The sequence below is a fragment of the Pedobacter sp. KBS0701 genome (assembly GCF_005938645.2).
Classification (GTDB): Bacteria; Bacteroidota; Bacteroidia; order Sphingobacteriales; family Sphingobacteriaceae; genus Pedobacter.
Genome location: NZ_CP042171.1, coordinates 3,690,972 through 3,748,642, shown reverse-complemented (window position 1 = coordinate 3,748,642; position 57,671 = coordinate 3,690,972). Strand labels below are relative to the sequence as shown.

At 40.5% G+C, this 57,671-nt stretch carries 31 protein-coding genes, 4 tRNA genes and 8 rRNA genes (2 of these 43 cut by a window edge); 17 read left to right on the top strand and 26 right to left on the bottom strand.

The features are described 5' to 3' along the window. A protein-coding gene (locus FFJ24_RS15110; RefSeq protein ID WP_138818009.1) for an ATP-dependent Clp protease ATP-binding subunit crosses the window boundary here: on the top strand, nucleotides 1-1,003 show its final stretch. 1,550 nt of this gene lie to the left of the window's left edge; 1,003 of the gene's 2,553 nt are visible here — the last part of the coding sequence; its start codon lies off the left edge, out of view; it ends in the stop codon at nucleotides 1,001-1,003. 246 nt (nucleotides 1,004-1,249) lie between these two features. On the opposite strand, the gene FFJ24_RS15105 is transcribed toward FFJ24_RS15110, so the two are convergent. The 13 genes from FFJ24_RS15105 to FFJ24_RS15045 form a co-directional block, all read right to left on the bottom strand. Further along, nucleotides 1,250-2,122, bottom strand: a complete 873-nt coding sequence (locus FFJ24_RS15105; RefSeq protein WP_138818008.1) for a RimK family alpha-L-glutamate ligase — start codon at nucleotides 2,120-2,122, stop codon at nucleotides 1,250-1,252. Between the two features lie 598 nt (nucleotides 2,123-2,720). Continuing rightward, nucleotides 2,721-3,788 (bottom strand): PA0069 family radical SAM protein, encoded by a 1,068-nt coding sequence (locus FFJ24_RS15100; protein ID WP_138818007.1) that lies wholly within the window; start codon nucleotides 3,786-3,788, stop codon nucleotides 2,721-2,723. Nucleotides 3,789-3,902: 114 nt separating this feature from the next. After that, nucleotides 3,903-5,141 carry a carboxypeptidase-like regulatory domain-containing protein gene (locus FFJ24_RS15095; protein WP_138818006.1) on the bottom strand — a complete coding sequence of 413 codons (1,239 nt, stop codon included), beginning with the start codon at nucleotides 5,139-5,141 and terminating at the stop codon, nucleotides 3,903-3,905. Nucleotides 5,142-6,264: 1,123 nt separating this feature from the next. Further along, a complete protein-coding gene (locus FFJ24_RS15090; RefSeq protein ID WP_138818005.1) occupies nucleotides 6,265-7,509 on the bottom strand; it encodes a carboxypeptidase-like regulatory domain-containing protein in 1,245 nt (414 codons plus the stop codon). A gap of 235 nt (nucleotides 7,510-7,744) precedes the next feature. Further along, nucleotides 7,745-9,397 (bottom strand): DNA repair protein RecN, encoded by a 1,653-nt coding sequence (gene recN / locus FFJ24_RS15085; RefSeq protein ID WP_138818004.1) that lies wholly within the window; start codon nucleotides 9,395-9,397, stop codon nucleotides 7,745-7,747. 67 nt (nucleotides 9,398-9,464) lie between these two features. Next, nucleotides 9,465-10,793, bottom strand: coding sequence for an alpha/beta fold hydrolase (locus FFJ24_RS15080; protein WP_138818003.1), 1,329 nt, complete (start codon nucleotides 10,791-10,793; stop codon nucleotides 9,465-9,467). 117 nt (nucleotides 10,794-10,910) lie between these two features. Next, complete coding sequence (locus tag FFJ24_RS15075) at nucleotides 10,911-13,016, bottom strand: M56 family metallopeptidase (protein ID WP_138818002.1); 2,106 nt, start codon at nucleotides 13,014-13,016, stop codon at nucleotides 10,911-10,913. A gap of 95 nt (nucleotides 13,017-13,111) precedes the next feature. After that, complete coding sequence (locus FFJ24_RS15070) at nucleotides 13,112-13,483, bottom strand: BlaI/MecI/CopY family transcriptional regulator (protein WP_121281962.1); 372 nt, start codon at nucleotides 13,481-13,483, stop codon at nucleotides 13,112-13,114. Nucleotides 13,484-13,905: 422 nt separating this feature from the next. Further along, complete coding sequence (locus FFJ24_RS15065) at nucleotides 13,906-15,024, bottom strand: TlpA disulfide reductase family protein (RefSeq protein ID WP_138818001.1); 1,119 nt, start codon at nucleotides 15,022-15,024, stop codon at nucleotides 13,906-13,908. Between the two features lie 148 nt (nucleotides 15,025-15,172). Beyond that, a complete protein-coding gene (locus FFJ24_RS15060; RefSeq protein WP_138818000.1) occupies nucleotides 15,173-16,066 on the bottom strand; it encodes a DUF4835 family protein in 894 nt (297 codons plus the stop codon). After that, nucleotides 16,063-17,259, bottom strand: coding sequence for a bifunctional phosphopantothenoylcysteine decarboxylase/phosphopantothenate--cysteine ligase CoaBC (coaBC, locus tag FFJ24_RS15055; RefSeq protein ID WP_138817999.1), 1,197 nt, complete (start codon nucleotides 17,257-17,259; stop codon nucleotides 16,063-16,065). The genes FFJ24_RS15060 and coaBC overlap by 4 nt, the downstream gene beginning before the upstream one ends. Before the next feature lie 72 nt (nucleotides 17,260-17,331). Further along, the gene (locus tag FFJ24_RS15050) at nucleotides 17,332-17,658 is read right to left on the bottom strand and encodes a DNA-directed RNA polymerase subunit omega (RefSeq protein ID WP_090504977.1); all 327 of its coding nucleotides are present in this window, start codon (nucleotides 17,656-17,658) and stop codon (nucleotides 17,332-17,334) included. Between the two features lie 3 nt (nucleotides 17,659-17,661). After that, nucleotides 17,662-18,609: an outer membrane protein assembly factor BamD gene (locus FFJ24_RS15045; protein ID WP_138817998.1), complete on the bottom strand. Its 948-nt coding sequence runs from the start codon at nucleotides 18,607-18,609 to the stop codon at nucleotides 17,662-17,664. Between the two features lie 1,054 nt (nucleotides 18,610-19,663). Between FFJ24_RS15045 and FFJ24_RS15040 the strand changes: the two genes are divergently transcribed. The 14 genes from FFJ24_RS15040 to FFJ24_RS14975 all read left to right on the top strand — a co-directional run bounded on the left by FFJ24_RS15040 (nucleotide 19,664) and on the right by FFJ24_RS14975 (nucleotide 35,901). Continuing rightward, nucleotides 19,664-21,185 (top strand): 16S ribosomal RNA (locus FFJ24_RS15040). A gap of 252 nt (nucleotides 21,186-21,437) precedes the next feature. Further along, a tRNA-Ile gene (locus FFJ24_RS15035) sits at nucleotides 21,438-21,515 on the top strand. Nucleotides 21,516-21,597: 82 nt separating this feature from the next. Further along, nucleotides 21,598-21,674: transfer RNA gene (locus FFJ24_RS15030), tRNA-Ala, on the top strand. Nucleotides 21,675-22,103: 429 nt separating this feature from the next. Continuing rightward, nucleotides 22,104-24,978, top strand: a 23S ribosomal RNA gene (locus FFJ24_RS15025). 141 nt (nucleotides 24,979-25,119) lie between these two features. Continuing rightward, a 5S ribosomal RNA gene (rrf, locus tag FFJ24_RS15020) occupies nucleotides 25,120-25,231 on the top strand. A 190-nt stretch (nucleotides 25,232-25,421) separates the two neighbouring features. After that, nucleotides 25,422-25,533: ribosomal RNA gene (gene rrf / locus FFJ24_RS15015) — 5S ribosomal RNA — on the top strand. Together the 16S, 23S and 5S rRNA genes with 2 tRNA genes alongside form the textbook arrangement of a ribosomal RNA operon. 942 nt (nucleotides 25,534-26,475) lie before the next feature. After that, entirely contained in the window at nucleotides 26,476-27,342 is an 867-nt protein-coding gene (locus FFJ24_RS15010) for a DUF808 domain-containing protein (protein ID WP_138817997.1), read from the top strand. Between the two features lie 963 nt (nucleotides 27,343-28,305). Then, nucleotides 28,306-29,827, top strand: a 16S ribosomal RNA gene (locus FFJ24_RS15005). A gap of 252 nt (nucleotides 29,828-30,079) precedes the next feature. Beyond that, nucleotides 30,080-30,157 (top strand) — tRNA-Ile (locus FFJ24_RS15000). An 82-nt stretch (nucleotides 30,158-30,239) separates the two neighbouring features. Then, a tRNA-Ala gene (locus FFJ24_RS14995) sits at nucleotides 30,240-30,316 on the top strand. 429 nt (nucleotides 30,317-30,745) lie between these two features. Continuing rightward, a 23S ribosomal RNA gene (locus tag FFJ24_RS14990) occupies nucleotides 30,746-33,620 on the top strand. 141 nt (nucleotides 33,621-33,761) lie between these two features. After that, nucleotides 33,762-33,873 (top strand): 5S ribosomal RNA (rrf, locus tag FFJ24_RS14985). A gap of 190 nt (nucleotides 33,874-34,063) precedes the next feature. Beyond that, nucleotides 34,064-34,175 (top strand): 5S ribosomal RNA (gene rrf / locus FFJ24_RS14980). A 745-nt stretch (nucleotides 34,176-34,920) separates the two neighbouring features. Continuing rightward, the gene (locus FFJ24_RS14975) at nucleotides 34,921-35,901 is read left to right on the top strand and encodes an acyl-ACP desaturase (protein WP_086547398.1); all 981 of its coding nucleotides are present in this window, start codon (nucleotides 34,921-34,923) and stop codon (nucleotides 35,899-35,901) included. Between the two features lie 79 nt (nucleotides 35,902-35,980). On the opposite strand, the gene FFJ24_RS14970 is transcribed toward FFJ24_RS14975, so the two are convergent. From FFJ24_RS14970 to FFJ24_RS14925, 10 genes are all read right to left on the bottom strand, one after another. Further along, complete coding sequence (locus FFJ24_RS14970) at nucleotides 35,981-39,376, bottom strand: methylmalonyl-CoA mutase family protein (RefSeq protein ID WP_138817996.1); 3,396 nt, start codon at nucleotides 39,374-39,376, stop codon at nucleotides 35,981-35,983. A 130-nt stretch (nucleotides 39,377-39,506) separates the two neighbouring features. After that, entirely contained in the window at nucleotides 39,507-39,875 is a 369-nt protein-coding gene (locus tag FFJ24_RS14965; protein ID WP_210419375.1) for a VOC family protein, read from the bottom strand. A 213-nt stretch (nucleotides 39,876-40,088) separates the two neighbouring features. Then, on the bottom strand, nucleotides 40,089-41,747 hold the full coding sequence (pafA, locus tag FFJ24_RS14960) for an alkaline phosphatase PafA (protein WP_138817995.1): 1,659 nt from the start codon (nucleotides 41,745-41,747) through the stop codon (nucleotides 40,089-40,091). Between the two features lie 67 nt (nucleotides 41,748-41,814). Next, nucleotides 41,815-43,104: a folylpolyglutamate synthase/dihydrofolate synthase family protein gene (locus tag FFJ24_RS14955; RefSeq protein WP_138817994.1), complete on the bottom strand. Its 1,290-nt coding sequence runs from the start codon at nucleotides 43,102-43,104 to the stop codon at nucleotides 41,815-41,817. A 338-nt stretch (nucleotides 43,105-43,442) separates the two neighbouring features. Further along, entirely contained in the window at nucleotides 43,443-44,282 is an 840-nt protein-coding gene (locus tag FFJ24_RS14950) for an energy transducer TonB (protein ID WP_138817993.1), read from the bottom strand. Continuing rightward, entirely contained in the window at nucleotides 44,282-44,683 is a 402-nt protein-coding gene (locus FFJ24_RS14945; protein ID WP_025144642.1) for a biopolymer transporter ExbD, read from the bottom strand. The genes FFJ24_RS14950 and FFJ24_RS14945 overlap by 1 nt, the downstream gene beginning before the upstream one ends. Continuing rightward, nucleotides 44,683-45,387 (bottom strand): MotA/TolQ/ExbB proton channel family protein, encoded by a 705-nt coding sequence (locus FFJ24_RS14940; RefSeq protein WP_138817992.1) that lies wholly within the window; start codon nucleotides 45,385-45,387, stop codon nucleotides 44,683-44,685. Before FFJ24_RS14940 ends, FFJ24_RS14945 begins: the two co-directional genes overlap by 1 nt. Next, nucleotides 45,387-47,120: an SPOR domain-containing protein gene (locus FFJ24_RS14935; RefSeq protein WP_138817991.1), complete on the bottom strand. Its 1,734-nt coding sequence runs from the start codon at nucleotides 47,118-47,120 to the stop codon at nucleotides 45,387-45,389. Before FFJ24_RS14935 ends, FFJ24_RS14940 begins: the two co-directional genes overlap by 1 nt. 578 nt (nucleotides 47,121-47,698) lie before the next feature. Beyond that, nucleotides 47,699-48,196, bottom strand: coding sequence for a hypothetical protein (locus tag FFJ24_RS14930; protein WP_138817990.1), 498 nt, complete (start codon nucleotides 48,194-48,196; stop codon nucleotides 47,699-47,701). Nucleotides 48,197-48,692: 496 nt separating this feature from the next. Further along, a complete protein-coding gene (locus FFJ24_RS14925) occupies nucleotides 48,693-49,595 on the bottom strand; it encodes a class I SAM-dependent methyltransferase (protein WP_138817989.1) in 903 nt (300 codons plus the stop codon). 163 nt (nucleotides 49,596-49,758) lie between these two features. On the opposite strand from FFJ24_RS14925, the gene FFJ24_RS14920 reads away from it, so the two are divergent. After that, complete coding sequence (locus FFJ24_RS14920; protein WP_138817988.1) at nucleotides 49,759-50,334, top strand: RNA polymerase sigma factor; 576 nt, start codon at nucleotides 49,759-49,761, stop codon at nucleotides 50,332-50,334. Beyond that, nucleotides 50,331-51,821, top strand: a complete 1,491-nt coding sequence (locus FFJ24_RS14915) for an outer membrane beta-barrel protein (RefSeq protein ID WP_138817987.1) — start codon at nucleotides 50,331-50,333, stop codon at nucleotides 51,819-51,821. The genes FFJ24_RS14920 and FFJ24_RS14915 overlap by 4 nt, the downstream gene beginning before the upstream one ends. A gap of 689 nt (nucleotides 51,822-52,510) precedes the next feature. On the opposite strand, the gene FFJ24_RS14910 is transcribed toward FFJ24_RS14915, so the two are convergent. The 3 genes from FFJ24_RS14910 to FFJ24_RS14900 form a co-directional block, all read right to left on the bottom strand. Next, nucleotides 52,511-54,208 carry a TonB-dependent receptor gene (locus FFJ24_RS14910; RefSeq protein WP_138817986.1) on the bottom strand — a complete coding sequence of 566 codons (1,698 nt, stop codon included), beginning with the start codon at nucleotides 54,206-54,208 and terminating at the stop codon, nucleotides 52,511-52,513. A gap of 4 nt (nucleotides 54,209-54,212) precedes the next feature. Continuing rightward, entirely contained in the window at nucleotides 54,213-57,236 is a 3,024-nt protein-coding gene (locus FFJ24_RS14905) for a tetratricopeptide repeat protein (RefSeq protein WP_138817985.1), read from the bottom strand. A 291-nt stretch (nucleotides 57,237-57,527) separates the two neighbouring features. Then, nucleotides 57,528-57,671: the 3' end of an aspartate carbamoyltransferase catalytic subunit gene (locus FFJ24_RS14900; protein ID WP_186828754.1), read on the bottom strand. The gene runs 786 nt beyond the window's last position; the window shows 144 of its 930 coding nt (coding positions 787-930); its start codon lies beyond the right edge, outside the window; it ends in the stop codon at nucleotides 57,528-57,530.

Below are 57,671 nucleotides of genomic sequence, written 5' to 3'. Positions count from 1 at the left end.
CAGTGCAAAACTGTTGAACATGTACGATAAAGTGGCTGAGAAAATTATCGGTCAGGATGATGCGATCAAGAAATTGACCAAAGCGATCCAACGTACAAGAGCTGGATTAAAAGACCCTAAAAAACCGATCGGTTCATTTATTTTCTTAGGTCCAACTGGAGTAGGTAAAACCGAATTGGCTAAAGAACTGGCCCGTTTCATGTTCGATAGTGATGATTCTCTGATCCAGATCGACATGAGTGAGTATATGGAGAAATTTGCAGTATCACGTTTAGTAGGGGCGCCTCCAGGATACGTAGGTTACGAAGAGGGTGGACAATTAACCGAAAAAGTTAGAAGAAAACCTTATGCAGTTATTTTACTGGATGAGATTGAAAAAGCACACCCAGACGTATTTAATATCTTATTACAGGTTTTGGATGAAGGACAGCTAACTGATAGTTTAGGACGTAAAGTTGATTTTAGGAATACAATCATCATCATGACTTCTAATATTGGTGCCCGTCAACTTAAGGATTTTGGTCAAGGTGTGGGTTTCTCTACTTCCGCAAAAACAAACCAGGCAGATTCTCACAGTCGTGGTGTAATCGAAAGTGCATTAAAACGTGCTTTTGCGCCGGAGTTCTTAAACCGTGTTGATGATGTAGTGGTATTCAATAGCTTAGGTAAAGAAGAAATTTTCAGGATCATCGATATCGAGTTAAAAGCATTATTCGGCCGCGTGCATACACTTGGTTATGAAATTGCATTAACTGACAACGCTAAAGAATACATTGCAGATAAAGGTTTCGATAGTAATTTTGGAGCACGTCCGTTAAAAAGGGCGATTCAGAAATATTTAGAAGATCCGATTGCTGAAGAGATTCTTAAAGGCGAATTAACAGAAGGAGATGTTTTAGAAATTGATTACGATAAAACTACCGAACTGATTTCGATCAACCACAAAAAGGGTGAGAAGAAAAAAGAAGAACCGAAACAAGAAGAAGATTCTTCGAGTAAATAAATAAGAAACTCCCGATTTTCATCGGGAGTTTTTTTGTTTTATATACTTATTTCGAAATGGGTGCGGCCAAAAATTATAAATATTGGGCCTAGGTTTTTGCAGAGAAATAAAATAAATCCTAGCGATTGTCGCCTTGATTCGGTAGCAGATCCTAAAAGAGGAGTCATTCCCACGCAGGTGGGAATCTTAATGCGCTTTAAGATTCCCGCATGCGCGAGAATGACGAAAACGCTTAACCTTTACACTTTACATCAACTCCAGTAATGCCTGATAATACCGCTCATAATTTTGAGGATCGGTATTTAAGAACAAAAATGGCTCAATCAGCTCCAGCTCCATCAATAAAAATTCTCCATTTACAAAAGTGCCATCAACACGGGCATAGAGACAGTTTTTAGCGAATGAATTAACATATTGCTGCGCGGTAGTAATAAGTTCTTCACCAGGTGTTTGGGGATGCACAGATCCGCCATGTGCCGGTTGCACCCTGAAATCGCCAGGTTTAGCCTGCTTGATTAAAGAATGACTATACACGCCATTAAAAAAAATAAATGACCATTCACCGCTTTCCAGGATCTCTGGGAGGAAAGGCTGAATGATAAAATCTTCATCCTGAATAAGGAGATTTAATTTTTGATTTATCTCGGCTACATTATCTGCAGTTACCTTAAATGTATTTTTTGCGCCACCACTTACACAAGGTTTTACAATTAACTTATTGGTATTGAATTTCTCAAAAAAATAGCTAAGATCTACACTTTCTTGATTTTGAATGAAGAAACCAGGTGTGATTTTTAATCCTGCTGCTTCAATTTCTCGCAGATATTGTTTGTTTGCATTCCATCGCACAACATCAATGGGGTTAAGCAATTTTACCTTTTTTTCTTCCAGGTGATCAAGCCAATGGTAAAATTCTTCAATCAGGTCAAAATAATCCCATGGAGATTTTAAAATGGCAAGCGAATAATCTTCCCAGTTTATATCCCGATCGTTCCAGATTACTTTTTCAATATTCAGTCCTTTTTCTTTAAGGAAATTTAAGAGTTTATCATCCTCGCTTTCAACGGTAGTGCTATCATAAGCTCCTTTATCCAGATAGGTTACTAATGCAATGTTCATGGTGTTAAAACTAAGTTTTATCAAGCTGGATTACAAATTAATTAAGGCAGATCACAAACCCGAAGCTCAAAAATCCCTATTGCAAATCGGTAACGACTGTTAACTGTAGTTTTTCGCTCTATGCCGTGGGGCATGGTAGTTTTTCACGGTTAATATTGTTTTTAGCGGCGTTCAAGAATGCTGCGCATTTTGGAGCGCCAAAGTACCCAAAGCGCTTTGTCATCCGATGACTATCGGATCCAGCAATGAGCCTTTTGCACAATCCCATGCACATCAAAAAAACAGCGGCACTTCATTTTGTGTTCAATATTTTTTAACTATTAAATCATCGCTTATGAACACAAAACTACTGCGTTTCAGGTTTGTTACTGCCAATTTACCTGAACTGCACCTGTTTTTTTGATTTCCCTGGCTCTTGGGATTGACGACGTTCTTCGGTACAGCCTATACTTCTTTTAAGCAACCCAGCATGATGCTAAACTATTCTTAAAAAAGATGTGTCAACGCGGTAGAATTACAAATTGTGATCAACTAATTTGAGATAGCCGTGATGATAAAACCACGGCCACGGAGCGCTAGGGATTTTTCTCCCCAAATGTTAAAACAGACTCACCTGATTACTTGGGATTTTGAACAAAGTGTGGTCTAAAATAATATCCTTTACATTTAAGCCGTTCAAACGGCAGTGCAGCCTGAAATTATCCCTGATCATCTGCGAGATATTGCCATCGCCACGCATTCGGTCGCCAAAACGGCTGTCGTTTACATTACCGCCGTGGCAACTCTGAATCGAATGCCAGACTTTCTCGAAACGGTCAGGAAAGTTTTTGCGCAGCCAATCTTCAAATATCTGTCCTATCGCTCCGTTTAACCGAACTACAGTATAACCTGCTTTAATGGCACCGGCATTGGCTACAGCTTTTAAAATTTTCGGAATTTCATGATCGCTTAAACCGGGAACGAGAGGAGCGACCATCACCCCCATAGGTATACCGGCTTTGCTTAATTCCTCCACCACTCTTAAGCGTTGTTTTGCTGTAGTGGTACGCGGTTCCATCACCTGGCGCAGATCTTCATTTAAACTATTGATGGAAACATAAACCATACAGAGGTTTAGCTTGGCCATTTCCTGTAAAATATCCTGATCGCGGAGGATCAAAGAATTTTTAGTAATCATGCCGATGGGCTGCTTGTATGCCAGCGCGATTTCGAGTAATTGGCGGGTGAGTTTAAATTTCCTTTCCGCAGGTTGATAGCAATCGGTATTACCCGAAAGTGAAATGGTGGTTGCATCCCAACCTTTTTTTTCCAAAAACTTTTTAAACAGTTCAGGTGCGTCTTTTTTTACAATTATTTTTCTTTCAAACTCGATACCTGCACTATAACCCCAATATTGGTGAGAGTTGCGGGCATAACAATAGGTACAGCCATGCTCACATCCCTGATAGGGATTAAGCGAGTAGGCCATGCCCACATCCGGACTGTCAACCTTGTTTACGATGGTTTTTGAATTTTCGAAAATAAAGGATGTTTTGCGGTCGCTTTCTTCCCAATCATCTATGCCTTCATGATGTTCCTTGATGTAAACATCTTTTAAAAACTTATTGTGTGGATTAACCTGAGCACCCCGTCCTTTAAAATACTGTTTTTCTTCTTCGCCAATCATAATTTAAAATTACTAATATTTTTAGTAATTTTAAGTATCAATAATGGTTACTTTTCAACAATTTTAGTTTTAGATCCCATCATACATCTTACATTTTCCATCTCAAATCATCCATCATTCCTTCTTCGGAAGCGGTACATAATCCATCGGCACCATATCTGCTACTTTTTCATAAGCCCAATAGCCTTCGAAAAGGAGCGAGCGCGAATCATAAATGCCACCATTTTCGTAAAAACGTACACCTTCGCCGGTTAAATTGGCAACGGAGATTTCATTTTCGGGGACATCTAAAGGCCTGAAAATCCAGAAACCGGTTTTAGAATAAGCCAGCGATTCTTTCTCTTTGGTATATTGAATCAGCAAGGCATCAGTATAACTTAGGTATTTTAAATTCTGGTTAAAGTAATGCACTAAAGTATCTGTAAGCACATCCGCTCGCGAAAATTTATCGATGGTTTTCGGCATTTCCTGTTGCTTGGTCCAAAAGGCAAGCAACGCTGTATCTATTTTTCCTTTGGTTTGCCTGATGCCGGTTTTTTCGGGGACGGCCTTAATCTTTTCTAAATTGGTATTGATGATGTATTGCGGATAACGATTAGGGTTGGGGATTTTGATCATTTTATTGATGATAAAACCTTCTTCCTTTGTTTTATTGGCATAAAGCGAACGGAAAAAATGTTGCGAAGAACCATAATAGGCCACTTCACGGGCGGCAATATATTTTTTCTTTTTAGCTGCTGAAGCTTTTAATTCTTCAAAAAACGGATGACCAGAATAATAAATAATGTGGGTTCGCGAATTGTATTCGAAATGATCGAGCATGTATTTAAGGCGGTAGCCCAAAGCTTTATTTTCGACCACCAAAAATTCGGTTGTAGAAACGCTGAGGGTACTTTTGGTTACATCATAATCTACATTTAAAACCTGAGGATTTAAGATTTTGCATTGAGTTGCATTTGGCGTTTTGCCAATAAAAAATTCTTTAAACTGGTTAATATATTTCTGGCGGTTAGGGTCAGCCCTGATCACCACTTCATCAAGCTGGGCAACATTTTCTTTTAAAACAAGCTCTACCTGGACCGATTTATCCGAGATGATTACACTTTTAGAATAGGGGAGGTAACCAACCAGTTGAACGAGTAAATCGTAACTGCCCGGCTTTAGGTTGGAGAGTTTAAATCTTCCGTCATTATCAGCAACAGTAGCAATTTTATAACCACTCAAGTAGATACTTGCACCTGGTAATCCATCTTTTTGATCCCTAACCAAACCACTAATTGAGAAAGTGTTTTGAGCAATGGCATTAGTACCCAGAATAATCAGCGTAAGGGCTACTAAAAGGCTTTTAATCATGGAGACGAATGTAACCAAAAGGCGTAATATTTATTAAAAACGAAAAAGAATTTTAACAAATTTAACATTTATAATTAATCATCATTTCAAGCTGAGACCAGGCTGATACAATTTGTCATCCTGAGCGCAGTGAAGGATCTTTAAAAGAGAATTTGATCAAAATAAGTTAAGTGAACAGCAAATATTGTTTTCTGAAAATGAAAGCTCCGTTTTCCATGGCGGCAGTAGCCCCGCCATCGCTTGTAGTCCTCGTTACGCTGCGCTTCACTGTGGGGCTACCCGCTCTGTCGGGTTTATTGAACAGCGGTAGGTGCGGAATAGTTCTAAAGCCCCTCAATAGTATTACCAGTCCTGTCAGGTAAACCCGACCGCAGTAGAAAACCCACAGCCCAAAGCATGAGCGCTGTCATCCTGAGCGCAGAGAAGGATCTTTAAGAAGATAATTTCTCTAAAATAAGCCTGGTTTACAACAAGAGTCGTTTTTTATTTGAAAACGAAAGCTCCGTTTTTCATGGCTACAGCGGTCCCGCCATCGCTTGTAGTCCTCGTTACGCTGCGCTTCACTGTGGGGCTACCCGCTCTGTCGGGTTTATTGAACAGCGGTAGGTGCGGAATAGTTCTAAAGCCCCTCAATAGTATTACCAGTCCTGTCAGGTAAACCCGACCGCAGTAGAAAACCCACAGCCCAAAGCATGAGCGCTGTCATCCTGAGCGCAGAGAAGGATCTTTAAGAAGATAATTTCTCTAAAATAAGCCTGGTTTACAACAAGAGTCGTTTTTTATTTGAAAACGAAAGCTCCGTTTTTCATGGCTACAGCGGTCCCGCCATCGCTTGTAGTCCTCGTTACGCTGCGCTTCACTGTGGACTACCTACCCGCTCTGTCAGGTTTATTGAACAGCGGTAGGTGCTGAATAGTTCTAAAGCCCCTCAATAGTATTACCAGTCCTGTCAGGTAAACCCGACCGCAGTGGAAAACCCACAGCCCAAAGCATGAGGGCGAGGATTTGTAACGAAGTGCGGGACTGTTGAAACCGAAGAGCACTGCATTTGCTTTTCAAAAAAAGGAAAAATACTTGTTCTCTATATTATACGCATGCTTTTATTTGGCTGGATTTAATTTTCTCAATTTTTCCCATCTACACTGGCTGGTGGCAAATAATCCATAGGTACACTATCAGCAATTTTTTCCCAGCCCCAATAACCTGAATAAAGCATCGAACGCGGGTTGTAAATAGCGCCGTTTTCGTAAAAATATACCGGAACAACATGTAAGGCTATGGTAGAAATCTGGTAATCGGGCGTATCTAACGGTCGGGCAATAGACAGGCCGATCCGGTTAGCGTAAGCAGGATTCTCCCTTTCTTTTGTGTAGATAACATAAAGTTGATCCGTAAAATTGAAGCTTTTAATACTTTGATTTTTTACATGCACCAGTGTATCCTGCATTACCGGAGCACGGCTTAAAAAAGAAATTCCACCTGGTAGGTTTTTCTTTCTGATCCAGTAACTGAGCGAATCTTCATGATTAATGGTTATCGGTTTGCGTAATAAACCTTCCTGCACTTTTGTTAAACGTTTAATATTGACATTTATGGTACTATCTGAAGGTTTGTCAGGATTTGGCTGAGTAATTAATTTATTAATGATAAAGCCCTCTTCAGTTGCCTTGCCATTATAAATTGATCTGAAAAAATGCTGCGGCGATCCCAGATAAGCGGTAATCCGTTTTTGATCCCAAATTTTCTTCCTTCTTGCTGATCCTTTTAAGTCTTCATAATAAGGAAAACCTTCATAATAGATGATTCTTGTTTTACTGTCGTATTCAAAATTATTCAAAAGGTATTTAATGCGGTATCCAAGCGCCTTGTTTTCGACAATCAGAAATTCGGTGGTTTTTACGGTGAGTTTATGTTCCTCTTTATCGTAATCGATAATCAATACTTTAGGATTGATAAGCTTACACTGTTCTGCATTAGGCGTGGTTCCAATAAAATAGTCCTTAAACATGCCAATATAATGTTCTCTGTTCGGATCGGGTTTAATGGTTACTTCTGCCAATTGAGTTACACTTTCTTCAAGGGTAAGATCAAGTTTTACAGCTTTATCAGCAATCACTACGTTTTTATTTAACGCTTTGTAGCCAATTAATTGTACTAAAATATCGTAGTTTCCTGGTTTTAAGGGAAGGGTGTATTGGCCATTATTATCTGTTGCCGTAGCAATTTTATAGCCACTTACATATACGCCAGCTCCAGGTAAAGCCTCGCCGCGTTTATCTTTAATTATACCCGAAAGGACATAACTTTGTTGAGCAAGACAAAAGTTACCAATGGCTAAAAATGAAAGTAAAAGTATAAAAGATTTCATTCATTAAATATAAACTAATTTGTTAGTTTATGTCTAAATCATGATGTAAAATTATTAGTGCTTTTCTTTTTAGCTTTCAGATAGGAACATCTGACAGCACAACAACATTTCCCTACCATTAACAAATCCATAAGAAAAGTCGTCATCTGGACTGAAACGCAGTGGAATGGAGAGATCTGCCTAGATAGATCTCTCGACTACGTTGCACTCCGCTCGAGATGACGTAATGTCAGAATTAGGCGAGCAACTCCCGCGCATTTTCCATGGCAGACGAACCTGGGTTTTTCCCACTTAACATTTCGGCAATTACACCAATGCGTTCTTCCTGTTTAAGCTTGCGGATTCCGGTAGTGGTTTTTCCATTATCCTCGTTTTTATGAACGAAGTAATGTGAGATACCTTTGGCTGCAATCTGCGGCAGGTGCGTAATTGAAATTACCTGCATGTTCTGTCCTAAATCAGCAATTACTTCTCCAACTTTTAACGCGGTTTCACCAGAAATTCCGGTATCAATTTCGTCGAAAATAATGGTGGGTAGCGAAGTGTGTTTGGCCAATAAAGCTTTTATAGCCAACATTAATCGGGATAATTCACCACCAGAAGCTACTTTATTTACCGGTGCAGGGGCCTGGCCAGCATTTGCTGTAAAAAGCAGGTTAATTTCATCCAGTCCGTCTTTATTCAGTTCTGATATGGTTTTTTGATCCAGAAACAATTTAGCATTTAGCATTCCCACTTTTTTTAATGTGGTGCCGGTTTGCTCTTCTACCACCTTAATTGCTTTTTTTCGGTTAGCACTTAACTGGTTAGCCTGTTTATGCAATTCTTTTTTAAGCTGATTGATTTCTTTCTGAAGTTTTTCAATATGCTCATCAGAGGATAGGAGTTTGTTCAGGTTCTCTTCCAATTGCTTTTGAAAGGCTAACAGTTCTGTATTATTGGCTAACCTGTGTTTTTGTTGAAGTGAATAAAAAAGATCCAGTCTCTGATTTACAAGCTCTAAACGATCAGCGCTGTGTATGGTATTTTCTTCAATGCCAGAAACCTCATCGGTGATATCTTTTATTTCTATAATTGATGAGCGTAAACGTTCGTAAAGTACATTAATTGCCGGATCGAATTTTTCTATGCCTTGTAACTGTAACGAAGCTTCTTTTAAAATCTGGAGGGCAGAAGGTTCGCTTTCGTTAATTAAACCCGAAGTGGTAAGTAACGCCCGTTTAATGGTTTCGGCATGGGTTAATCGTTCCAACTCTTGTTCCAGTTCTTCCTGTTCGCCTTCCTGTAATTTTGCCTGTTCGAGTTCGTTAAGCAAAAACTGTTCATAATCCTGTTTATTACGGGCTTCGTCGGCTTCAGCGATTAATTTTTTTAACAGGGAAGTATCCTGTCTGAGTTTTTTAAACCCACTACGGTAGTCGAACAATAATGATTTGTGGTTTGCAAGCGAATCAACAATCAATAATTGAAAATCAGCATCATTGATCTCCTGCGTGGCATGCTGCGAGTGGATATCGATCAGTTTTTCGCCGATCTGTTTCAGTATAGATAAATTAACAGGCGTATCGTTAATGAACGATCTTGTTTTACCATCGATAGAAATTTCCCTGCGTAAAAGGCTTTCGTTTAAAAAATCCAGGTCATTTTCTTCAAAAAGTTCTTTCAGGTTTTCGTCTGCCAATACAAAACTACCTTCAATAACACATTTTTTATCCTGGTTAAAAAAGTATTTGCTTTCTGCCCGCTGACCCAAAATTAGCGATAATGCGCCAAGTATGATCGATTTACCAGCACCGGTTTCACCTGTGATGATATTTAAGCCTTTATCGAATTCGATATCAAGACTATCAATTAATGCGTAATTACGGATAGAAAGTTTTTGTAGCATGCTAAGCAAAAATATTAAAATTTATTCAACAGGCCAGTATAAAACAAAAACAGCGAAACAAATTTCATTAATTCTTTACATCTTCCTGTTTTAAAAAATTAAGTACAGTTTCATTAAAAAGCAGAGGATTTTCGTTAGGTACCATGTGCGTTTGCTTCTTGAAAATAATTAGCTGTGAGCCGCTGATGTTGCTGGCAATAAGCCTGGTATGTTCAGCTTTAATTACATCCTTTTCTCCGGCCAGTACCAATGTTTTCGCACTGATTGTATGCAAGTCTTCAACATTGATGTTGGGTTCTGTGGATAACATCAAAAGCAATCTTGTCATTTGCTTTGATTCTGTATCTTGTTTTTGCTGAAGCTTTTTTAGATCTTTTTTTAATTGATTTAGCATGCTTTTTTCAACTGCATTTTCTGTTGGATTTAGATTCGCACCCATTACAACCAACTTTCCAACGTAATCTGGATATTTAATGGCCATGATCAATCCTGTATTTCCTCCATCACTCCATCCTAAAACATTTACTTTTTTAAGGTTCAGGGAATCTAAAAGAGCCTTCATGTCAGAAGCAAAAATATCGTAACTTAATTTAGAAGAATCATTATCAATACTCTTTCCCTGTGCACGGGTATCAACGGCAATAACACGATAATATCTGGCTAATTCGGGTATCTGTTTGTTAAAATCTACAATCGACTGTCCATTTCCATGCAACAATAATAAAGGTTCGCCGGTACCGTAAGTTTCGTAATAGATTTTTATTCCATTGATATTGCAATATTTTCCAATGCGTTTATTGGCACCGTAGTTGGTTTTAAAAATCACTGAAGCTTTTGTTGTTTTAATCAATAATGCTTTTCCGCCAATTGAATCTGTTCTGTTTCGTAAACCAATAGTGCTACCGTCTGGTATATTTGCATTGGTTCGAAAATCTTTTAATGGATTATTTTCATTATTTTCAAAATCTGCGTTTTTTATAGGAAACTTTTCCCAATCTCCACTTTCAGTTTTAATTTCGAACTTTAAATTATCCACGAAAAAGTTCCCATTACCTTCAAAATTGGCATAGAGCCATATTTCTTTAGCCCTTGGATTTATTTTACTGCTGATTTTTAAAGAATGCCATACGGTATCTTTGGTCACGTCTTTCGCTAAATTAACATCAAGCCATTCGTCATCGTTAATAACCTGTTGGACTTTAATCACGATGTTTTTCAGTGAGTCTGTATCTGTCGATTTTAATTCCAATGAATATCGAAAATCCCTGCCTGCAAATTTTTCGATTTTTAAAATAATACCAAAGCTATATGAGTTAGAAACCACTTTTGTTTGGGCAAAAGTAGTTAAACTCAGAATGGTTAAAAGGACAATGATGTTAAACTTAATGGAGCGCATAATAAAGTAATTTTAAAGGCTGGCGAAGGTACAAATTAAATTAAGTCGAAATTTATCAAACAAAAACAGCGGAGAATTTTCTCCGCTGTTCCTTAATCTGTTTGGTTGTGTGTTGTTTTATTTAATCGAAATGCTGATGGTGTTGTTATTTGCAATGGCAATTGGGTTATCAGTTTTTAGAAAACTTTTTAATGCCAACTGATCTGCAATTTTAAAATCAGCTTTTTTATAGGTTACTACCGCATTCTCGATTTTCAATATTTTAGCTGGATCTGAAAAATTTTTATTGTTGTAAAGCATTACAGCAGGACTGATCTGTGAACTTTTGTTGCCACCATCAATTTTTTCTTTTTTCTCCATTTTCTCTTTCAGTTCCTTCACCTCGCTATCGAATTTTTCTTTCAGCTTTTTATATTCTTCAGTCTGTTTTACTTTGCTGTTGGTGTTATTGTTGTCGTTGTAAAAGAATACTGTTCCATCTGGGCCGGTAAGTGTGTTTCTATTTCCTTTAAATATAGAATCAGATTGTAAGTTGGTTAGGCCTGATAAATTAACCATATCACCTGATTTCAATACCTGCATTCTAATGTTATCCAACTGGGCTCTAAACTCTGGTGTATTGATTTTTGCAGCCATATCTTCGCCAAATTTTTTCCATTTTGCCTGAGCCTCCGGAGAATTCATTTTCTTTTGCATCTCTTCGCTGAATTTTCTCCATTTAGCCTGTGCTTCTGGTGAATTGTATTGTTTGGCAATATCTTCGCCAAATTTTTTCCATTTAGCCTGTGCTTCTGGTGAGCTGTATTGTTTGGCTACATCTTCGCCAAATTTTTTCCATTTAGCTTGTGCCTCAGGAGAGCTGTATTGTTTGGCCATATCTTCGCCAAATTTTTTCCATTTGGCCTGTGCTTCTGGTGAGTTATACTCTTTATAAAGTTTTTTATTTAGAAGAGAATCGTTTAATCTAAATTTAAATGAACTGTCAAGATTGATCCTGTATATTCCGTTGCCGCCAAAAAGTTCGTCCCTGTAAAAATCTTTTCTTAGGCTATCAGGCATTTCTTTAAGAGAATTGTACTCTTTTTTGTTGCCATTTGCATCAATGGTAATAATTTTGATTTTACGCTTTTTGGTAGTATCGGTACAGATCAGGTGGCTTATGGTTCCGTTCGCAGACCGTACGCTTAAAATTTCCTGTTTAGGTTGTATTTTGTTTTCTTTTTTCTTTTCTGTTGGATTGATCCAGGCAATAGAAAACAAGCAAGCTACCCCTAAAGTTAAGGCTGCCATTTGTTGTTTGGCGTTTAAATAATTTGTTTTCATGTTGGTTATTCTTTTAATGCGTTGATACAAATTCTGGGTCTGGCCTGTTGCTGCCAGTGCATAAGCCGGACTGTTTTTATCTTTTAATAATTCGAGTTTAAGCAGGGCGTGGGCATAATTCAATGGTTTTCCGGTAATTTTTAATACCAGATCATCGCAGGCATGCTCACGTTCAATATGTATAAATCTACCAGCCATCCATACAAATGGATTATAGAATAATAATGTTTCTATGGCTGTTTTAATGAGGTTCAATAGGAAATCATTTCTTCTGATATGCGATAACTCATGGATTAATATCGCTTCTACCTGATCGTTATCTAATTGGCTTACCAGGGCCAGTGGAAATAATACCACAGGTTTCAAATAACCGATCACCAAAGGCACGTTAACAATAGATGAGAGGTGGAACCGGATAACTTTATTAATTTTAAGGCGGGTAGTTACTTGCTCGAAAATAGTTTTCCAACTGTCTGGAATGGTACTTAAACTTTCTTTTTTCAATTTTGAAAGCTGACCATAGCCTTTAATAATAACGAATAACTGAAGCACAATACCGATAGCATAAAATATGACTACAATAGGAAAATATTGCTCTGCCTTACTGCTAAAACTTGGTGGCAGGTTATTGAAATATTGGTAAACCTGAATATTTTGAGGGCTGATTGCGGGGGCATGATCATTTATATTCAATGTTAACTGGTGGATGATATTGTAGCTGAAGCCAATAAACATTAACATGATCGCACCAAAAGCAAGGTTGTGCTTATATTTTGCCGCCAGTTTCGGAATGCTGAGCATGACGATAAACAGGATGCCATAAATAATGGCGCTTTGCCAGAGTGAGTTTAAAATACTCCAGCCAAAAGCTTTGATAAACTGTTGTAATAAAGTTTCCATAACGGTGGTTTTAATTTTTTATGCGGGGACAACCCGAAAATTTTACTGCTTATTAGGGATCTGAACCCTACACCTTTCAACCTTCAACAATAGCCTTACTTCAGGCTATCTAAATATTTTTTTATTTCGTCAATTTCTTCTGCACTTGCACTGTGGTTACCCAAAGCCTGCATCACCAACCTCGCTGCCGATCCGTTAAATACGTTATCGATCATTTTGTTTACCAATTGCTTTTCAGTTTTATCCTGACTAACAAGCGCTTTATAAATATGTGTTTTTTGGTTGGTATCTCTTTCTACCATTCCTTTCTCATGCAGAATCTGCATCAGTTTTAAGGTGGTGGTATACCCGGAGTCTTTTTTATTTAATGCTTCATGAACTTCTCTTACCGTTGCATTCCCCTTTTGCCAAAGCACCTGGAGGATTTCCATTTCACCTTCTGTTGGTTTGATGTTATGATTAGTCATATGTTACAAGTTGTACGAATTATTTCGTATTCAAATGTACGAAGATATTCGTAATATCAAAATATTTTAACAAATTTTTAGCTTTATCGGTTAATTATTGAAACTGGTTATTGCTTAACTGTGATATAAGACGCTGGGTAGGGAAAAATGTTGTATAAAATCAGGCTTTAGAAAGGAAACTCCCTAATATGAAAAACTAACCGAAGTTATTAAACCTAATTGATGTGGATACCTGCCTGCGTTTAAGGCCTGCAGGCGTATGAACGAAAGCAGGACTGGCTTTAATTGAAAAGCTGAAATTGCTTTTCTAAAATTAATCATCACAAACAGAGAAACTACTTACTGTTTAATTGGTTAACTAATGGGCATGATATACAATTAACCAATTCAGATAATTAACCAGTTAACCCGTCTCAATACAATTACTTAGCACCTAATAATTCAGCCATTTTATCGCGTAGTTCTTTTCCCTTGATATCTTTTGCAATTATTCTTCCGCTAGGATCAATAAGTACATTCGATGGTATGGAAGTAACGCCATAAAGTTTAGCCGCTTCGTTTTCTTTTTTAAGATCAGACACCTGCATCCAGGGTAACTGATCTTCTTTAATGGCGTTTAACCAGTTTGCTTTATTCGCCAATACGTCGATCGATACGCTGAGGACCGTAAAGTTTTTTTCTTTGTACTGATGATAAACAGCTAAAACATTTGGATTTTCTTCTCGACAAGGTTGGCACCAGGAAGCCCAAAAATCGACAAGGACATATTTGTTCTGATAAGTTGAAAGTCTGACCGGATTACCATTTATATCATTTTGGATAAAGTCTTTTGCCATCATGCCTATAGAAATTTTTTTGCCCTCCAAAATATCTTTTGCTATTTTTTTGCCTTCTGGCATTTCTTTAAGTTCGATAGATAATTTTGCAAAACTTTTCGCTACGCGTGGCAGATATTTACTGGTGCGTGCTATTTGACTTAAAGTCAATAAACTTACATAGGAATTCGGATGTTTATCTACAAAGCTAAACTGGATAGGAAATGTTTCGTAATATGCAGTCTGAGCTTTAGCTTTGATTAGGTTTACCAAAGCCGTATCCTTTAGTTCTTCTGCACTAAGTTTACCGGGATCTTTTATTTTTTTTTCTTTAAGGGATTTTAAAGCGGCGTGAAGTTTAGCATAATCATTATTTAATGGAGTTCCAGAAATAATGGAATTGTTTAAAGTATCTGGAGAATTCAGCGTAATCTGTCCTGCTTCAATGTAAATATCAAATGAATCAAATAGTTCGGATGCAAATCGGGGATTGTCATTTCGGCAAATGTAGCCTCTTACTTTAGTTTTAAAATTCCCTCTAAACTCGAAGGAACCTTTGTTTACCAAAGTAGAATCTTCAATAAGTTGATCACCTTGCCGATAAGTTAAAAATATCTTATCGCCATTTTTATAAGCTTTGCCAAAGCCCTTAATGGTAAATGAAGATTGTGCCAGCAAGCTTAATGGTAAAAGACAAATTGTAATTAATAAAAATCTTTTCATCATTTTTAGAAACTATATTTTAGCTACACAACGCCATATAGCAGTTAACTGTTGAAACTGGTTGACTGATGGGCTTGATATATAATTAACCGATTTAATAATCAATTGCTAAGCTATAAACCATGAGCTATCAAACTATTGACCAACAATATTAATTCTTCTTCAGTCCCTCGTACTTACCAATATTTGCCGGATCGATTTCTGCCAGCATATTATAGGCTTTCATGCGCTCTTGTCCATTGAGTTTAGAAAGTACATTGGTTACTTCTTCGGCTTTAGTGGCAAAGTAAACATTAGGGAAAATAGAGCCCAGTTTCTGCTTATCCATTTGTTGCAGTGCAGGTAGTGCGGCAACAATCTGCGTTAAGCCTTTATCATTGTCGGTTAGCTGATCCAGGCCACTTAAATGATAGCTGTAAATGAAATTGCGGAGCTCGGCAAAAATGGGGTTTAAAACATTTTCGTTGAACCAAAAGCGGTTACGTAAGCCATCGGCTGCCCTCCAGCCGGTATTGCCGGAAGCCTGTGCAAGGTTAATAATATTCTGTGCTTTTTTGTAAAAAGGAGTTCCGCCCATTTTGCTAAAACTATCTTTATCCATACCGATGATGGTATAAGCATAGTAGGTGAGGAGGGCACTGATATTGGAAATGTAATTTTGATCAGAGAAGTCGATTGTGGCCCCATCGTTGAAATTAAAATCGAAATTCTTATCGCTCATATTTAACAAAGTGCTATTGTAAGAGCTGTTAAAAACAGGGCGACTGCTTTGAATCTGTGCTTCGGCAGTATATCCAGAGCCACCATCCCATGAATTGATGGTGATGATAAAACTACAGTCTATACGTTCCTGAGGTTTATAACTTTCATTACTGAATTTATTATTGTTTAAAAAATCGCGGATTGTTTTTTGCAAAGCATCTAAAGTTGGTTTGCTAATGTTCGAAACCTGGGGAGCCAGCAAAGTTACCCTTGCATTTAACTCCTGCGCCTGCAGCTTCCCAAAACCAACCAATACCAGTATCCAAACAATCTTTTTTATCATTTCGCAATTTTTAAAATGGCAGTACAAATATCTTTGGCAACTTCTGTTTTCGATTTCATATCAAAAATAGTCCGTTCTAAAGCTTTGTTAAAAATAGTAATTTTATTGGTATCTGATTTAAAACCTGCGCCCGTATCATTCAAAGAATTTAGAACAACCAGGTCAAGATTTTTCTTCTCGAGTTTGCCTTTTGCGTAATTCTCTTCGTCATTGGTTTCTAAAGCAAAACCAACCAAAACCTGGTGTGTTTTTTTTGCCGCACCTAAAGAAGCGAGTATATCCGTTGTTTTTTCCAGTTCCAGAACCAATCCGCTATCCTGTTTTTTAATTTTTTGGGTGGCAACCTGCTTGGGGCGATAATCGGCTACTGCCGCACACATTACGGTAATATCGGTATCAGGGAATATCGATGAACAGGCATTGAACATATCCTGAGCACTTACCACATCAATCCTTTTTAAACTTTGTGCCGCTTTTTGTGCGGTTGGTCCGGCAATTAGGGTAACATCTGCACCTAGTTTGGCCAACTCATCGGCTATCACAAAACCCATCTTTCCTGAGGAATGGTTGCCTATAAAACGCACAGGATCTATAGCCTCATAAGTAGGACCAGCGGTAACCATTACCTTTTTGCCGTATAGAGGCATCGATTTTTTAATGGCATTATCCAGGAAAGAAACAATTTCTTCGGGTTCAGCCATTCGGCCCTCGCCCCAGAGCCCGCTGGCCAGTTCACCATTGGCAGGAGCAATAACGGTATTCCCAAAACCAATAACACGTTCAATATTGCTTCGGGTGGTTTCGTGTTTCCACATATCCAGATCCATAGCCGGGGCTAGATAAACCGGACATTTGGCCGAAAGGTAAACCGCAGTTAATAAATTATCACAGATTCCTGTTGCTAGTTTGGCTAAGGTATTAGCACTTATGGGAGCGATAATGATAAGATCAGCCCACAGGCCTAACTCAACGTGATTACTCCATACGCCTGTTTCTTCTTCGAAATATTGCGTATAAACCGGGTTTTTAGAAAGCGTAGCAAGGGTGAGTGGTGTAATGAAATTAGCACCATCAGGGGTAAGAATAACCTTTACGTTTGCACCAGCTTTTATAAGCAGCCGAACCAAAAATGCCGACTTATATGCTGCGATGCTGCCGCAAACGCCAAGGATTATATTTTTATTTTCTAGCATAGGGTACAGGGCATGGAGCTTAGAGCATTGATATGCTTACAAAATTGCGCCATGCTCATTGCTCTATACCAGTTACTTTTGTTCTTTAGCAGGATTTCTGTGATAAACTTTTTCGTTCAAAAATTCATCAATAGCAACCAAAACAGGCTTCGGCATACGCTCATAGTGCTTGCTGATCTCAATCTGCTCGCGGTTTTCGAAAATTTCTTCCAAATTATCGTTGCTGGAAGCAAATTCTGCCAATTTACCGTGTAACTCTTCTTTAACGTTATTCGAGATCTGATTTGCCCTTTTAGCAATTACCACTAATGATTCGTATAAGTTATCAGTAGTTTTATCTAAATCGTGTACGTTTCTGGTTACTGTAGTATTTGGTACAGCAGGTTTGTTAGTATTCATCTATTACTTGTTTTTAATATTCGTATTATCTGCATTAGTTGGTTTTGCAGAAACGGTATCTTTTAATTTACCGGTTCTGATCAGCATCTGCTTGTATTTTTCCTGATCGGCAGCATATAAGGCCAATTCTTGCTTGGTAGCCACAATTCCTGCTTCAACATCACTCTTAAGCGCCTTTGCATCTTTAGCAAATTTACTATCCGGGTGGTTTTCAGTAAACTCCGTATATAAGGCAAGTGCCTCATTATACCGGTCTTCCTGGCGGATGACATAACTATTTTTTGCGTATAAATATTGCGCTTTAATCATCAGGAAATCCATTTCCTCAGCATATTTAATATCTGGGTAGTCTCTTTGTGCATTTTTTAAGGCAATAACAGCCGCTCTGTAATTATCTACATTACTAGGGCCTGTAGTTAAATACATTTTAGCATTTTCAAATGCTTTATCCTCCAGCTTGCCCCTTAGTACAGCAATATATTTGCCTGCAGCTGCAGCACGATCGCTGGTAGGGTATAAGTTGATAAATAATTGTAGCGCATCAATAGCTTTATAGGTATTTTCCTGATCTAAAGAGAAGCTTGGAGATTCTAAGTAATAGCAATAAGCACCCATGTATCTCGCTTCTTCTGCATTCTTGCTTGCTGGGTAGGTATCCGCAAAACTTTTAAACTGGTATCTCGCAGTGGTGTAATCACTTAATCTATATAATGTATAAGCATAATAATAGTTCAGATCCTCAGCTTCTGCACGGCCACGATATTTTTGAGAAAGATCCTCAAAAAGCACTAAGGCCTTACTGTAATCGCGTTTATTATACAAACGAAGCGCCTCCTGGTATTTTTTTGCAACGTCATTGCTCGCTCTCAATTTCTCGAAACGACTTTTACAACCCGCAATACCCAAAGCGGCAATAAATAATAAAATAATTAAGTGTTTAACTTTAAACATTCTGCAAAGATAATTAATAATACGATAACATCAATAAAAACAATTCGCCGCTAAGCTATGCAAAGCAATTCAGTAGAATATAACAGTTAACAATTTTTAACATATATATAAGGCTCGATTATATACTATATAGTATACTCATTTTTTTCAGCAAAGCAGTTGTTGTGCTACTATATCAGCATGTTCCCGCTTTCCGTTTGTAGTGCTAGCGTGAAGCCTGCAGCTACCACTGCAATCGGGTTTAGGTGGGCGGGGGCAGGAGGGTACTTATAAAGTTTCCAGGTGGCGTGTGCGCCAGGAACTCATAAGTCTTCAGATCGCAGATTTCAAAAAACCTGATAGGTTTATAAGTGAGAACAAACACCTTTTGCTTCAAAAAGTTTTAACTATAGTAATTTTTTTCCTGCTGAAAACCATTCACTTACGTCAAAGCCTGCACTATTCCACAAAAACCCTTTGGAAGGAACAATATTTTTCTTACTTTTGCATCCCGCTTCGGAGGAAGGGTTTTAGTTGAAAAGGTGTTATAGAGAGAGAGGAGAGCAGGATTTATTTTAAAATAAATATTGCGGGAGAGAAAAAGATTGTTACCTTTGCAGCCCGGTTCGGAAGAACGGAAAGCCAGTTAAGTCTGGTATATTGAAAAGCAAACAAGGAAAGAAGAAGGCTTAAAAAAAAAATAAAATTTATTTTATTTGCAAGTTTAAAAAAGTTCCTTACCTTTGCACTCCCAACCGAAAGGAAGGGTAAAAAAAATCGGAACGGCGGATGCCGGAAAGATAGAAAAAAGATTGAAACAAATGGAAACACGTTTAAGACGAACACGACTTGAACGAACTGAATTTTGAAGATATATAAATGACCGGCCGTGAGGTTTACCAGGTCAATAAGTTCTTAAAAGAGATGTCAATGTAGCGTAGCGAGGTAATGGAGTACCGATCAAAGTACATGATTACGTAGCTTTATTTTAAAGGTGTTGTCTAACAGACAACATAAAAAAAGAAGACTATTTTTAACAATAGTTAAAACTGGTCAGCATCTTACAACACATTTTACAATGGAGAGTTTGATCCTGGCTCAGGATGAACGCTAGCGGCAGGCCTAATACATGCAAGTCGAACGATATTTTCCAGCTTGCTGGAAGAGAAAGTGGCGCACGGGTGCGTAACGCGTATGCAACCTACCTTTATCAGGGGGATAGCCCGGAGAAATCCGGATTAACACCGCATAAAAACACAGGATAGCATTATCCAATGTTCAAATATTTATAGGATAAAGATGGGCATGCGTGTCATTAGCTAGTTGGCGGGGTAACGGCCCACCAAGGCGACGATGACTAGGGGATCTGAGAGGATGACCCCCCACACTGGTACTGAGACACGGACCAGACTCCTACGGGAGGCAGCAGTAAGGAATATTGGTCAATGGAGGCAACTCTGAACCAGCCATGCCGCGTGCAGGAAGACTGCCCTATGGGTTGTAAACTGCTTTTATCCGGGAATAAACCTCTTTACGAGTAGAGAGCTGAATGTACCGGAAGAATAAGGATCGGCTAACTCCGTGCCAGCAGCCGCGGTAATACGGAGGATCCAAGCGTTATCCGGATTTATTGGGTTTAAAGGGTGCGTAGGCGGCCTGTTAAGTCAGGGGTGAAAGACGGTAGCTCAACTATCGCAGTGCCCTTGATACTGATGGGCTTGAATGGACTAGAGGTAGGCGGAATGAGACAAGTAGCGGTGAAATGCATAGATATGTCTCAGAACACCGATTGCGAAGGCAGCTTACTATGGTCTTATTGACGCTGAGGCACGAAAGCGTGGGGATCAAACAGGATTAGATACCCTGGTAGTCCACGCCCTAAACGATGAACACTCGCTGTTGGCGATACACAGTCAGCGGCTAAGCGAAAGCGTTAAGTGTTCCACCTGGGGAGTACGCTCGCAAGAGTGAAACTCAAAGGAATTGACGGGGGCCCGCACAAGCGGAGGAGCATGTGGTTTAATTCGATGATACGCGAGGAACCTTACCCGGGCTTGAAAGTTAGTGAATGATTTAGAGATAGATCAGTCCGCAAGGACACGAAACTAGGTGCTGCATGGCTGTCGTCAGCTCGTGCCGTGAGGTGTTGGGTTAAGTCCCGCAACGAGCGCAACCCCTATGTTTAGTTGCCAGCATGTAATGGTGGGGACTCTAAACAGACTGCCTGTGCAAACAGAGAGGAAGGAGGGGACGACGTCAAGTCATCATGGCCCTTACGTCCGGGGCTACACACGTGCTACAATGGATGGTACAGAGGGCAGCTACATAGCAATATGATGCGAATCTCACAAAGCCATTCACAGTTCGGATTGGGGTCTGCAACTCGACCCCATGAAGTTGGATTCGCTAGTAATCGCGTATCAGCAATGACGCGGTGAATACGTTCCCGGGCCTTGTACACACCGCCCGTCAAGCCATGGAAGTTGGGGGTACCTAAAGTATGTAACCGTAAGGAGCGTCCTAGGGTAAAACCGATAACTGGGGCTAAGTCGTAACAAGGTAGCCGTACCGGAAGGTGCGGCTGGAATACCTCCTTTCTGGAGTAGACTCACCTACTCGCCACGCAACATGATATTTCTAATTAAGGTATATGGTAATAAGGTATAAGGCTTAAGGTCTTGATACTGGATACTAAATACTTTAAAAGCACAAGAGAAAAAAGAAACACCCAGAAGAAAACGGTGGGCTACTATAAAGGTAAGCTTAACGGAGACAAGAAGGGGAAGCCAAAGGAAGCAGTAGCGGTAAGATACTATATACTGCAAACTATTGCTTACCTGAAATCAAGAAGTCCCGTAGCTCAGCCTGGTTAGAGCACTACACTGATAATGTAGGGGTCTCCAGTTCAAATCTGGACGGGACTACCATTGAAGTTGGGAGTAAAGAGAAAAGAGCCTGGGAGTTATGAATACTCCAGACTAATGACTCCAAACTCAAAACTGATACTCTGGGGGATTAGCTCAGCTGGCTAGAGCGCCTGCCTTGCACGCAGGAGGTCAACGGTTCGACTCCGTTATTCTCCACCATTGAGGTTGAGGGTCAGAAGGTAGAAGGCAAAGAGGTAAACTTTAAGCCGGTACATAGACCACAACAGAATAAATACCTTATTATCGGGATAGATAATATACATTGACATAAAGATTAAGAAAAGAAGAAACGCCAGGGGGCACATATATAGATATAATAATATCGAAATATGAAACGGTTCGAGACCGCAGTTTTTTACTAACGAAGCTGAAACGAAGCTTAGGTTGGGGACAATGAAACCCTCCGCCTTTATACCTTCGGCCTTCAGCCTCAGTAAAGTTCTTTGACATATTGGAAGAAGTTAAAAAAGAAGAGCAAACAACAATAGGCGACTGTTGTGTTTGTGCTCTCCCGACTTTACGTTGGGAATGAGACATCATAACAAGAGCAAAAAAGCATACCTTGCGGCGCAAAAGGCGCAAGAGTAGAAGAAAGTAATAAAGAGTACACGGGGGATGCCTTGGCTCTCAGAGGCGATGAAGGACGTGATAAGCTGCGATAAGCTTCGGGTATTTGCAAATAGGAATTGATCCGAAGATTTCCGAATGGGGCAACCCGGCATGTTGAAGACATGTCACATATAATGAGCAAACCTGCCGAACTGAAACATCTAAGTAAGCAGAGGAAGAGAAAATAACAATGATTTCCTAAGTAGTGGCGAGCGAAAGGGAAAGAGCCCAAACCTACTTTGTTACGGCAAAGTGGGGGTTGTAGGACTGCAACATGGCATTAGCAAACAGAAGTGGAATGGGATGGGAAGCCCAGCGATACACGGTGATAGCCCGGTACACGTATAGAATGCTAGCCTAGCAGTATCCTGAGTACCGCGAGGTCGGAGACGCCTTGTGGGAATCTGCCGGCACCATCCGGTAAGGCTAAATACTCCTGAGAGACCGATAGTGAACCAGTACCGTGAGGGAAAGGTGAAAAGAACCCCGAACAGGGGAGTGAAATAGAACCTGAAACCGTGTACTTACAAGCGGTCGGAGCGTCCAGGTGGCGTGACGGCGTGCCTTTTGCATAATGAGCCTACGAGTTACTCTTCTCTGGCAAGGTTAAGTGCTTCAGGCACGGATCCGAAGCGAAAGCGAGTCTGAATAGGGCGTATAGTCAGAGGAGGTAGACGCGAAACCTTGTGATCTACCCATGGACAGGTTGAAGGTGCGGTAACACGTACTGGAGGACCGAACCGATAAACGTTGAAAAGTTTCCGGATGATCTGTGGGTAGGGGTGAAAGGCTAATCAAACTGGGAAATAGCTCGTACTCCCCGAAATGTTTTTAGGAACAGCGTCGACGTTGAGTTATATAGAGGTAGAGCTACTGATTGGGTGCGGGGGAGTCAAATCCTACCAAATCCAGACAAACTCCGAATGCTATATAATATAGTCGGCAGTGAGGCGCGGGGTGCTAAGGTCACGCGCCGAGAGGGAAAGAACCCAGACCATCAGCTAAGGTCCCCAAGTTACAGTTAAGTTGAACTAACGAGGTCCGATTGCACAGACAGCTAGGATGTTGGCTTGGAAGCAGCCATTCATTTAAAGAGTGCGTAACAGCTCACTAGTCGAGCGATCGGGCATGGATAATAAACGGGCATTAAACTGTACACCGAAGCTATGGGATTGAAATATATCGGTAGGGGAGCATTCTATCGGCAGCGAAGGTACCTGGTAATGGGTGCTGGAGCTTATAGAAAAGCAAATGTAGGCATAAGTAACGATAAGGCGGGCGAGAAACCCGCCCACCGAAAGGATAAGGTTTCCTGATCAACGCTAATCGGATCAGGGTTAGTCGGGACCTAAGGAGAACCCGAAGGGGAAATTCGATGGACAACGGGTTAATATTCCCGTACTTTTTATAACTGCGATGTGGGGACGGAGTAGTGACACTGCCGCGATCTGACGGAATAGATCGTTAAAGGCTGTAGGTATTAGAACGGTAGGCAAATCCGCCGATCTAGCTGAACGCTGATAGTACCGCAAGCCTTCGGGTGAGTGGATAGTGCAGGTAATCAGACTTCCAAGAAAAACCGCTAAGCTTCAGGTTATAAAAACCCGTACCGCAAACCGACACAGGTATCCGGGAAGAGGATTCTAAGGTGCTCGAGTGAATCATGGCTAAGGAACTCGGCAAAATGGCCCTGTAACTTCGGGAGAAGGGGCGCTGGCAGTAATGTCAGCCGCAGTGAAAAGGCCCAGGCGACTGTTTAACAAAAACACATGGCTTTGCAAAATCGAAAGATGAGGTATAAGGCCTGACACCTGCCCGGTGCTGGAAGGTTAAGAGGGGATGTCATCGTAAGAGAAGCATTGAATCGAAGCCCCAGTAAACGGCGGCCGTAACTATAACGGTCCTAAGGTAGCGAAATTCCTTGTCGGGTAAGTTCCGACCTGCACGAATGGTGTAACGATCTGGGCGCTGTCTCAGCCATGAGCTCGGTGAAATTGTGGTCCCGGTGAAGACGCCGGGTACCCGCAACGGGACGGAAAGACCCCATGCACCTTCACTACAATTTAACATTGACATTGGATACAGGATGTGTAGGATAGGTGGGAGGCTTTGAAGCGGCGTCGCTAGGCGTCGTGGAGCCAACGTTGAAATACCACCCTTTCTGTATTCGGTGTCTAATCCCTCTAAGGGGGAGACATTGTTTGATGGGTAGTTTGACTGGGGTGGTCGCCTCCAAAAAGGTAACGGAGGCTTTCAAAGGTAAGCTCAGTACGCTTGGTAACCGTACGCGGAGTGCAATAGCATAAGCTTGCTTGACTGTGAGACAGACAAGTCGATCAGGGTCGAAAGACGGATATAGTGATCCGGTGGTTCTGCATGGAAGGGCCATCGCTCAAAGGATAAAAGGTACGCTGGGGATAACAGGCTGATCTCCCCCAAGAGCTCATATCGACGGGGAGGTTTGGCACCTCGATGTCGGCTCGTCACATCCTGGGGCTGGAGAAGGTCCCAAGGGTTCGGCTGTTCGCCGATTAAAGTGGCACGCGAGCTGGGTTCAGAACGTCGCGAGACAGTTCGGTCCCTATCTGTTGTGGGCGTAGGAATTTTGAGTGGGGCTGACCTTAGTACGAGAGGACCGGGTTGGACCAGCCTCTAGTGAATCTGTTGTTCCGCCAGGGGCATTGCAGAGTAGCTACGCTGGGAATAGATAAGCGCTGAAAGCATCTAAGTGCGAAACTAGCCACGAGATGAGAATTCCATATAGGACCGTAGCAGACTACTACGTTGATAGGCTACAGATGTAAAGCTGGCGACAGCACAGTCGAGTAGTACTAATCATCCGAAGCTTTCAAAGCAAACAGACTGTTGTTTGTTCTTCAAACTAACTTCTTTCAATAATATGTCATTTAAGGCTGGAAGGCCGAAGGTAGAAAGGCGGAAGGTATATACCCTCCCACCCTAAAACCCTCCTCCCTTTAACCTTAATTAAAAACATTCAGGTGCCTATATCGGTGGTGTCCACCTCTTCCCATTCCGAACAGAGAAGTTAAGCCCACCAGAGCCGATGGTACTGCGGTAACACGTGGGAGAGTAGGTCGGTGCCAGATCTTAAAAGAAACCCTTTAGCAGAAATGTTGAAGGGTTTTCTTGTTATATACAAGGCCTTGTGTTTAAGGTCAGCAAAATTGAAATACTGAAATCGATATACATTAAGGCTGGAAGGCCGACGGTAGAAAGGCGGAAGGTATAACCCTCCCTCCCTAAAACCCTCCTTCCTTCAACCTTAATTAAAAATATTCAGGTGCCTATATCGGTGGTGTCCACCTCTTCCCATTCCGAACAGAGAAGTTAAGCCCACCAGAGCCGATGGTACTGCGGTAACACGTGGGAGAGTAGGTCGGTGCCAGATCTTAAAAGAAACCCTTCAGCAGAAATGTTGAAGGGTTTTCTTCGTTTTAAAGGCTTTTTGAAATATATTATTAGCTTCCATTTGATTAACAGTTCTTGATTATTCTCACCATTAAGGAGTGAAGAAGGGTTAAGGTATGGGCGCTATTCTTAATGTCCTTAATCCCTTAATGGTAAAGGGAGCCATAAACTTTTTCTCAACATTAAAGAGTTAAGCAAAGTTAAGGGTTTGTTCCCGCAGATCACGCTGATCTCCGCAGAGACGATTCTATTCCATCACCCATTTTACATTTTACCTGTTTTCTTCTGTCCGGGGTTAAATAGCCCTGATGGGAGCAGCATCCCTTTTGGGTAAAGATGATTGTTTATGTTAGAATGGTTTCCCAAAAGGATTGAGCGTACAGCAGGAGGGAACCTAGCCTACAAGCACAGGAAACTGCGCTTCAAAACTAGGAGGTTTTTTTTACCATTAAGGAGTTAAGAAAAGTTAATGGTTTATTCCCGCAGATCACGCTGATCTCCGCAGAGGCCATTCCATCATCCGTTTTTCATCTTACCTGTTTTTATCTTCTGGCCAGGGTTAAATAGCCCTGATGGGAGTGAGCACAGAGCCAATTCTTCATTGGCGGAGTGAAACGTACAGCAGGACCAAACCAAACATAATGGTTAATGCTGCTGCGCTCCAAAAAAAATACAGTTACTCCTTAATATAAATAGAACTCCCTAATATTAATTCCCCTCTTTCAGTTTCAACATCAATAATTTATTTCTTTTTCCAACAGTTTTAGTTTATTACTGTTATAACCCGTGTTAATAAGTATGATTTGCTTTTAAAAATGTCGGCTTGCATAGTTTCAATGCACGGTATAGGTTAAAAGATTTGGCGTGTGATTATCTAAATCTAAAAAGGAATTGATATTTTGCAGCATTAATAAATTTAGATATGGCTTCGGGTTTTTTTGCAATTTTAGATGATATAGGTGCGTTAATGGACGATGTTGCTGTAACGGCAAAGGTGGCGGCTAAGAAAACGGCCGGTATTTTGGGGGATGACCTGGCAGTAAATGCCGAAAAATCTACAGGTTTCCTTTCTTCAAGGGAATTACCCGTGCTATGGGCAATCACCAAGGGTTCTTTAGTGAATAAAATCATCATTGTTCCAATCGCGTTGCTGCTTAATGTTTTTTTTCCGGTTGCGATTAAAGTAATCTTGGTATTGGGTGGCTTGTATCTGGCTTATGAAGGGGTTGAAAAAATTGTTGAATATTTTTTCCATCGGCCTAAGCCCTCGTATGTTGAAGCTAAAGAAGTGATCGAAGAAGGCGAGACAGCAGAAAAGACAAAAATAAGATCTGCTATAACTACTGATTTTATCCTGTCGATAGAAATTGTCATTATAGCATTAGGCAGTGTTTTGGATGAAAAGCTTGTTATCCAGATCATAACTGTTTCCGTTATCGCATTATTGGCAACCATTGGCGTTTATGGTATAGTGGCGCTTATTGTCAGAATGGATGATGCTGGATACCGTTTGGTGAAAGCCTCTGGCGATAAAGGTATTTTTTCAACAATCGGAAAAATCCTGGTTAAATCGCTGCCTGTTATTATTAAAATTTTAAGTATTGTAGGAACGGTTGCACTAATATTGGTATCAGGTGGGATTTTTGCGCACAATATTGCTTTTATGCATCATATTTTCCCTTCTTTCCCTTCAATTCTCCGTGAATTTGCTTTTGGATTAATAGCTGGATTAGTTTTAGTTCTAGGTCTAAATTTGAGCAAAAAACTTGTAGCCGTTATTAAGGCCTAATAGCCAAATGAATTATTAAGCCATTCTTTTATAGCTTTTTATTATTTTTTCAGAAAAGCAATTGTTGTGCTACTATATCAGCATGTTCCCGCTTTCCGTTTGTAGTGCCGGCGTGAAGCCTGCAGCTACCACTGCAATCGGGTTTAGGTGGGCGGGGCAGGGGAGTAACTTACGAAGTTTCCAGGAAGCGTGTGCGCCGGGAACTTGGGAAGTCTTCAGATCAAACCTCGCAGGTTTTTAGAAACCTGCGAGGTTTATAAGTAGACGCAAACACCTTTTGCTTCAAAAAGTTTTAACTATAGTAAAACTTTTTCCTGCTGAAAACCATCAACTTACGTTAAAGCCTGTGCTATTCTGTAAAAAACCTTTGGCGTTGTAGAGAATTTTCCTACTTTTGCATCCCGCTTCGGAGGAAGGGTTTTAGTTGAAAAGGTGTTATAGAGATAGGAGAGCAGGATTTATTTTAAAATAAATATTGCGGAAGAGAAAAAGATTGTTACCTTTGCAGCCCGGTTCGGAAGAACGGAAAGCCAGTTAAACCTGGCATATTGAAAAGCAAACAAGGACAGAAGAAGGCTTAAAAAATAAAATTTATTTTATTTGGAAGTTCGGAAAAGATCCTTACCTTTGCACTCCCAACCGAAAGGAAGGGTAAAAAAATCGGAACGGCGGATGCCGGAAAGATAGAAAAAAGATTGAAACAAATGGAAACACGTTTAAGACGAACACGACTTGAACGAACAGAAGTTTGAAGATATATATATAAATGACCGGCCGTGAGGTTTACCAGGTCAGTAAGTTCTTAAAAGAGATGTCAATGTAGCGTAGCGAGGTAATGGAGTACCGATCAAAGTACATGATTACGTAGCTTTATTTTAAAGGTGGTGTCTAACAGACAACATAAAAAAAAGAAGACTATTTTTAACAATAGTTAAAACTGGTCAGCATCTTACAACACATTTTACAATGGAGAGTTTGATCCTGGCTCAGGATGAACGCTAGCGGCAGGCCTAATACATGCAAGTCGAACGATATTTTCCAGCTTGCTGGAAGAGAAAGTGGCGCACGGGTGCGTAACGCGTATGCAACCTACCTTTATCAGGGGGATAGCCCGGAGAAATCCGGATTAACACCGCATAAAAACACAGGATAGCATTATCCAATGTTCAAATATTTATAGGATAAAGATGGGCATGCGTGTCATTAGCTAGTTGGCGGGGTAACGGCCCACCAAGGCGACGATGACTAGGGGATCTGAGAGGATGACCCCCCACACTGGTACTGAGACACGGACCAGACTCCTACGGGAGGCAGCAGTAAGGAATATTGGTCAATGGAGGCAACTCTGAACCAGCCATGCCGCGTGCAGGAAGACTGCCCTATGGGTTGTAAACTGCTTTTATCCGGGAATAAACCTCTTTACGAGTAGAGAGCTGAATGTACCGGAAGAATAAGGATCGGCTAACTCCGTGCCAGCAGCCGCGGTAATACGGAGGATCCAAGCGTTATCCGGATTTATTGGGTTTAAAGGGTGCGTAGGCGGCCTGTTAAGTCAGGGGTGAAAGACGGTAGCTCAACTATCGCAGTGCCCTTGATACTGATGGGCTTGAATGGACTAGAGGTAGGCGGAATGAGACAAGTAGCGGTGAAATGCATAGATATGTCTCAGAACACCGATTGCGAAGGCAGCTTACTATGGTCTTATTGACGCTGAGGCACGAAAGCGTGGGGATCAAACAGGATTAGATACCCTGGTAGTCCACGCCCTAAACGATGAACACTCGCTGTTGGCGATACACAGTCAGCGGCTAAGCGAAAGCGTTAAGTGTTCCACCTGGGGAGTACGCTCGCAAGAGTGAAACTCAAAGGAATTGACGGGGGCCCGCACAAGCGGAGGAGCATGTGGTTTAATTCGATGATACGCGAGGAACCTTACCCGGGCTTGAAAGTTAGTGAATGATTTAGAGATAGATCAGTCCGCAAGGACACGAAACTAGGTGCTGCATGGCTGTCGTCAGCTCGTGCCGTGAGGTGTTGGGTTAAGTCCCGCAACGAGCGCAACCCCTATGTTTAGTTGCCAGCATGTAATGGTGGGGACTCTAAACAGACTGCCTGTGCAAACAGAGAGGAAGGAGGGGACGACGTCAAGTCATCATGGCCCTTACGTCCGGGGCTACACACGTGCTACAATGGATGGTACAGAGGGCAGCTACATAGCAATATGATGCGAATCTCACAAAGCCATTCACAGTTCGGATTGGGGTCTGCAACTCGACCCCATGAAGTTGGATTCGCTAGTAATCGCGTATCAGCAATGACGCGGTGAATACGTTCCCGGGCCTTGTACACACCGCCCGTCAAGCCATGGAAGTTGGGGGTACCTAAAGTATGTAACCGTAAGGAGCGTCCTAGGGTAAAACCGATAACTGGGGCTAAGTCGTAACAAGGTAGCCGTACCGGAAGGTGCGGCTGGAATACCTCCTTTCTGGAGTAGACTCACCTACTCGCCACGCAACATGATATTTCTAATTAAGGTATATGGTAATAAGGTATAAGGCTTAAGGTCTTGATACTGGATACTAAATACTTTAAAAGCACAAGAGAAAAAAGAAACACCCAGAAGAAAACGGTGGGCTACTATAAAGGTAAGCTTAACGGAGACAAGAAGGGGAAGCCAAAGGAAGCAGTAGCGGTAAGATACTATATACTGCAAACTATTGCTTACCTGAAATCAAGAAGTCCCGTAGCTCAGCCTGGTTAGAGCACTACACTGATAATGTAGGGGTCTCCAGTTCAAATCTGGACGGGACTACCATTGAAGTTGGGAGTAAAGAGAAAAGAGCCTGGGAGTTATGAATACTCCAGACTAATGACTCCAAACTCAAAACTGATACTCTGGGGGATTAGCTCAGCTGGCTAGAGCGCCTGCCTTGCACGCAGGAGGTCAACGGTTCGACTCCGTTATTCTCCACCATTGAGGTTGAGGGTCAGAAGGTAGAAGGCAAAGAGGTAAACTTTAAGCCGGTACATAGACCACAACAGAATAAATACCTTATTATCGGGATAGATAATATACATTGACATAAAGATTAAGAAAAGAAGAAACGCCAGGGGGCACATATATAGATATAATAATATCGAAATATGAAACGGTTCGAGACCGCAGTTTTTTACTAACGAAGCTGAAACGAAGCTTAGGTTGGGGACAATGAAACCCTCCGCCTTTATACCTTCGGCCTTCAGCCTCAGTAAAGTTCTTTGACATATTGGAAGAAGTTAAAAAAGAAGAGCAAACAACAATAGGCGACTGTTGTGTTTGTGCTCTCCCGACTTTACGTTGGGAATGAGACATCATAACAAGAGCAAAAAAGCATACCTTGCGGCGCAAAAGGCGCAAGAGTAGAAGAAAGTAATAAAGAGTACACGGGGGATGCCTTGGCTCTCAGAGGCGATGAAGGACGTGATAAGCTGCGATAAGCTTCGGGTATTTGCAAATAGGAATTGATCCGAAGATTTCCGAATGGGGCAACCCGGCATGTTGAAGACATGTCACATATAATGAGCAAACCTGCCGAACTGAAACATCTAAGTAAGCAGAGGAAGAGAAAATAACAATGATTTCCTAAGTAGTGGCGAGCGAAAGGGAAAGAGCCCAAACCTACTTTGTTACGGCAAAGTGGGGGTTGTAGGACTGCAACATGGCATTAGCAAACAGAAGTGGAATGGGATGGGAAGCCCAGCGATACACGGTGATAGCCCGGTACACGTATAGAATGCTAGCCTAGCAGTATCCTGAGTACCGCGAGGTCGGAGACGCCTTGTGGGAATCTGCCGGCACCATCCGGTAAGGCTAAATACTCCTGAGAGACCGATAGTGAACCAGTACCGTGAGGGAAAGGTGAAAAGAACCCCGAACAGGGGAGTGAAATAGAACCTGAAACCGTGTACTTACAAGCGGTCGGAGCGTCCAGGTGGCGTGACGGCGTGCCTTTTGCATAATGAGCCTACGAGTTACTCTTCTCTGGCAAGGTTAAGTGCTTCAGGCACGGATCCGAAGCGAAAGCGAGTCTGAATAGGGCGTATAGTCAGAGGAGGTAGACGCGAAACCTTGTGATCTACCCATGGACAGGTTGAAGGTGCGGTAACACGTACTGGAGGACCGAACCGATAAACGTTGAAAAGTTTCCGGATGATCTGTGGGTAGGGGTGAAAGGCTAATCAAACTGGGAAATAGCTCGTACTCCCCGAAATGTTTTTAGGAACAGCGTCGACGTTGAGTTATATAGAGGTAGAGCTACTGATTGGGTGCGGGGGAGTCAAATCCTACCAAATCCAGACAAACTCCGAATGCTATATAATATAGTCGGCAGTGAGGCGCGGGGTGCTAAGGTCACGCGCCGAGAGGGAAAGAACCCAGACCATCAGCTAAGGTCCCCAAGTTACAGTTAAGTTGAACTAACGAGGTCCGATTGCACAGACAGCTAGGATGTTGGCTTGGAAGCAGCCATTCATTTAAAGAGTGCGTAACAGCTCACTAGTCGAGCGATCGGGCATGGATAATAAACGGGCATTAAACTGTACACCGAAGCTATGGGATTGAAATATATCGGTAGGGGAGCATTCTATCGGCAGCGAAGGTACCTGGTAATGGGTGCTGGAGCTTATAGAAAAGCAAATGTAGGCATAAGTAACGATAAGGCGGGCGAGAAACCCGCCCACCGAAAGGATAAGGTTTCCTGATCAACGCTAATCGGATCAGGGTTAGTCGGGACCTAAGGAGAACCCGAAGGGGAAATTCGATGGACAACGGGTTAATATTCCCGTACTTTTTATAACTGCGATGTGGGGACGGAGTAGTGACACTGCCGCGATCTGACGGAATAGATCGTTAAAGGCTGTAGGTATTAGAACGGTAGGCAAATCCGCCGATCTAGCTGAACGCTGATAGTACCGCAAGCCTTCGGGTGAGTGGATAGTGCAGGTAATCAGACTTCCAAGAAAAACCGCTAAGCTTCAGGTTATAAAAACCCGTACCGCAAACCGACACAGGTATCCGGGAAGAGGATTCTAAGGTGCTCGAGTGAATCATGGCTAAGGAACTCGGCAAAATGGCCCTGTAACTTCGGGAGAAGGGGCGCTGGCAGTAATGTCAGCCGCAGTGAAAAGGCCCAGGCGACTGTTTAACAAAAACACATGGCTTTGCAAAATCGAAAGATGAGGTATAAGGCCTGACACCTGCCCGGTGCTGGAAGGTTAAGAGGGGATGTCATCGTAAGAGAAGCATTGAATCGAAGCCCCAGTAAACGGCGGCCGTAACTATAACGGTCCTAAGGTAGCGAAATTCCTTGTCGGGTAAGTTCCGACCTGCACGAATGGTGTAACGATCTGGGCGCTGTCTCAGCCATGAGCTCGGTGAAATTGTGGTCCCGGTGAAGACGCCGGGTACCCGCAACGGGACGGAAAGACCCCATGCACCTTCACTACAATTTAACATTGACATTGGATACAGGATGTGTAGGATAGGTGGGAGGCTTTGAAGCGGCGTCGCTAGGCGTCGTGGAGCCAACGTTGAAATACCACCCTTTCTGTATTCGGTGTCTAATCCCTCTAAGGGGGAGACATTGTTTGATGGGTAGTTTGACTGGGGTGGTCGCCTCCAAAAAGGTAACGGAGGCTTTCAAAGGTAAGCTCAGTACGCTTGGTAACCGTACGCGGAGTGCAATAGCATAAGCTTGCTTGACTGTGAGACAGACAAGTCGATCAGGGTCGAAAGACGGATATAGTGATCCGGTGGTTCTGCATGGAAGGGCCATCGCTCAAAGGATAAAAGGTACGCTGGGGATAACAGGCTGATCTCCCCCAAGAGCTCATATCGACGGGGAGGTTTGGCACCTCGATGTCGGCTCGTCACATCCTGGGGCTGGAGAAGGTCCCAAGGGTTCGGCTGTTCGCCGATTAAAGTGGCACGCGAGCTGGGTTCAGAACGTCGCGAGACAGTTCGGTCCCTATCTGTTGTGGGCGTAGGAATTTTGAGTGGGGCTGACCTTAGTACGAGAGGACCGGGTTGGACCAGCCTCTAGTGAATCTGTTGTTCCGCCAGGGGCATTGCAGAGTAGCTACGCTGGGAATAGATAAGCGCTGAAAGCATCTAAGTGCGAAACTAGCCACGAGATGAGAATTCCATATAGGACCGTAGCAGACTACTACGTTGATAGGCTACAGATGTAAAGCTGGCGACAGCACAGTCGAGTAGTACTAATCATCCGAAGCTTTCAAAGCAAACAGACTGTTGTTTGTTCTTCAAACTAACTTCTTTCAATAATATGTCATTTAAGGCTGGAAGGCCGAAGGTAGAAAGGCGGAAGGTATATACCCTCCCACCCTAAAACCCTCCTCCCTTTAACCTTAATTAAAAACATTCAGGTGCCTATATCGGTGGTGTCCACCTCTTCCCATTCCGAACAGAGAAGTTAAGCCCACCAGAGCCGATGGTACTGCGGTAACACGTGGGAGAGTAGGTCGGTGCCAGATCTTAAAAGAAACCCTTTAGCAGAAATGTTGAAGGGTTTTCTTGTTATATACAAGGCCTTGTGTTTAAGGTCAGCAAAATTGAAATACTGAAATCGATATACATTAAGGCTGGAAGGCCGACGGTAGAAAGGCGGAAGGTATAACCCTCCCTCCCTAAAACCCTCCTTCCTTCAACCTTAATTAAAAATATTCAGGTGCCTATATCGGTGGTGTCCACCTCTTCCCATTCCGAACAGAGAAGTTAAGCCCACCAGAGCCGATGGTACTGCGGTAACACGTGGGAGAGTAGGTCGGTGCCAGATCTTAAAAGAAACCCTTCAGCAGAAATGTTGAAGGGTTTTCTTCGTTTTAAAGGCTTTTTGAAATATATTATTAGCTTCCATTTAATTAACAGTTCTTGATTATTCTCACCATTAAGGAGTGAAGAAAGTTTAAGGGAGTGTTCCCGCAGATCACGCTGATCTCCGCAGAGGCCATTCCATCATCCGTTTTCCATCTTACCTGTTTTTATCTTCTGGCCAGGGTTAAACAGCCCTGATGGAAGCGGTATCCCTTTTGGGTAAAGATGATTGTTTATGTTAGAATGGTTTCCCAAAAGGATTCAGCGTACAGCAGGAGGGAACCTGGCCTACAAGCACAGGAAACTGCGCTTCAAAACTAGGAGGTTTTTTTTACCATTAAGGAGTTAAGAAAAGTTAAGAGTTGCTCCCGCAGATCACGCTGATTCCGCAGAGACGATTCTATTCCATGATCCGTTTTCCATAGCACTGATGGGAATGAGCACGGAGCCAATTCTTCATGGGCGGAGTAAAACGAACAGCAGTACCGAATCAAACCCTGAACGCACAGGAAACTGCGCTTTGAAAAAATAAAAACAATTGAAAAGGATTATCTAAATCGTCACTCACCATCTATAGAATGCCATTTAAGAGCATCTTACTGATTTTGATCACATTTAAAACTGATTTAGCGCTAAATATGTTAATATCATAAGGTTTGCCGCAATATTTGGTTATCTTTGTTGTTAACAATATATAAATACAAATAATGAGTTTTTTTGCAGATAAAAGAAGGGAAGTGATGGTGCATATAGAAAAGTATATGCTGGAGATGATGGATACCTATCTTAAACCAATTGATACTAACTGGCAACCATCTGATTTTCTTCCTGATTCTACTAGCGAAACATTTTATCAAGATATTAGAATATTAAGGGATAATGCAAAGGATCTTTCTTACGATCTTGTAGCCGTATTAATCGGCGATACGATCACTGAAGAAGCATTGCCTACTTACGAATCGTGGTTAGCCATGGTACAGGGTCCAAGCATGAAAGAAGATGGTGGATGGATGAAATGGAACAGACATTGGACCGCTGAAGAGAACCGTCATGGTGATTTGTTAAATAAATATTTATATCTGTCAGGTCGTGTAGATATGCGCCAGATGGAAATTTCTACACAATATCTGATTGCTGACGGTTTCGATATCGGTACCGGGCATGATCCATACCGTAACTTTATCTACACCTCTTTCCAGGAAATGGCAACCAATATTTCCCACAGAAGGGTAGCTTCTCTAGCAAAAAAAGACGGTGATACTTTATTATCAAGAATGTGTGGTGTAATTGCTTCTGATGAGGCGAGACATGCTAAGGCTTATAAAGATTTCATGAACCGTATTTTCGAAGTTGATCCTAATGAAGCGATGTTGGCTTTTGAAGATATGATGCGCCAGAAAATTGTAATGCCAGCGCATTTCTTACGTGAGGTAGGTTTGAAGATTGGTCAGACTTTTGGTCACTTTACCGATGCTGCACAGCGTTTAGGCGTTTATACTGCAATTGATTATGTTGAAATTATGCAACAGTTGATTGAAGACTGGAAAATTGAAGGGATGCGCGATCTAAATGAGGCTGGTGAAAAAGCCCGTGATTATATTATGGCTTTACCTTCGCGTTTATTACGTGTTGCAGAGCGAATGAAAAATCCAACGATTGATTATAAATTTAGCTGGATTGCTGGATAATAGTCATACAGAAGATATATAAAGCCCTCGGTTTTGCAGTGCCCCCAAAAAGTTAGACACTTTATGGGGGCTTTTTTTATTACATGTTTCTTCTATATTGTCCACCTACCTCGTAAAGGGCTTTACTAATTTGACCTAAAGAACAAATTTTGCAGATTTCCATTAACTGTTCAAAGATGTTATCGCCTGCAATGGCTGATTTTTGCAATTGTTTCAGTAAATCTGCTGAACGGTCTGCATTACGGCCCTGAAATTTCTGCAATGCTGAAATCTGGTACTGCTTTTCCTCTTTAGTAGCACGTATCACTTCGCCGGGAACAATAGTAGGGGAACCATTTTTATTTAAAAACGTATTTACACCTACAATCGGGTATTCGCCGGTATGTTTCAGGGTTTCGTAATACAAACTTTCTTCCTGGATTTTCCCACGTTGATACATGGTTTCCATTGCCCCTAAAACACCGCCACGATCGTTTATGCGCTTAAATTCGGCAAGAACAGCATCTTCTACCAGGTCAGTCAGTTCTTCGATGATAAAAGCGCCTTGTAGCGGATTTTCGTTTTTGGCCAGGCCTAGTTCCCTGTTAATGATCAGTTGGATTGCCATGGCTCTCCTTACAGATTCTTCTGTAGGCGTAGTAATGGCTTCATCATAAGCATTGGTGTGGAGTGAATTACAGTTATCGTAAATGGCATATAGTGCCTGTAGAGTGGTTCGGATATCATTAAAATCGATTTCCTGGGCATGTAATGAACGACCAGAAGTTTGAATATGATATTTAAGCTTCTGTGAACGATCGTTCCCTTTATATTTATTCTTGATGGCTTTGGCCCAGATTCTTCTGGCTACGCGACCGATAACGGCGTATTCAGGATCAATTCCATTGGAGAAGAAGAAAGATAAGTTAGGTGCAAAATCATCAATATGCATGCCCCTGCTTAAATAATATTCTACAAAGGTAAATCCGTTACTTAGGGTAAAAGCCAGCTGTGAGATCGGATTGGCTCCAGCTTCTGCAATGTGATAGCCAGAAATGGAAACCGAATAGAAATTCCTTACTTTTTCATCGATAAAGTATTTCTGGATATCGCCCATCATCCTTAAGGCAAATTCTGTTGAAAATATGCAGGTATTCTGTGCCTGATCTTCCTTTAAAATATCGGCCTGAACGGTTCCCCTTACTGAACTAATGGCTTTTGCCCTTATGCTCGCATAAACATCACCAGGTAAAACCTGATCGCCTGTAACGCCTAAAAGCATCAAACCTAAGCCGTCGTTTCCTTCCGGAAGCACACCATTGTATGATGGTCTTTCTATATTTTTGGCTTTATAAATCGAAACAATTTTAGCCTCAACTTCTTCTGTTAAACCATTTTCAATAATGTATTTTTCGCATTGCTGATCAATTGCGGCATTCATGAAAAAGCCCAATAACATTGGTGCCGGACCGTTAATGGTCATGGATACTGAAGTAGATGGCGCACAAAGATCAAAACCGGAGTATAATTTTTTGGCATCATCCAAAGTGGCAATACTTACACCCGAGTTTCCGATTTTCCCGTAAATATCGGGGCGAATATGAGGATCTTCTCCATAAAGGGTAACGGAATCAAATGCGGTGGATAAGCGATGTGCTGGTTGGCCTAACGACACATAGTGAAAACGTTTATTCGTTCTTTCGGGGCCACCTTCTCCGGCAAACATCCTGGTAGGATCTTCACCATCTCTTTTTAAAGGAAATACACCTGCCGCATAGGGAAATTCGCCGGGTAGGTTTTCGGTTAACAGCCACCTTAAAATATCGCCCCAATCTTCATATCTTGGTAAGGCTACCTTTGGGATATTCAGTTTGGAAAGTGATTCGTAAAATAAAGGCTGTTTAATTTCTTTATCGCGGACTTTATAAATGAAAAATTCTTCTTTGTAAGCTCTTTTGGTTTCTGGCCATTGTCGGAGTAAACGTTTGCATTCGCCATCTAATTGCTCTTCGAAGAATTCATAGGTTGCATTTAGGCTTTTTGACACCCCGTCCTGCAGACACCCCTCTGGAAGAGGGGAATTATTCTCGCTTAATAAATCGATTACACCTTTAAGCTGGTACATTTTGCGGGCGATGTTGGCCTGTTTATCTACCCATTCGTTATATGTCTGGCTTGCTTCGGCAATTTCTGCCAGGTAGCGGATGCGATCGGGAGGGATAATGTAAATTTTCTCTGATTGATCGGAAGTTAATTCCATTTTGGCTTTAAAATCTGTTCCGGTTTTTAATTTGATTTGCTCCATTAAGGCCACAAACAGGTTGTTCATGCCTGGATCGTTAAATTGCGAAGCCATGGTTCCGTAGACAGGAATTTCATCGTCTTTGGCATCGAAAATATTATGGTTACGTTTGTATTGCTTACGTACATCACGTAAGGCATCTAAAGCGCCTCTTTTGTCGAATTTATTAATGGCTACCAAATCGGCGAAATCTAACATGTCGATTTTCTCTAATTGTGTAGCCGCCCCAAATTCGGGAGTCATTACATAAAGCGAAACATCGCAATGTTCGGTAATTTCAGTATCCGATTGGCCAATGCCCGAAGTTTCTACAATAATTAAATCATAACCTGCTGCTTTACAGATATCGATACTTTCCTGTACATTTTTGGATAGGGCAAGATTGGCCTGCCGGGTAGCTAATGAGCGCATATAAACCCTGGGATTGTTGATCGCATTCATGCGGATACGGTCGCCAAGTAATGCCCCGCCTGTTTTTCTTTTCGAAGGATCTACTGATATGATAGCTAAAGTTTTATCTTTCACTTCTACCAAAAAACGTCGAACAAGTTCATCTACTAAAGACGATTTTCCGGCACCGCCAGTTCCGGTAATGCCCAAGATAGGCGCCGTATTATTTTTGGAGAGTTTTTTTAATTCATCAACAAATTTCTGCGCGCCTTCGGGATCATTTTCTGCAACGGTAATGGCCCCGGCGATGGCTTTGATATCTTTTGTTGGAATGGTTTCGAGCTCGTTAGTGATATTGGATTTGGTAACGAAATCGGTTTGGATCAGCATATCATTGATCATGCCCTGCAACCCCATTTTACGGCCATCATCCGGAGAGTAGATTTTAGAAATTCCGTAAGCCTGAAGTTCTTCAATTTCTGAAGGTAGGATTACGCCGCCACCACCTGCAAATATTTTAATATGTCCGGAACCTCTTTCTTGCAGGAGATCGTGCATGTATTTAAAGTATTCAATGTGTCCGCCCTGATAAGATGTCATTGCAATGCCCTGAACATCTTCCTGAATGGCACAGTTTACCACTTCGTCAACCGATCGATTGTGGCCAAGGTGAATCACTTCGGCACCTGAAGATTGGAGGATACGACGCATAATATTGATGGTGGCGTCGTGTCCATCGAAAAGGGATGCAGCGGTTACAAAACGGATTTTATTTTTAGGCTTATAGATTTCTACTTGTTGCATACTATAGGATTTTAACGATCGTTATGCTCTGGTTACCGATCCTTGTTTCCAAATATATTTGGTATGCAAATGTAGTAAATTAAGCAGCTTAAAGCACGAATACCCTATACTGTTATGGCTTTTGGTTCAGTTATAAATTTTGACCGAACTGCAGTAAATAACCATTATTATCGTAAATGGCAAACTCCCTCATGCCGTAGTCAAAATCTTCAAGCGGATAACAGATTTTGCCATGATCTTTTAAACTTTCCCAGAGTGCTGTTACTTCATTTGTTTTGATGTAAAGTGAACCACTCATGATCGGTTTTGGAATATTGCGATGCTCGTTAGGGCTGCAGAACATGATTTCTATCTCATCTTTGCGGAGGCTTAACCAACTTAGGTCATTAAGCTTTACATCACAGGTGAAGTTTAGGACTTCTGTGTAAAACTTTAATGTTGCCTGCATATCATGCGATTCGAGCATGGGGGTAAGTTTAGTAGCGGTGTATGTTGACATGATGTTAAGATAAAAAATATAGTTTATTTTTTACTATATAAGATATTTTACGAGGTCGTCATTTCGAGCAGAGTGCAACGTAGTCGGAAATCACGTAGTGCTCAGCGAAGCTAAATCTATCGAGGCAGATCTCTCCGTTACACTGCGTTCCAGTCGAGATGACGATTTAAGTAAAAACAAAAAAACTATGCTGGTGAGCATAGTTTTCTTAAATTATTTGTTTGTAATCTCTGTGATTGGTTCTCCAACATTACCATTTGGCATCTGAATATGGAGCAGCGCAGCCAGCGTTGGTGCAATATCGGTCATGTAATGTGTTTTATTAGAAGCACCTGATTTGATTCCCCAGCCCATAAAAACCAATGGAATGTGCGAATCGTATGGATTCCAGTTTCCGTGGGTTGTACCTGTACTGCTACCGTTAAACCAGTTTGGTTGTAAAACATAATAGATATCACCACTTCTGCGTGTATTGTATCCGTTGGTAATCATTTTTTTCTGGATTTCCTGAAGTGTGCTTTGCGATATTTTAGCGATATCAACAGCATTTTGGAAACCGTCTAATCTTTTTAAGAATTCTACTGATGCTGATTTAATTACATCGAAACTCACATCACCTTTTTCGGTTTTATCATGATCGAAAATGATCTGGTTGTTCATCGATCTTAAAACAATATTGTTTACTTTAAATTTATCATTTAAGTAAGCATTTAATTTGTTTGCGATATCACGGTCACTCACTACACCTGAAGGTAATTTGTTCTCCTGCATAAAGCCCGGTACATGCGCTGCACCATGATCAGCAGTTAAAAATACCGTGTAATTTCCTTTGCCTACTTTTTTATCCAGGTAGTTGAAAAACTCTTCGAAATCTTTGTCTAAACGTAAATAAGTATCTTCAGCCTCTACTGAGTTCGGACCATAGGCATGACCAACATAATCGGTAGATGAGCAACTTACGGCTAAGAAATCAGTAATATTATCCTGACCTAAATCTTCTGATAGGATGGCTAATTTGGCGAGGTCTAGCGTAATGGTATTACCATAAGGGGTGCTTCTAATGGCATCGAAATTTTTATCAACGTTTTGTGTTAACTGGTGAGGAAATGTGCTTGATTTGCCTTCGTAAGCATTCTCATCTTTGGTACTGTTTACATAGGTATTGATCGGGTATAAAGTTTCCCAGTTTTTTGCATAGAACTTGTTAGCCAGTTTCAGTTTGTTATAATCCGCGATCCAGGTTGGCACTTCTTTCATATAATAGGTGCTGGTAATCCAGTTTCCGGTACTGCCCTGGTACCAATATGCCGCATTTGCCGCATGGCCGGCCGGAAGGATGGAACCTCTATCTTTTAATGAAATGCCGATTACTTTGCCTCTAAAGTTTGTGGCTAATCTCAATTCGTCTGTAATGGTAGTGGTTAGCATATTTTTTGGCGACATATTACCTTCTGATGAGGGTGTACTGCCAACAGTGGATGCTGAAGAATCCTCTGTACAATAAACATTCTTTTTGGTTTCAGGATCGTACCAATCGTTACCGATAATACCATGAACAGCCGGAACCGAACCGGTGTAAATGCAAGTATGGCCACATGCAGTATAAGTTGGTGTATAGGGGATGAAGGTATTTTCCACAGAAAAACCCTCGTTAATTAATCTTTTAAATCCACCATTGCTATAGCGGTTATAGTAGCGGTATAAATAATCCCAGCGCATTTGGTCGACCACTAAGCCAACCACCAATTTGGGGCGTGCAACCTCCGCTGGAAATGCTTTTGAAGGCACTGTGGTAGATTTTTTGGTTTGAGCTGAGGAAAGTGAGATCGAAAAAATAGAAATAGTAAAAATTAGACGGGGTATTTTCTTCATTGTGTTTTAGTTAAATGGCTAAAGTAATCAATTTAGATAAAGCTACTTTGAAGTTTATGTAAAGATTTTATATCGCTTCGGCTACTACAAATGTGCTTCCACCTATAAAAACAAGGTCTTGTGTATCGGCTGCCTGAATGGCAGTAGCTTTTGCTTCGGCAACTGATGCATAACTGTTTCCGTTTAAGTTAAATGCTGCCGCCTGTTCTTTTAAGGCCTTTGCGGCTAAACCACGTTCTAAGTCGGGTTTGCAAAAATAGTAAATGGCATTTTTCGGCATCAGCGACAACACTTTCGAAATATCCTTATCGTTTACCATGCCAAAAACAATGTGCAGGTTTTGATACGGAGTTTGTGTAATGTTTTTGATCACCTCCTTAATTCCCGCTTCGTTATGGCCGGTATCGCAGATGACTAAAGGATTTTTAGATAAAGTTTGCCAACGGCCCTGCAAACCGGTTTGTTTTTTTACCTGGCTTATTCCTTTATAAATACTTTCCTGATCGGTTTTAATTTCGGTTTCCTCATTCAGTATAGCTAGTGTTTCTAAAACGGTTAGGATGTTTTTATGCTGATAAACCCCGGTAAGATCGCTTTGAAGATTTTTGTATTTGATTTTACCATGCTGATAAACGGACAAGGAAAGTTTACTGTTTTTGATTTTAAAGTCCTGGGCAGTTAACACTTGATCAGCGAAAACAATAGGAGCGCCCTCAGCTTTGGCTTTTTTAATGAAAACCGGTGCCGATTCTTCCTGGGTTTCGCCAATTATTACCGGAATATTCTTTTTAATGATACCTGCTTTTTCACCTGCAATTTCGGACAGGGTATTGCCCAACATATTGGTATGGTCGAGGCTAATGTTGGTGATAACTGAAATTTGTGGCGTAATGATATTGGTAGAATCCAGTCTTCCGCCTAAGCCCACTTCGATTACGGCTATATCTACATCATGTTTTGCAAAATGATCGAATGCCATGGCAACGGTAACTTCGAAAAAAGAAGGTTCAGTTTTTTCGATCAATTTTTGTTGATATTTTACGAACGATACGACTTCAGTTTTACTCATCATTTTTCCGTTGATGCGGATGCGTTCGCGGAAATCTTTTAAATGTGGTGAGGTGTACAATCCTGTTTTATAGCCCTGGGCCTGTAGTACGGAAGCCAGCATGTGCGATGTTGAACCCTTCCCGTTTGTTCCGGCCACATGGATGCTTTTAAATTTATCTTGTGGATTATCTAAAGCCTCACAAAGAATGATGGTATTGGTCAAATCTTTTTTGAAAGCAGAGGCGCCGACACGGGTAAACATCGGGAGTTTACTATATAAAAAATCAAGCGTTTGTTGGTAGTTCATAATATGCGTCAAATATAGTGGATTGGCGTTATTATGAAATGAATTATGAATATTTCTTCTGAAGTTTTAAAGAGCTGTGCGTTGGAAAGCTTTGGGAGTCTTTAATTTATTTTGAAGGTCTGTAAGCCACAGACCATGGAGTATGAGTGCAGTCAGATGTTCCCCTCTGACTTGTGATTAGTTTAGGATAGATACATAATTAATTGTTGAAAATCCAATCCAGCTTGTGAACAAATCTTCGGTCAGATAGTAATATCTGACTGCACAATGATTTAATAGCATTAAACAACCAAGGTCTGTGGAGACACAGACTTTGGTTGTTTATAATATTTTAAATTTTATTTTACTTTGAAGTTAAACATCACGATTCCGGTTTGTACATCGGGAGCTGATTCCAATTTATTTAAACTTGCACCTAATACGGCCTGCTCACATTTTCTCCAGAGGGCTAAATCAGATAGGGTAGTACCTTTAGCTCCGGCACGGGCCTGTACAACTTTGCCATTTTTATCTACACGGATTTGAACGGCAATTTTTCCTGCGCTCTGTCCATCATCCTGTATCCTTGGGATATCGATAAATTTTCTGCTGGCCAATGATAACTGTACATTGCCGTTTCCAGAACCGCCTTCTCCATAATTAGAAGCTAAAGGATCACCATCTTTATCGCCTTGGTTGCCCGGCGTTTTCCCTGTACCGTCCCCTTGTCCCTGACCAGTATTTTTTTTGCCTTTGTAAAGCGCATTTTGGTTAATTACTGGCTTGGCAGGTTTATCTTCTGTAACCGGAGTGGGTGCAGCCGTAGTTGGTTTTGTGGGTTTGGTATTTACGGCTATTGCATCTTCGGTATTTTGTGTTTGCACTTCTTTGTCACTACTTTCGGTAGAGGTGGTTGGGGTAACCTTTTCTTCAGGCGTTACTTTTTCTGGTGGTTTACCATTTGCATTCGGATCTGCTGACGGTTCTTCGATACTGGTATAATCATCTCCCATACCTTCTGCAGAAGTCCCATAATTAACCACCATACCACCCATACCCACTTCTTCTGGTGGCTGGAAAGAACCAATCACGATAAAAAAGCTGATCAATAATAAAAAGCCCATGATACCGCTTGCAATGGCAATAGCTTTAGGGTAATTATTTTCCTCGTTAGGTATGTTTTGTGCTTTGTAGTTCATTATTTCTTAGGCTCAACGGCTACAACAAGTTTTAATTTCAGTTTATTGGCAATATCATTTACCACAAATCCATCCTGATAAGTCACATTGCGCGATACATACAAAAGTATGGTCATATCTGGTGCCAGTTTTTGGTATGATGCCAATGTAGGCTCTAATTCCTCAATGCTAACCGGTTTCTTTTCAACGAAATATTTTAAATTTTCGTCTATAGTCACGGTAACTGCTTTTTTGGCGGTAGATTGTTGTCCGCTTGATGATTGTGGCAACAATAATTTAACCACCGTAGGATTTACTACGGCAGAGGCCAGTAAGAAAAACAGCATCAGGAAGAACATAATATCGTTCAACGCTGAAGTATGTACTTCTACCGATCCTTTTGTTCTTTTGCGTAAATTCATTATTTGCCTGGTTCTTCTAGTAAATCAATAAAATCAATTGCATCGGTTTCCATTCTAAGAATGATTTTTTCGACCATAATGTTTAAAATGTGATACAGTACGTAAGCGATGATACCGATAATTAATCCGGTTGCAGAAGTAATCATTTTCGTATATAAACCACCAGAAATAGTACCGATTTCAATAGCACCCTTAATGGATACCTGATGGAAAATGGTAATTACCCCCACAATTGTACCTACGAAACCAAGCATTGGTGCAATACCTGCAACAATACCCAATATGCTAATGTTCTTTTCTAATTTAGAAACCTCTAATTTACCAACATTTTCAATTGCACCTTCAATATCCTTAATCGGGCGGCCAATACGTTTTAAACCTTTTTGCAACATGCGCGAAAGGGGAGAGTTATTATTCCTTAATAACGACATGGCGCCATCTAAATTTCCAGATTGAATATAAGACCTGATCTGACCCATTAGGTTTGATTCGTCTTTCGTGGCTTTTTTAATGGTTAAATAACGCTCAACAAAAATAATCAAAGCTAAAAAAGCTAGAAAAGCCAATGGAATCATTACCCAGCCGCCTTTGAAAAGCAGATCGATAAAATGGAGTTCTGGCTGTGGTTGTGCTACTGCTTGGTTAACCGCATTTGCTGTGTCTTGTAATGCCTGAGTGGTGTCTTGAATTAATAAAGTTATCATTATGGTTGTGTGTTGTTAAAAATCTGTTGTACGTAAAACCCTTTTCCCTTTAATTTTTTCTGTAAGATATCTTTCTGCTCTTCGGCCTCTTTTTGTGTTTTAAAACTCCCTATGCTTACTTTTTTCCACGGTCCGGCCATATTTGCAATTTTAGCATTTAAGCCACGGGTTTTCATTATGGCAATATATTTTTCAGCTCCTGCAACAGTTTTGTAAGATGCCGCAATAACATCAAACGTAGAAGGGCCAGTTTTTGGTACGACGTTATTTTCTTTTGGCGTTTCGATAGCTGGCTTAACCGCCGGTTTTGATATCTCTTTTTTAACAGTATCGGTTCTTTTCTGAAGCTGATTGGCTTTTAAAATGCTATCCGTTTTGGCTATTGAGTCCTGTTTTGCTTTTAGGGTATCAACAACAACCTTAGGCGAATCGACAATTACCGGTGCTGGTTTTAGGGCTTCAGCTGTTTCGCCTGTAAATAATTCAGGCTTAACTAAAAAGGTTATCGCTGCAATAACAGCTAAAGCTAAAACTGCAATTGTAATCATCAACCAGGTAGACATACCTTGGCGCGCTTCGTTTCCATGTTCAATCGGGTCATGGCCAAAACGGTTTGGATGCTCTGAATGTTGCTCTTTTATAAACGCCGGAGCCTCAATTACAGGTTCTTCTTTTTTAGCCTCGTCTTCTAAATTGATGTATGTTTTTGGTTCTTCAGGCTCTGATCTAAGCGAGAAACGGCCTGGACGTTCGCTTTCTGAGATAACTGTTTCTGGTAATTCTGCTGATTTGGCTTCTGTAGATAATGAAGTATCTTCTGCAGCCTTTACTTCCTCGTGTGCATCGTCAAATTCTGGTGTCTCTATAGCAGATTGTTCAGCAGCAACATTTTCTACTTCCGATTCTGGTGTATGGCCGAAACGGTTAGGATGTTCTTCGTGCTGTGTTACAACCGATTCTGGTACTTCTACTTCTTCAACAGTATTTGTAACGTCTTCTGGTGTTTCAGTAGGTTCTTCTGTTTCAATGGCATGTTGCTCAGCAGCAATATTTTCTACTTCCGATTCTGGTACATGCCCGAAACGGTTAGGATGTTCTTCGTGCTGTTCTTTGATAAACTCAGGTGCTTCAGTAACTTCTATTGCACCATTTTCAGTATGTTTTAAAGTATTTTTGAAGTCATCATTAACTTCATCCAGCTCTACATTTTCGATTACCGGCGCCTGGTAAGACTTATTTTCAAAAGGTGAAGGTGCACCTGGCGCTTCAGCAATTTCGTCGTAAACTTCTTCTTCTTCTTTTGGAGAATCGGGTTTTACATCTTCAGTTACCGTTTCTGGTAAAGAAGGCAAACCATAAAATTCAGAACCATAATTGATGTTCTTTATCGGTTCGAAATCCAGCCCCTGCTCAGTAAAAAATAAGCGACCGGTATTTTCTAATTCGACCTCATGGTCAAGTTCCAGTTTTTGATTTATGTCTTCAACAAATTGCGCGATGTAATCATTGGCGCTCTCGTTAGAGATATTCCTTTTAGCGACAATAAAATCTACCAGCGCCTTTTCTTCGGTTAAATCGCTAGAAAACTGAAGGGTATAGCCCGGAGGTAAAAACGTTTGTTTTTCCTTATCGTATCTTCCCGGGTATTTCTTTTTATAAAAGGTGCCCAAGCCGGTAATACCAACTTCTTTGCGTTGCTGCAAGAGTTCTAAAAGGTATGATAAGATATCCATTCGGGTAAAATTAAGCGTTTAAAATTAAAAATTATATTCTACCTTCAAATAGTTTCTATGGGTGCTGTTAAACAGCCTATTCCAAAAAGAGGACAAAAACGGGTACAGTTTTGTTATTTTAATCATGAAAAAATCACAGTTTTTTAAACCTATAGCTGTATCCGTGCAAAGATAACGGTTACAAAGATAGAAATGGTATGCTAGTAAGCAAATGGCTAAATCGATATAATACCGAATTTGAGGCTAAAACCTATACAAACGCTTTACTATCGAAAAGCGTGTGTAGAAAAAGAATAGGGAAATTTTAAAAGAGGTTGTATCATGATGAGCCTGGTGTATACGACAAATTTCTTAAACGGTCGTCATCCTGAATTTATTTCAGGATCTTCCTGCCCTAAAAGATGATTAAATAAATTCAGCATGACTTGGTGGCCTTGAAATATGCCATTAGTTATACACCTATCAGCTTAAAGCTTTATACTTACCGCCAGGGTGTGGTGGGATAAATAAACAACCGGATTTTAGTCTAATAAAGATGTTTTGCAAGATAAGTGCTTTTTATAGCTGAAGCACGTTCGTTAAAACTCATATATATTATTCGCCCGTAAGTTTTCGATTGCTAATTCGGCATAGGCCAGTAGCGGCTGTTGTTTTCGCGTTTCTTCTTCAATTATGATTGAAGACTTATGGCCGTATTGATTAAAAAATGATCTGGTATGCGCTTGATAATCCGTTAAAAAATTAGCCAAGGAAGTTACATCTTCATCAAAGCCTTCACTTTCAAAGTTAAACTGACAAGAACTTTTGTAAGAGATAAATACGTCTTCACCCTCTTGAAATGAAATGGCGATACTGTAACTGCCCGGACCAGTGTGGGTAACAACTTCCTCATCATTTGTACTCCCTACATTATAAACAATCTCGAATGTGATGTACATTGTGTTTAAAGCCCCAGCTTTCTCTCCGGTAATCTCAAATCCGGAGGAGTAGCACCTATTTGTTTGGCTTTCTGAAAGAAATTCATCATTATAGATGTACTTATTTATTGTGATAGGCTGTACATTAAATATCTTCATTGGAGCGTATTTAAGGGAATTGATTTTGTCCTTTCAAAAGCCATAAGCATAGGAAAGCATTTTCCTTATAATTTATTTAACTACGAGGGCATAAGGATACATCTCCCGAAGATAAAAAAATCCCATCGAAATATCTGCCCACAGAGCAGAATTGGCAGTATCATCAGTTCTTTAATCATATATAGATTGATCGGTTCAGTAGTTGGAATCAGGTTGTTTTGCTATAAATATCTGACGTGTTTTTTTTCTTTTCGATAATTAATGCCTTTTATTAAAAGGTATATGCCTATAAGTAAAAGACTTGCAGCAATGAGCACTCCAATTGCAACAGGCAAAAATATACTTGCTGCATTAAAGAATTCGATCCAATGCACTCGGGGATAAAAAAAATAAGCAAGAATTAAAAAAGCTGATAGCGTTAAGGTTGACAAAAAATAAAGGGTTCGGGGGGGAGTGTTTGTTTTCATATTTGTTTGAGATAATCGATGGAGTGAGTTTAATTCAGATAAGGGTTTTCTGGGATGTAAACCAAATCGTAGCCGTTTTTCTTGAGCAGGTTTATGGTATCCTCATCTGGCAACTGTTTAAAAATAACAGTAGTTAATACCTGCGAGGGCATGGCCCTTAACTTAACAAGTGCATCATAAAGAAATTTTTTCATTTTTATAAAGAGAAACGGTTTGCTGTATTGATCAGTTGATATCAGTTCTGCGCCTTTAAACCAGTAGTTTGGATTGATTTTTTTAAAAGCGACCAAAGGTAGGCCTAAGCCAGCTGCCAGTTTTTCAAATTCTCTTTCCGATACTTTGTAAACAAAATTTCCAACCGGCTCGAACGAAAAGCGGTTTTTCCATAATTTATTCAAAAAATGTGCATTCCTGGCCAAAAGATTACTTAACATTAATAGCAGGGGCATCTTGGTCACCGGATCTTGTGGTTCTATCACTACCACACCTTGTCTGGCCACCCTGATCATTTCGTACATTGCAGCATAAGGTCTTGGGAAATGGTGATAGGATTCTTTACAAAGCACAAAATCAAAACTATTGTCTTCTTGCATGAGTTTTTCTGCATTCTCCGCAGCACAAGCATTAATAATCCCTTTTTTTAGTGCAATATTCAAAAAATCTGTGTTGAGATCTGTTGCCAATACCCTGTTGCCTGAGTTAAGGATATACTGTGCATCGAATCCATAAGCGTCACCAATAGTAAGCCAACTCTGGTCTTTTTTGTACAGAAGCGGGTCAAGGCAGTTAAAAAAGAGTTTTTGGAGCCAATAAGCTATATTATTTTCGCCCGTTGCTGTAGCTTTTTCATAAAAATCAGTTTTGGCACTTTCTGATGGGAAATGTGTATTGTACCATTTGTTATGTCTGTTGTAGCTTTCGGTATGGCGCATAGGCTGGGGTGTATAAGCTTATACGAACGCAGTTCTATAAACGCTTGGTCGAAAAACTAAAATAAGACTGGAAAAAAATAAGTTAATTTTAACCCAGCGTTTTTCATATTCGTTGCGTAATCTTATTACAACACGATGAAGAACCGCTTACCGAACCAAATGGATGAACCTTTTTTTTAAGCAAGATACTAAACTGATCAAAGGCTGCAAAGCTAATGAGCGGCAAGCACAGGAAGGTCTCTATAAGCTTTACTATGCCGATATGCTGCGTATATGTTTTCGTTATTTAAAATCTGATGATCTGGCGCAAGATGCGCTGAATATTGGGTTTTTGAAGATTTTTCAGCATATCCAGACTTTTGATGCTAAAAAAGGAGAATTTGGTACCTGGATCAGGACAGTAATGGTGAGATCGTGCATTGATATTATCAGAAGAGAAGCAAAGTTTAATGAAACGGTTAGCCAGGATGAGATTGAGGAAATCTTTATTCAACCATCGGTATTAGACAAGCTTTTTGTAGAAGATCTCCTAAAATTGATACGCCTCCTTCCAACCGCGACACAGTTGGTTTTTAACCTTTCGGTTATAGATGGCTATTCACATAAAGAAATTGGAGAACATTTGAATATTACCGAGAGCACCTCAAGGTGGCACCTCACAGAAGCAAAGAAACAGTTGAGGAAAATGTTAGCTTCCTCAACAATTGATAAACCAACTGAAAACATAAAAAGAAGATGAGAAATTCAGCATGGTATCATAAACTCTGGCGTAATAAATTAGATAGTTTACCAGTTAAGGATGTTTCGGATGCCTCATGGGCGGGTATGCATAAACTGCTCAATGAGCAGATGCCAGTCAGTACGGCAGGTGGCCACGGGCCTAATGTATCAACTGGAGCCAAATTGTTCAAAGTAATTGGTTATTCGTTATCTGTAGCCGTTACAGCTTCTACTGTAGGCTATTTCACCGTTCTGAAATCAAAAAATAAACAGAAAGAAACACATCATAAAGTTAAGCCCATCCTTGTAGATTCAATACCTGTAGATAGTACTAAGGTGTTAAATTACAATGAAATAGCCGATACTACAAGTATTAAAGATAGCATTAATGGGGCGGGGGATTCGATAAATCCAGCTGTGGAGCAAAATAAAATAGTTGATCATGATGGTGTCAAGCTTGTAGAAAAGACAAAGGGCATTGAAAACTTAACTTTAGCTGCTGCGAAAACAAATGCTTTTTCTCCTTTTAAAAATGGACAGGATGTTACAAAAAGGTCAGACCGGTCTAAACCATTTGAGAATTTAAGTGCGCAACCGCTAAGCGTTAACTCAAAAGTGGAGTTACCCGGAAATATTAGTCAAAAATTGGATAGCTCACTTACGAAAGGTAGCGCTTTATTATTGGCACCAGAAGGATTTCAGCGGGGAAATAGCCTTTCTAATTTTCTTCCTTCACCTATTTCGATTTTAGATCAAAATACAGCTTTAACTGTGTATAGCACTAATGAACTGCGAAATGCATCATCAGGAAACAGCAATAAGAAAAAGAATAATAAAAAAGCAGAACACACTAATCCTGGTAAAAACCAGAAGGTAAAAAATATCAGGTTGCCTAAAATTAAAACAGCTAAAACCAAACAGGAAAATGATGCAGAACCAACTTACAGTTATGGCATCACAACAGGAGTGAATGTACAAAAAGGCAGCAGTAGTTTTTATGCTGGTATATTTGGCACATATCCGCTAGATAAGAAATGGCAGCTCGCCATGGGTTTAAATATTAATAGCTATCAAAAAATTGCAGTAGAATTTACACATCCGAATTATTTCCGCCCGGATTCGTTGCCACCCATTACAATTGGAGCTACACGAAAAGTGATAGCAGTAGATATTCCTTTAACAGCTGCCTATAAGCTTTCAAAACATATAAATGTTAAAGCAGGTCCGGTAATTAGTTTTGTGGGTAAGCAGTCTGAAATGATTACCAAGATAGCCAATCCACGTGATACGTTATACCATAGTAAGCAAATCGACTCGACTTTAGTAAATACAGTAAGCAATAAGGTAAATATAGGGTTTACAGGCGGCATCAGTATTCATATTAAGCAATTTGATATCAATGGAAGCTACCAATGGTTAACTCCATACAAGGTGAGCAATGGTTTGGGCTCTTTTAAACAGACGAATCAGGTTTTTAGGATTGGGATAGGATATCGGTTTAAGTAAAAATAATCTCTTAAAATAGCGTCATTGCTGAGAAAGCTTTTTCAGGCCAATGTCATTAAAGTTAAGCATCCCGGTATGTTGCCATTCTGAGGGTTAATTACTTATTTAAAATCAATATGAGTGACTTATAATTATCTTCTCTTGTCCCAGGGCGCGGTCTTGCCTCGGCTCGCCGCCGCCGAAGGGCTCTTTCTTTTTGGCATCAAAAAGAAACAAAAACTGCCGGCTTAAAATTTATTCATTTGTTGTTAATAACTTTCAGCTGCATTCATGAGGGCTTCGCCGTTTTCTTTCGAAGCTAGTAGGTTGGCTTAAGCAGTGCAACCCGAAAAATTTGTTAGGCCGGATTTAAGTAGAACGGGGATGTTGTGCTATGGCCTAACTGGATGGAAACGCAAAAGCAGTTAAAATGCTGATTAATAATTATTTTTAAAATAACGTCAATGGAAGAAGTTAGGGTTTTTCAAATACATCGGAGGGTTGATGACAGATATACAAGGCCGTCATTTCTCCATTTCGCTGCGCTTCAGTCGAAATGACTATCTGATTATACCTGTTATTCCAAATACTTTGTTTTTTGAAAACAGACCTTAGGCAATGAAGATTTCACTAAACAGCCCATAAAAAAATGCCTCCCGATTTCGGAAGGCATTTTTTTGTTTCATTAAGACTTTCGAGGTTTCTCTATCCTAAAACGAATAAGTCAAACCACCGAAAATATTAAATCCGTTTACCTGATAGTATAAATATCTGCTATAGTTTTTATTTAAGATGTTGTTTGCTTTTGCAAAAACAGAAAACTTATTGTTGATCCTGTAATCTGCACCTAGCCCTAAATCTACATAACCTTTAACGGTTTCAATAAGTTCTATTCCTGTGTTAGGGATTACATATTGCGAAGCAGGAACAGGAGCACCGGTGTATACTTTAGCTTTTACATCATCCTGGATCACCACACTTGCATTAAAGCTTAATTTTTTGTTATAGGTATACATAAAGTTCGAGCTCACTTTCAAACCTGGTTTAAACCAGGAGTAAGTTTCAGAAGCAGGTTTCCAATCGTCTAGATTTAATTTACCTGTCCATTTTAAAGCATCACTTACCTGAACAGAAATTTCGCCTTCTAAACCCGTTAATTTCGTTTTGCCGAAATCGTAGATAACATCAAACTTGTTAAAGTCGGTAAAGTTATTTACGAACAAAGGCATATCATCAAACTGTTTTACATAAATACGGGCTTTGTAACCAAAACCTGGTCCGCCGGTACCCTTAACACCTGCACTAAAACTTAATTTTTCTACGGTGTTTTTCACTAAGATATTGCTGTTTAGCCAAGGGTTTTCATCGGTAAAACCTTTTAAAGAGTTTCTGTTTACGTCACCCTTAACTTCACCAAAAACCTGCAGATAATCAGGAATCAGCGTGAAATCGGCAGTAACTGCAGGAAATATTTTAGAACTGCTGTAGGCGCCAAATTCCTGTACAAAATTAACTCCAGCAGTAATTTTTGCACCTTTAACCTGTAAACGGATGTAGGGGTTTAAACGCAACAGGTTATTGCCAACGCTGGTTAAAGCATCTTTGGTGTTTCCAAATTCTGTTGATGCAGCTAAACCAAGGTTTAAAGAATTGATACGCTTGTTTACATAACCGTTTAAACTCAGGTAATTTTCTTTGGCGCTAAATTTATCGTTCCAGATATAGCCATTGGCTTTTAAGGCATAACTAAAAGCATCTTCATCTTCGGTAAAGTTTTTTACTAACTCACCTTCCAGTTCAATGGTAGTTAAAGCCTGCTTATCCGGATTAGGATTTAGCGTTGGTCTGGTATCATCTATACCGTAAAAATAAGTGCCGTTACGCTCAAAATTAATGCGTCCACTTACGGTATTTTCATCTAAAATACTGCGACCAAAAACACTTAACTGTTGGTTGCTGCTATTCTGTTTGTTTAACTTCCCTTCCTGACTAAAGTGTTTAAAATAACCACCAACCTGTAAACCTTCATCTTTACCGGTGTTAAAATAAGCTTCGCCCAAAAGGGTACTCAACGAACCAAACGCACCTTTTACGTAATTGTTAACCAAAATACTCGCTTTTTCTTCGGCAAGTGCCTGTGCCTGCAGCTTTTGGATGTCACTATTTATATCCAGCTTTCTATCTAAAATGCTGTAGTTTAATTTTGCCTTATACGTTTTAACGTCGTCCAAATTCGGGCTTCTTCTCAACTTTACTGCTTCGGCCAAAATTGGCTTATATGGGCGCACTACTTCAATCTCTTCGTTTACCACCCCTTTTTCCTCAGTCTTTTTATCCTGCGCCTGAGCAGTCATTAATCCAGCAGCTAAAAAAAACAGTGAACTATATATATATTTAATCGATTTCATAATGCTACTTCTTCTGGTTTAGTTTTTCTAGTTTTTCTTTGGCTGTAGGAATGATATCATCCTTGCCTTCGTAATTATCAATTATACTGAGAAGTGTACTTTTTGCCTGTAAATTGTCTTTTAGTGCCACATAATTATCAGATAAAAGGATAAATGCTTTCGCTACCCAATAATCGTAAGCGGCCATGTTGTTGATCAGATCAAAACAGGTTTTAGATGAAGTCTTGAAATCACCTTTGTTGTATTCTAATAAAGCTAAATTGTATTTTGCTTCGGCAGCAGCAATGGTTTTTGTTTTAGCCACAACATTTTTAAATTCTTTTATAGCTGTGGTCGTATCGCCTTTTAACAAGTAAGCTTTACCAGAATATAAGCTGGAACTATTTTTCTCTTCTTCCGAAGCTTTTTCCGATTCTTTGGTCAGCTGAGCATACTTAAGCATGTCATCAGGCATATTTAAAGCGGTGTAAGCCTTTAATAAATTGTTGATGGCAAAACTATAGTGCGATTTGTAATCGGTTGTAGTTTCTAATCTTTTCAGGTAAACAATCGCTTCGTTGTATTTCTTCTGATTTAAGAAGAGTTGAGAGATGCTCACTAACGAACGTTCGGTATAATCGCTCGTCCAGTCGTTTAAGATAAATTCGTAATCAGGAATAGCTTCATCCGGACGGCCCAGTTTCACCAACGACTCTGCCCTGATAAATTTAGCTTCTTTTTCATGGTTCGCCTTAGGAAATTTATCGAAATAAGCATTTACTGCCAGGAATGCACCATTAGCATCTCCTTTTAGATAGGTATTATTGACTGCGGCAAAAACGATATTATCCTGTTCTGAACCAGAGTAATTTCCAAGTGGGGTAGTAGCAGCATAAGTAATAAAACCATTCGCGTCGCCACGGTCTACATAAATATTTTTGATCGATTCCATCGCCTGTTTAGCTTCATCGGCAGTTGGGTAATCGCGGACTACTTTTTTGAACGATTCTAAAGCGGCATCATCCTGATCTTGATTGTACTGAACCAAGCCGATGGTAACCAGGGCTTTAGCTACATAGCTGCTGCGTGGGTACTTGGCCACCAGTGCCACAAGATCTGATTTGGATTTATCAAAATCGCCTTTGTTGAAATAGGTATAGGCGGTTTCGAAGCCTGCATCATCAGCATAGTTTGAGTTTGGAAAATTATTTAACAAGCTTTGCATCGTTGCAATTTTCGCATCATACTGCGTTTCCAACCCCTGGATCATTCCTTTTTGGAAAGTGGCATAATCTTCAGAAGTGGTTTTACGGCTAATGATTTTGTTATAATTGACCATTGCATCGCCATAATTCTTATTTACGAAATACGAATCGGCTAAACGAATGGTCGCATCATCAATGGTTTTTTGGTCTTTATCATTACCGGCCAGGAACTTTTCGAAGTAATTAGCCGCTTTGCTGTATTTCTCATCTTCGAAGGCTGCATAAGCCAACGCATAATTCGCAAAATTGTAAACGCCTGTTTTATCCGCATCCGGCATCTTCAAAAATTTCTCGAAAGTGCTAACTGCTTCGCCATACTTACGCAGTTCGTACATCGATTCCGCTTTCCAGTAAGTGTTCAACGCATTGATCTCATTATCTTCCGGGAACTTTTCAGAACGCAAAAACATCGATAATGCATTTGGGAAAGCCCTTTCATTATAAAATTCTAAACCACGGAAATAGGTTACCTTTTGATAAGCTTCTTTGGCTTCAAGGTTTTTATCCGGAATTGGCTCCAGAATATCTACAGCTGCCTGGTAGTTTTTGGTGGTTAATAAAACCTCACCCAATAAAGTTTTCGCCTCGTTTATTTTGCGCGATTTTGGGAAAGTTTTTAAAAAACCTTGTGTAGCCTCTAAAGCTTGCTGGTGGAATTCCAATTCGTAACTTAATTTGGCATAGTTTAACCAGGCTTCTTCCTGTATACCCTTATCAAAACTTAAACGCGAAGCCCTGAAAAAGGCACTCTGTGCTTTCTGCTTGTTGCCCAACTGGATAAATGCTTTACCCAGCGTATGCATACCATTTTGTAGGTAAACATCATCCGTATTCAGTTTTTCTAAAACGGCAACAGACTCTTTGTATTTTTTATTCTGAAACAAAGAATATCCGTATTGGTAAATGAAGAGATTGTTTTTGGTTTCGCTTTTATCTTTTGCATAATATTCGGCGAAATACTTTTCAGCATTTTTAAATTCTGATTTTGCAAAGTATGATGCCGCAACTAAACTTAACATTTCTGGTTCAAACTGCTGTTTGGTTTTTTGAATGGCTGCCAAAGCATAGCTGATTACATCATCGTAACGCTCATCAAGGTAATACATCGAAGTGATGTAGTAGGGATAACTCGCCTCATAAGTAGGGGAACCCTTTAACTTTTCGAAGTTGGCCAGTGCCGTTTTATATTCTTTATTTAAGTAATTGATGTAAGCAAAGTAGTAGGTAGCACTTTCCTGAAAATCGCCTTCTTCTTTTTTAACTTTTTCAAATAAAGGTTCTGCTTTATCGTAGTCTTTAAGTTCAAAATACGCGTAACCCTGCTTAAACTGGTATTCGTTTCTTTGCTTGCCCGAAAGTGTAGAAGGATCTGTTTTTTCGAACCATTCTAAAGCTTTTTTATAGTTTTTCTGGTTGAAATAAGTTTTCCCAACGTAGAAATAAGCCAGTTTGGTGTTCGGGTTTAGCGGATAATCGCGGATAAAAGCCTGAAACAAACTTTCGGCATCGCTATTGGTTAACTCTAGCGCACAAACGGCGGCATAAAATTTTGCATTCTCTTTCAGTAAAGACAATTCGGCATTGCTCTCTGTTTGGGTAGAAGGTTTATAACGTTGCAGCTCAACAAGTTTAAACTGTTGGGCAGCTGCAGTGTATTTTTCTTTGTCTAATAATTCTAAGCCCGTTTGATAGTTTTTGTTGAGGTTTTGCACGGCGCTAACTTGGGCGTAGGTGCTAAAACTTCCAGCTAAAAGTAGCGGAATTAGTAAGTATTTTTTCTGCATTGGTTTCAAATATGGTTGGTACTAAATTATAAATAGTATCAAAGCTTATCAACAGAAGTAATTAACATCTGTTAATAACACAAACTAACGATAGGATTTTTGGTTTGGTATCAGGGTGTAAACGAATGTGGAAAAAACGAGCGTGGTTAACTGTATTGTTGCAACTGTTAAATTGTTTAGGATTGTTACATTGCCAACTGCCACTATAAAATCTTGAAGTACATCAAGCCATCAACCAATGCAGCTGATGGATTTGGACTGAGAACTCCAATCTCCCAACTCCAAACTAATCTAACCCTGACTTGCCAACAGATACAGCACAGCCATTCTCACAGCCACTCCGTTTTCTACCTGTTCTAAAATAATCGATTGTTTGCTGTCGGCCACGTCGCTGGTAATCTCTACACCTCTGTTTATCGGGCCCGGGTGCATTAC

What these genes read in the sequence shown, in the direction of transcription:
- FFJ24_RS15105 (WP_138818008.1), bottom strand. Translation starts at nt 2,122, where the DNA reads ATGAACATTGCATTAGTAACCTATCTGGATAAAGGAGCTTATGATAGC.
- FFJ24_RS15100 (WP_138818007.1), bottom strand. Translation starts at nt 3,788, where the DNA reads ATGATTGGCGAAGAAGAAAAACAGTATTTTAAAGGACGGGGTGCTCAG.
- FFJ24_RS15095 (WP_138818006.1), bottom strand. Translation starts at nt 5,141, where the DNA reads ATGATTAAAAGCCTTTTAGTAGCCCTTACGCTGATTATTCTGGGTACT.
- FFJ24_RS15090 (WP_138818005.1), bottom strand. Translation starts at nt 7,509, where the DNA reads ATGAAATCTTTTATACTTTTACTTTCATTTTTAGCCATTGGTAACTTT.
- recN (WP_138818004.1), bottom strand. Translation starts at nt 9,397, where the DNA reads ATGCTACAAAAACTTTCTATCCGTAATTACGCATTAATTGATAGTCTT.
- FFJ24_RS15080 (WP_138818003.1), bottom strand. Translation starts at nt 10,793, where the DNA reads ATGCGCTCCATTAAGTTTAACATCATTGTCCTTTTAACCATTCTGAGT.
- FFJ24_RS15075 (WP_138818002.1), bottom strand. Translation starts at nt 13,016, where the DNA reads ATGGAAACTTTATTACAACAGTTTATCAAAGCTTTTGGCTGGAGTATT.
- FFJ24_RS15070 (WP_121281962.1), bottom strand. Translation starts at nt 13,483, where the DNA reads ATGACTAATCATAACATCAAACCAACAGAAGGTGAAATGGAAATCCTC.
- FFJ24_RS15065 (WP_138818001.1), bottom strand. Translation starts at nt 15,024, where the DNA reads ATGATGAAAAGATTTTTATTAATTACAATTTGTCTTTTACCATTAAGC.
- FFJ24_RS15060 (WP_138818000.1), bottom strand. Translation starts at nt 16,066, where the DNA reads ATGATAAAAAAGATTGTTTGGATACTGGTATTGGTTGGTTTTGGGAAG.
- coaBC (WP_138817999.1), bottom strand. Translation starts at nt 17,259, where the DNA reads ATGCTAGAAAATAAAAATATAATCCTTGGCGTTTGCGGCAGCATCGCA.
- FFJ24_RS15050 (WP_090504977.1), bottom strand. Translation starts at nt 17,658, where the DNA reads ATGAATACTAACAAACCTGCTGTACCAAATACTACAGTAACCAGAAAC.
- FFJ24_RS15045 (WP_138817998.1), bottom strand. Translation starts at nt 18,609, where the DNA reads ATGTTTAAAGTTAAACACTTAATTATTTTATTATTTATTGCCGCTTTG.
- FFJ24_RS15010 (WP_138817997.1), top strand. Translation starts at nt 26,476, where the DNA reads ATGGCTTCGGGTTTTTTTGCAATTTTAGATGATATAGGTGCGTTAATG.
- FFJ24_RS14975 (WP_086547398.1), top strand. Translation starts at nt 34,921, where the DNA reads ATGAGTTTTTTTGCAGATAAAAGAAGGGAAGTGATGGTGCATATAGAA.
- FFJ24_RS14970 (WP_138817996.1), bottom strand. Translation starts at nt 39,376, where the DNA reads ATGCAACAAGTAGAAATCTATAAGCCTAAAAATAAAATCCGTTTTGTA.
- FFJ24_RS14965 (WP_210419375.1), bottom strand. Translation starts at nt 39,875, where the DNA reads ATGTCAACATACACCGCTACTAAACTTACCCCCATGCTCGAATCGCAT.
- pafA (WP_138817995.1), bottom strand. Translation starts at nt 41,747, where the DNA reads ATGAAGAAAATACCCCGTCTAATTTTTACTATTTCTATTTTTTCGATC.
- FFJ24_RS14955 (WP_138817994.1), bottom strand. Translation starts at nt 43,104, where the DNA reads ATGAACTACCAACAAACGCTTGATTTTTTATATAGTAAACTCCCGATG.
- FFJ24_RS14950 (WP_138817993.1), bottom strand. Translation starts at nt 44,282, where the DNA reads ATGAACTACAAAGCACAAAACATACCTAACGAGGAAAATAATTACCCT.
- FFJ24_RS14945 (WP_025144642.1), bottom strand. Translation starts at nt 44,683, where the DNA reads ATGAATTTACGCAAAAGAACAAAAGGATCGGTAGAAGTACATACTTCA.
- FFJ24_RS14940 (WP_138817992.1), bottom strand. Translation starts at nt 45,387, where the DNA reads ATGATAACTTTATTAATTCAAGACACCACTCAGGCATTACAAGACACA.
- FFJ24_RS14935 (WP_138817991.1), bottom strand. Translation starts at nt 47,120, where the DNA reads ATGGATATCTTATCATACCTTTTAGAACTCTTGCAGCAACGCAAAGAA.
- FFJ24_RS14930 (WP_138817990.1), bottom strand. Translation starts at nt 48,196, where the DNA reads ATGAAGATATTTAATGTACAGCCTATCACAATAAATAAGTACATCTAT.
- FFJ24_RS14925 (WP_138817989.1), bottom strand. Translation starts at nt 49,595, where the DNA reads ATGCGCCATACCGAAAGCTACAACAGACATAACAAATGGTACAATACA.
- FFJ24_RS14920 (WP_138817988.1), top strand. Translation starts at nt 49,759, where the DNA reads ATGAACCTTTTTTTTAAGCAAGATACTAAACTGATCAAAGGCTGCAAA.
- FFJ24_RS14915 (WP_138817987.1), top strand. Translation starts at nt 50,331, where the DNA reads ATGAGAAATTCAGCATGGTATCATAAACTCTGGCGTAATAAATTAGAT.
- FFJ24_RS14910 (WP_138817986.1), bottom strand. Translation starts at nt 54,208, where the DNA reads ATGAAATCGATTAAATATATATATAGTTCACTGTTTTTTTTAGCTGCT.
- FFJ24_RS14905 (WP_138817985.1), bottom strand. Translation starts at nt 57,236, where the DNA reads ATGCAGAAAAAATACTTACTAATTCCGCTACTTTTAGCTGGAAGTTTT.